Here is a 55000-nt window from a genome sequence, read left to right as displayed (position 1 = left end):
ATACCCATACTAACCGCCTGGTCCACACCGGGCGCGGCACTGCTGATCACCACGCTGGGCAACTTCACTCTGGCGGAAGCCATCAGCGCCTTTGTGATCTCGTCCCTGCTGATCACTCTGTGTGGCATTAGCGGCTGGTTCAACCGTTTGATGAAACATATCCCGGCTCCACTGGCCGCCGCCATGCTCGCTGGCGTGCTGCTCAGATTCGGATTGGATCTGTTCAAGGTCGCCCCGCAAGATCCCTTGCTGCTTGGCACCCTGCTGCTGGCCTTCCTGCTGGGTCGTCATCTCTGGCCCCGCTATACCATGGTGTTGGTACTGGGAGTGGGGATGCTGATCTGCAGCGTGCGGGGGGATTTGCAAATGGGCACCCTTCACTGGCAACTCGCCAGCCCGGTCTGGACATGGCCAGCCTTCTCCCTTGATGCTCTGTTTGGTATCGCGCTGCCGTTGTTCATTGTCACCATGACATCGCAAAACATGCCGGGGATTGCCATCTTGCGAGCCCATGGCTATCAGCCTGCCACCTCCTCGCTGATCAGCTGGACTGGCCTGACTGGCCTGCTGCTCGCCCCTTTTGGCGGTTATGCCTTCAATCTGGCCGCCATCACTGCCGCCATTTGCATGGGCAAAGAGGTCGACCCGGATACCAAGCGCCGCTGGCCTGCTGCGGTTTGGGCGGGTTGCTTTTATCTTGTGACCGGCTGCTTCGGCGCAACCGTCGCGGCCCTGTTTAGCGCCTTTCCGGCAGCCCTTGTCACCTGCGTCGCCGGATTGGCCCTGCTAGGTACCATCGGCAGCAGCCTGCACTCTGCCTTGCAACAGGATGAAGCGCGAGAAGCTGCGCTGCTCACTTTTATCATTACCGCGTCCGGGATCAGCCTGCTCGGCATCGCGGCAGCCTGCTGGGGTCTGCTGATTGGTCTGGCTATCTATCAGTTCCAATCATATCGACAAAGGAATCAATTGAACCTCAAACCGTGAACCTCTGCACACTATCCAGATAAAATGATTCACAAGTGAAACTAATTTCCTTCTAGTGGTGCCAGGGCACCAATCTTCCCGGACATGGTGCCCTGTCAGGTTCCATGCAACGGAGAATAAAAATGAAAAATCAGGCTGTCTTGTTACTACTGGCCATACTGGGTGCCACGAGCGTCCAGGCTGCCGATACGGATCGAGAGCTGGCTCGCCAGCTCGCACTTCAGCAGAAAAACCTGCTGCCCCTACTGAGCAATCAGCAATACCAGAGCCCGCTTCCCAACCTGCTGCAGAAGGCCAGCCCGCGCCTTAAGCGGCAGGCGACCGATGCCAACCAGGCGGCCATCAGCCGGCAAGGACTGGATGGCGAGGTCAAGCAACTGATGCAGTTGCGACTGGCCAACACCGATCAGGCCGCAGCACTGCAACAGGGGGTCGAACCGCTGGTCGCCTATGTTCCTAGTGGGGATGAGAAGAGCTGGAGCGCCATTGAAGCGTTCGATAGCGCTGGCAATCCCGTCTATCTGGATGTGGACAAGGCACCGGCCCGGCCGGTTCTGGTAGTCGAAGCCGATCCCGTCAAAGCCAAAAACGCAGGCTTGAAGGTGATGCGCAAGGCGCTGGCCGATGCGGATCTGCAAAGCGCTCCACAAGTGGCGGCCAGCACGGCGCCACTCAAGACCAGTATCCTGAAAAAGATCAGATTGAAGGATGATCAGGAGCCCTGGCTGCTCGGCGCAGCCGAAGTGTATGCGGTGGTCGCAGGGGTCAATCCCAGCCGGGATGAGCCTGTGGTCGATATTGTCGACATGCCCTACCTCGACTATGACAACACAGACTACACCCCCAACCAGATCCTGGTTTACTGGGATCGCTATCGCTGGGGTGCCGTCGATGTGGTGATGATGGAGCAGGATGACAACGTCAACTACAAGGAGCTGAGCGCCCTGCTGATTGAAGCTCTCAAACTCGGCTTTACCGCGGGTGGCGTGCCGGAAGCCCTGCCCTTCCTCGATCTCGGCGGTCGCATCGTCAAGGCACTGCCCGACTCATGGATGACCAACAACGACGACTATCTGGATACCTTCTACACACTGGAACAGGATCAGGTCTATCGCCAGTATCCGGGGGCTGCAGGTAATGCGGTTATCGATCTTGAGCCAAAAGAGATCGCCCCGACCAGACCTTGATAATCGGCCATAACGAAAAAGCCAATGAGCAACTCATTGGCTTTTTGCTTTTATCGCGGTGACCACCGGTCAACCCTTGGGACGAACCCCCAGAGTATGGCAGATGGCATAAGTCAGCTCGGAGCGGTTCAGGGTATAGAAGTGGAAATCCTTCACCCCTTCCTGACTCAGCACGCGCACCTGATCAATGGCGATACTCGCCCCCACCAGATTACGGGTCATCTGATCGTTATCCAGTCCCTCGAAACGCTGATGCATCCAGCGCGGGATCTTCACGTTGGTAAAACCGGCAAACTTGGCCAGGGTCTGGTAGTTGGAGACCGGCAGGATCCCCGGCACGATTTCGGCATCGATGCCGATGGCGGCGCAGCGATCCCGGAAGCGCAAATACGTTTCCACATCGAAGAAGAATTGGGTGATGGCACGGTTGGCACCGGCATCGATCTTGCGCTTGAGGTTGAGCAGGTCGGATTGCGCACTCTTGGCCTCCGGGTGACCTTCCGGATAGGCGGCAACCGAGATATCGAAGTCCGCCTCTGACTTGAGCAGGGCAACCAGATCGGTGGCATACATATCCGGCTTCTCCAACCCCTGCGGCAAATCACCGCGCAGAGCCACGATGTGACGAATACCGCTGTTCCAGTAATCGCGGGCGATGGTGCGCAATTCGTCGCGGCTGGCATCGATACAGGTCAGGTGAGGCGCCGCAATCAGGCCGGTCCGCTCCTTGATGTCCTTGATCACCTTGTGGGTGCGATCACGGGTGCCGGAGTTGGCGCCATAGGTGACGGAGACGAACTTGGGTTCCAGCACTTTCAGCCGTTCGATGGACTGCCAGAGGGTATTTTCCATCCCTTCACTATTGGGCGGAAAAAACTCGAAACTGACCGATATATCGCCATTCAAATCTGCCAAGCTCTGGTTGAGCGCCTCAACCTGACGTGCACTGTGAAATCCCATCTGCTCTTCTCCCTGTCCTGCAATCCATCTGCCTACGTCAAAACGGATGTTTGGACGTCTAAACGTCTTTATATTTATGAGCAAAACGACACAAAGTCAACAGGGATTTACCTCACATCCGATCTGACGAACTTCATATTTACAAAATTAACGGTACGTAACCGAAAAGTGCCCATCCCAAAATCGCCCCAGTCGAGTTATGATGGGGGCAGATCGTCCTGGACGTTCTGAATCTGCGTGTGATTGTTTGGCCGGAGGTTTCTCCGGCCCCTTTTCATCTATTTCCCACTCCTGCCGATAACAGAATGAGTCTTTGCAGGAGCACCATCATGGATACCCACCCCGGCTTTGCCACCGACTTGCTGTTTGATCGCTACCAGGGCGAGGTCATCCAGCATGAGCAGTTTTGGGCGGTTCGCACGCCGGATGCTCCCGACTACTACTTCGGCAACTACCTGCTACTCCCCACCCCGCCCAGCGACCATGACAAAGGCTGGCTGGAAGCCACATTTGATCAGCTGATCGGCCAGGATCCTCGAGTGCGCCACCGCACCTTCCAATGGCCACTAGCAGCCGGGCAAAACAGCCGGATCGCCGGTTTTGTCGCAACGGGATACCAATATATGGAGTGCGTGGTGCTGGCGCTGGATGAGCAGAGCTGCCCACCCCCTCACGACGACATGAACAAGGTTAAGGCGCGTACTTTCACCACTGCTGATTGGCCTGAGTGGCTCGACTTCGAACTCCATGAGCGGGATGAGGGACACTCGGAACAGAGCTATCTCCCCTATCTGCGATCCCGCCAGGCGCTCTATCAGGCCATGATTGCCGATGGTCTCGGGGACTGGTGGGGGATCTGGAAAGAGGGACAACTGGTCGCCAGCTGTGGCCTCTTCTTCTGCGGCACACTTGGGCGCTTCCAGTTGGTACGCACGCACCATGCGTGGCGCAACCAGGGGTTATGCCGCCAGCTGCTGAGTCAAGTGGCTCGCGCAGGATTATCCCGCGCCAAGCAGCTAATCATAGTGGCTGACGAGCATTACCATGCCCAGCGCATTTACCGCTCTCTGGGGTTTGCCCCGGTTGCCCGCATCGGCAGCCTCTGCCGCTGGCCCCACGAAGCACAATAAAGCGATACATACTGGCCACGAGCCATAAAAAAAACGGGAGGCTGATACCTCCCGTTTTTATTGATGCCGATGACCTATTGCTGTGGCTGCTGTGGCGCCTCCAGCTCGTTGGAGAGCGCCTGCTCCACCTCATCCGACGGCGCCGGTAATGGGGCAGCGGCCGCTGATGCGGGTTCTGCGGGAGTCACAGCCGGTGACACCACGGCCGATGTTTCACTGGTCGCGGGAGCTGCGGACACCTCAGTCGTCGGCGCCGAAACAGGAGCAGGGGCAACCGCATCACACTGACAATCCGCGCTCTTGGCCTTATTGCCCTGATGAGGGGCATACCAACCCTTCAAGCCACCTTCCAGTCGATCCGCGGCAGCCTTGGGCTCCATCTTGCCAAGCAGCACAGCCTGACTCACCTCTGCCAGTTCATCCCCCAACTTGGGCGTACCACGGGAGAGGATCTGGGTCGCCACCCGAATGGTCGAGTCACACTGATCGCGCCACTCCATCATCTCTTTGGCCGCCGGATTGGTGACATCGAAAAAGTGGTTGGAGAGGGAGAAGAATCCCGGCAGCGAGTTGGTATAGAGCTCGGCAAATTGCGGCGTCGTCAGCCATTGCAGGAAGGCCATTGCACCCTCTTTGTTCTTGCTGGCCGGATTCATCCCCATACCGATATCGGTGTGGTCGGTAAAGAAACAGCCATCACCCTGTTTGGCCACCGGCGGACGCATGACGCCAAAATCGACCTTGCCGGTGAAGGGGGCAATCTCCCAGGAGCCCGCCACGTAGAAGGCGGCCTTGCCCGAAGTGAACAGCTCGTTACTGGTCGCATAATCGCGGCTCTCGCCACCTTCACCGAGGTAGGAACGCCAGCGGGCCAGCTCGTCGAACACCTTCACATATTGCGGGTTGTCCAGCCGCTCCTGCCCGCCGATCAGTGCCAGACGGCCGTCCTCCCCCTTCCAGTAGTTGGGGCCAATGTTCTGGAACCCCAGTTCGGAGGCAACCCAGCTCTCGGAACCACTCATGGCCAGCGGCACATAGCGACCGTCGGCCTTGATCTTGTCCAGCACGGCGAAGAACTGATCGCGGGTTTGCGGCAAGGTGAGTCCCAACTCACTGAAGATCTTCTTGTTATAGAAGAAGCCATGGATCACCGAGGCCATGGGGACGCAGAAGGTCTGGGCTCCGGAGTCAGTCTGCCACGGTGACTGGGCAAAACTCGGGAAGTTCTCCATCCCTGCCATTTCGGTCAGCTCGGCCAGATGGCCCGCCTTGAACAGGGCGAGCGAGTCATCAAACGGACGACAGGTAATAAGATCCCCCGCCTTACCGCCTTTCAGGCTCTCCCACAGAGTGGGCATGTAGTTGACGTTTTGCACTGGATGAAAACTCACCTTGATGCCGGGATGAGCCGCTTCAAACGCCGGGATAATCTTCTGCTCCCACAACGCCTTGTCATCGGTTCGCCAGCTTTCAATCACCAGCTCGCTGGCCATCAGCTGGCCACACAACAGGAGACTCAGGGCTCCAATCCACTTTTTAGACATAAGCCCTCCTAGACCTTGAAATGTGCGATCAATTGCTGCTGTTTGGCGACCAGGTCGGCCAGCACTTCGCTGCTGCTGGCGGATTCGCGCGCCTCCCGCTCGGTCTCGTATGCCACATCGGCAATACCGGCGATATGACGAGCAACCCCCTGACTGACGGAGATCTGCTCCTGAGCAGCATGGGCCACCTGATCCGCCATCGACTTGATGGCCCCCATCCGATCGGCAATGGATTGCAGCGCCACATCCATCTCGCGGGTCTGCTCGACACAGCTCTGGGTCTGCTCCTGGCTACGCCCCATCACTTCAACCACATGCTTGCTGGAGCTTTGCAGGTTCTCAATCATCCCCTGGATCTCTTCGGTCGAAGTCTGGGTGCGATTTGCTAGCGCCCGTACCTCATCGGCCACCACCGCAAAACCGCGACCGGCATCGCCAGCACGAGCCGCTTCGATGGCGGCGTTCAAGGCCAGCAGGTTGGTCTGCTCGGCAATACTGCGGATCACATCGAGAATGCTGCCGATGTTGTTGCTGAATTCCCCAAGTTTGTAGGTGATCCCGACCGCCTCTTCCATGGCGCCAGCCAGCTGCTCGGTGATCCGGCGAGTGGTGGCCACTTTTTGGCGACCATTGCGCGCCTCTTCATCGGCCAGATCTACTTCCCGCTTGGTGCCATCGGTAGAGCGGGCCACCTCGGTGGCGCTCACTTCCAGCTCGGTAATGGCGGCGGCCACCTGATCGGTCTGGCTCTTCTGCTCCTGTACCCGGGACATGGCCCGTTCGCTGATCTCGGCGGCGCGGCTCGCTTCATCCACCAGATGGCGGGAGCCTGCATTGATTTGAGAGAGCAGCTCGCCGGTCTTGCCCGCCAGCGTATCGATGGAGCGAGAGAGGCTGCCAAATTCGCAACTGCTGCGGTAGTTGATGCGGCGTGTCATGTCGCCGGCCGCCATGTAATCGAGCTCCTTGTTGATCATCTGCAACGGGCGCTGAATGCTGCGCGCCGTGGTATAACCGATCACCAGCGCCGCAGCGGCCGACATAGCGGCAACCACCAGGATCCAGAAGCTGGCACTGCTGACCGCCGCATCGGCGTTAATCCGGCTATCACTGGCGATGGCACCGGCGGACTTGCCCATCTCATCAAGCAAATTGAGGCTGTTGACCAGACTGGCATCCAGCTGCTGATTTTGCGTGGCCAGCGACAGCGCCAGTTGCTGAGCCTGACGCATGGTTGCCAGCAAGCCCTGAGCGCCAAGTGCCAGCTCCTGCATCCGATCGAGATTGGAGACAAACCGCGCTTTCACATCATCGGGCACCAGCACCCGCTCCAACCGCTTGCGGGCCATCTCGATGTCCTTGCTCAACACCTTTTCCAGCTCGTTCAGGTCGGTTTTGGCATCGGCACGGCGGATATTCTTCAGGTCGCGGGCGATACCCGAGGTAATAAGCTCCGCCTTGTTGCGCATGGAGCGCTTGCTGGCGGTCTGTTGCAGCAGCAAATCCGCCGCCCACTGGTAGGTATCCTCAAGGCGGATAAATTCCATCTCCAACTTGTGGCGCTGCTCCAGTGCACTGACCCACTGCCGATGCTGGGCCAACACCTGATCCGCCAAGCCATAAAATTGGGTGGTAGCACTCTCGACCTGCTGGAAGCGGGCACGAGCATCCGCTACGTCGGTAAATTTACCCATCTCCTGACTCAGCTGGGCGAAGCGGTTCTGCTGCTCCTTGAACTGATTGGCCAGCTGCGGCAACTGGGCGGCATCTTCACTGGTGCGGTAGACCAGCACCCAGCGGTTACTATCCTGCAGTGCCCCCTTGAGACCTGCGACAGCAACTACCAGCGGGGTTGCCCGATCAGATACGGCAGAGAGGCCGTCATTTATACCCTTGATTTTAAAGGTACTGATCACACCAAGCAGGATCAGCAACAGCAGCATCAACACGAATCCGGCGATGATCCGCTGCACGATAGATAAGCCCATGGAGACATCCTCACTCATTGGGGGGAAGGTAAAGTGAACATAGTCACTATCGGCAGGGGTGGCGAATAACTGAAATCAAGCGGCAGGTATTTAATTGATTTGTATCGGGTTGGATCACAGTACAGACAAAATCAGCCATACGAAAAAAGCCCGGCACAAGCCGGGCTGAAAGAGACGTACTTTGCTATCTTCCGCGGTCCGTTCAGAACCGCAATCAGAATCATTAGAAGCGGTAGCCAACACCCACCATAAAGGCCATCGGGTCGATATGCGTTTTGAAGGTGCCAACACCATCAACTTTAACATCTGTATCGATATCCATGATCCAGGCTGAACCGTTTACAAACCAGCGATCTGTAACCGCCATATCGATACCGACCTGACCTGCCAGACCCCAAGAGTCGTCAAGGCTGATATTTGCACCATCAAGTGCTCCCACCCCCTTCTCATCAAAGAAGGTGGTGTAGTTCACACCCACACCAACATACGGGCGAACCTTGCTCTGGGCATCACCAAAATAGAACTGGGCCATCAATGTTGGAGGCAGATGTTTAACCTTGGCAATCTCACCAAGATCGCGAGTACTCACTCGATGGGAGAATGGGGTTGCAGCCAGCAACTCAACACCCCAGTTGTCGGTGATCATATAACCGAGGGTCAGGCCAAGCTGTTGGTTGCTGTTAATCTCGAACTCACCGTGACCCGCCACGTCATCACTGCTCTCCTGAGGAGAAACGATGGCCAAACCACCACGAACCAGAATATCACCAGCCTGATGGGCCATGGCGAAAGGAGAGGTCACTGCAGCGGCAATCATCAGAGGAAGTAATTTTTTCATCACGTAATCCCTTTTTTTGTTTTCATTTGATGCTGTAAGCCCGCTGACTATATGCCCTTGTAAATGCAAAGTTATTGATTTGGAGCAAAGGTTGCACAGAAATAAATCGATTGGTGTGACATCTTTTTGCACCCTCCCAATCTCGTTGAGTCCCCAGACAACAAGCTGAAATACCTGTTTAGACAGGTTGTAACTACCCGCATCCAGCGCCAAAAGGAGCAAACAAACCACACCTTATTGCACGGCAGTGCGGCTATTAATTGTTGTTTATATGGGCAAATCAGCGTATTTTTTGCGCCATACAAGTTACTGGGAAGTAATGGTTTATTTATGAAAAATGAGTCGAAATGGCAAAAGGTGGGGGCCTTTCTCGCGGCCGTGTGGGGAATCGGATCCTTTCTCTTTATCCTGCTCGGTTTTATTGTCGCCCTGGCCTATCTGGTATTGGTACGGCAGGGTTAATCCGGGTTGACAGAGTGCAGCAGGGTGATATTCCCCCCTTCAGCAAGCTGCTCCGGAGTCTGGCCCATGCCCTCCGCAGAGAGGGTACCAGCGTAGCCACACCACCGATTTCGCCCGCCGACTTTGGCCTGATACAGCGCCATGTCCGCCAGTTTGAAGCTGTGACTCCAGAATGAATCCGGGTACTCCGGGTGCAACGGATAGCGGCAGAACCCCAGCGACACCGTCAACCAGAGTGGCGCATCCTCTCTGCCAAAGCGGTGCTGAGCGACACGCTGGCGCAGATATTCGACCCGCAACGCCAACTCTTGCTCGTCATCCACTTGTAGCAGCAACAAGAACTCCTCCCCACCCAGCCGGATGATAGGCTCGCGCTCTCCAGTCACCACCTTGCGCAGCAGATCCGCCAACTGTTTCAGCACCAGATCCCCGATGTCATGGCCAAGGCGGTCATTGATCCGCTTGAAATGATCCAGATCCAGCAGCAATAACAGACAAGGTTTGGCCCGGTTGGCCTGCAACCAACCATCGAGATAGCGACGATTGAAACAACGGGTCAAGGGGTCGGTGAATGCAGCCATCTCCATCTGGCTGGATTTTTCCAACAAATCATCGTGTTGCTGACTGACCTTGCTGGCCATCTCCTTGAACTTGCCGCTCAGGGTCGCCATCTCGGCGCTGCTGTCGATATAGGGGATCAAGGTGGCATCTGGCCGATCGCCAAAGCGTTGCAGCGCCGACACCAGCTGCTGCAACGGGGTGAGCACAATGCTGTTGAGCCGGTACATGGCGATCATGACGCAGATAAAACTGATAAACAGCATGCCGATAAAGGTCCAGAGCGCCCCCTCCATGACGCCACTCAAGATCTTTCTCTCCTCCTCAATCACCAGAGTCAGCACCGGCTGGTTATCGCTGTTGTGCAGTCGCACCTCTCCCCTGAGCCGGGTCAGCCCAAGGTCGATCAGACGATACGTTATTTGCGGTTTCAGTGGTTTGAAGGTAGCGGTGACATCCAGATTGGCGTGGGAAATCGCCAGAGGCAGCGCGGTACGCTCCGATACCTGCTCTAGATAGGCCTTGTCGAGCCAACGTACAACCAGCAAGAAACCGTTGAATGGTGCCGACTCGTCACTGTTTCTGATCGGCTGCCACGAGTACATCAGCGGCCCCCACTGGGAAGCACGGATCCCGTGCAGATTGATGCCCCCTTGCGCCACCGAGCGCGCCCTTAACTGCTTTTTCAGTTCATCAAGGAAGTAGGGAAACTGGTCCGGATTGATCCCCGGCGCATCGGGTAGCAGGGTGCGCGTCCAGATTTCGTAGCCGGTGAGATCCATGAAGCTCATCAGGTTGAGACTAAAATCCCTCATCGGCATATCACTGAACAGGTTGGATTCGATGTACGCCCTGCTTTTGTTGTCCATAAAACGGTGACTGTCATCCCAGATGCCCCAATCCCGACTGAATGCATCCAGAGCGGCCACATCCGCCTGCACCGCCTTGGTCACGCGCAGCAGATGCTCCTTCATTCGCTGCTCTTCAATCCGGCTGGCAGCCGGGATCTGGGCCCACGCCAGCAGGACCAGCAATAGCAGGATCGCCCCCAGCCAGATGGGGAACATGGAGTAAGCTAACTGATGATCAATCGTGCGCGGAGCCTGAGCCATAACCCGATATATCCATTACCATGATGCTGAGATGCCAAGCCTGCCCACACTTGACGAGCTTCCCCCTATGCTCCCGATTTTTATAACAAAAAGGGGCCAAAGGCCCCTCGATTATAACGGCTTATCGCGCCAATAGCGGTCGTAAAAAACGAGCTGTATGAGACTCTTTATTGGTGCAAATCTCTTCCGGCGTCCCCGTCACCAGAATGCGGCCACCACCGGCGCCGCCCTCCGGTCCCAAATCGACGATCCAGTCGGCAGTTTTTACCACATCCAGATTGTGCTCGATGATGACGATGGTGTTACCGCGATCCCGCAGCTGGTGCAGCACCTTGAGCAGTTGCTGGATATCGTGAAAATGCAGCCCGGTGGTCGGCTCATCCAGAATGTATAGAGTCTGACCGGTATCCCGCTTGGAGAGCTCGCGCGCCAGCTTGACCCGCTGCGCCTCGCCGCCCGACAAGGTAGTAGCAGACTGGCCGAGACGGATATAGGAGAGGCCCACGTCCATCAGGGTCTGCAGCTTGCGCGCCACTGCCGGCACCGGATCGAAGAACTCGCGAGCATCTTCCACCGTCATCTCGAGGATTTCGTGGATGTTCTTGCCCTTGTACTTCACCTCCAGGGTCTCGCGGTTGTAGCGCTTGCCCTTGCAGACGTCGCACGGCACGTAGACATCCGGCAGGAAGTGCATCTCCACCTTGATGACGCCATCCCCCTGGCACGCCTCGCAGCGGCCCCCCTTCACGTTGAAGGAGAAGCGGCCCGGCTGGTAGCCGCGCGAACGCGCCTCCTGGGTGCCGGAGAGCAACTCGCGGATCGGAGTGAACAAACCGGTATAGGTGGCCGGGTTGGAGCGCGGGGTACGACCGATGGGACTCTGGTCGATATCCACCACCTTGTCCAGATGCTCCAGCCCCTCGACGCTGCGATAGGGCGCCGGGGTGGACTCGGTGGCCTTGTTGAGCTCGCGATGAGCGATGCGGAACAGGGTGTCGTTGATCAGGGTCGACTTGCCGGAGCCGGAGACGCCAGTGACGCAGGTCATCACCCCGATGGGCAGATCAAGATTGACGTTGCGCAAGTTGTTGCCGCTTGCCCCCTTGAGTTTCAACCACTTGCCGGTGAGCGGCGTGCGCTCGGCCGGAATGGCGATCTGCTTGCGACCGGAGAGGTAGTCACCGGTCAGCGATTCCGGATTGTCGATAATCTGCTGGGGGGTGCCCTGCGCAACAATCTCGCCACCGTGTACACCCGCCCCCGGGCCGATATCCAGCACATGGTCGGCGAGGCGGATGGCATCCTCGTCGTGCTCCACCACGATCACCGTGTTGCCGAGATCGCGCAGATGGGTGAGGGTCTTGAGCAACCGCTCGTTGTCGCGCTGATGCAGACCGATGGAGGGCTCGTCCAGTACGTACATGACGCCCACCAGCCCGGCCCCGATCTGGCTCGCCAGTCGGATGCGCTGCGCTTCGCCGCCTGAGAGGGTCTCGGCACTGCGGGACAGGCTCAGGTAGTTGAGACCGACGTTCACCAGGAAGCCGAGCCGCTCGACGATCTCTTTCAAGATCTTCTCGGCAATCTGGGCGCGCTGGCCAGTGAGGTTAAGCCCCTCGAAGAAGGCGAGCGCATCGCCGATGGACTGCTCGGCGATGGCCGGCAGGTTGCGGTTGTCGACGAAGACGTGACGCGCCTCCTCCCGCAGTCGGCTGCCGCCGCAGCTGGTACAGGATTTGTTCGCGATATATTTGGAGAGCTCTTCACGCACCGAGTTGGATTCGGTCTCCCGGTAGCGCCGCTCCATGTTGTGCAGGATCCCCTCGAACGGGTGCTTGCGCACCACAACGTCGCCGCGGTCGTTCATGTAGCGGAACTCGATCTCGGTGCGACCGGAGCCGCGCAGGATCACCTCCTGGGTCTTGACCGGCAGATCTTCCCACGGCGTCTCCAGATCGAACTTGTAGTGCTCGGAGAGGGATTTCAGCATCTGGAAGTAGTAGAAGCTGCGCTTGTCCCAGCCACGGATGGCGCCGTTGGCCAGACTGATGGCCGGATCGCCGATCACCTTGGCAGGATCGAAATATTGCTGCACCCCGAGGCCGTCACAAGTCGGGCAGGCACCGGCCGGATTGTTGAAAGAGAAGATGCGCGGTTCCAGCTCCGACATGGAGTAGCCGCACTCTGGGCAGGCGAAGTTGGCGGAGAAGGTCATGGGGGTGACGCCCTCCTCCCCGTCCATCGGCACTACCAGCACTATGCCGCCGGAGAGGGTCAGCGCCGTCTCGAACGACTCGGCCAAACGCAAGGCAAGGTCCTCGCGCACCTTGAAGCGATCCACCACCACCTCGATGGTGTGCTTCTTGTGCAGCTCCAGAGTCGGAGGATCGGAGAGGTCGCACACCTCGCCGTCGATACGGGCACGGATGTAGCCCTGGGCCGCCAGATTCTCCAGCAGCTTGGTGTGCTCCCCCTTGCGATCACGCACCACCGGGGCCAGCAGCATCAGCTTGCTCCCCTCCGGTTGGGCCAGCACCTGATCCACCATCTGGCTGATGGTCTGGGCGGCGAGCGGAATGGCGTGAGTCGGGCAGCGGGGCTCACCGACCCGGGCAAACAGCAGACGCAGGTAGTCGTAGATCTCGGTGATGGTACCGACGGTCGAGCGCGGGTTGTGGGAGGTGGACTTCTGCTCGATGGAGATGGCGGGCGAGAGCCCCTCGATATGGTCGACGTCCGGCTTCTCCATCAGGGAGAGGAACTGGCGGGCATAGGCGGAGAGGGACTCAACATAGCGGCGCTGTCCCTCGGCATAGAGGGTATCGAACGCCAGAGAGGATTTGCCCGAACCGGAGAGGCCGGTGACCACGATCAGCTTGTCGCGGGGCAGGGTCAGATTGATGTTCTTGAGGTTGTGGGTGCGAGCACCCCGGACCACGATCTTTTCCATCTTGTTGCACGCTCGATACAGAAACCTGAGCGAGTCAGTATGGCATAGAGACTACTGGATGAATAGACAGGCATTATCTATCGCCGTTATCCTTTTTTACGATGGATAGCCCCTTCGTCACACCCTGACCAAGGCGGCGAGTTTGCCCCCAATCCACACCAGCAAGCGCTCGCCCGCAGAGTGATCAACTGTTACTATTGGGGGCTAAACCTGAATCAGAACACGCGAAACGAGCACTCTGATTGCTGCAACGGTTATAGAAAAACCATGCTGTTCAATATGATAACGACATGGTCATGAAAAAAGCGCGGTAACTTATTTAGTGGGTCCAGGCCTTGCCTGACCGGAATATAAAGGTGGAAGAGAGATTATGGCCAGTCGAGGCATCAATAAAGTCATTCTGATCGGTAACCTCGGGCAAGACCCGGAAGTACGCTACATGCCGAGTGGCGGTGCTGTGACCAACATTACTCTGGCTACCTCCGAAACCTGGCGCGACAAGCAGACCGGTGAGCAGAAAGAGCGTACCGAATGGCACCGCGTCGTCTTCATGGGCAAGTTGGCCGAAGTGGCTGGCGAGTACCTAAAGAAGGGCTCCCAGGTCTATGTGGAAGGCAAACTGCAGACCCGTAAATGGCAAGATCAGAGCGGCCAGGAGCGCTACACCACTGAAGTGCTGGTCGACAGCTTCACTGGCGTGATGCAGATGCTGGGTGGTCGTCCGCAAGGCGGTCAGGGCATGGGCCAGAACATGGGTGGCCAATCCCAGGGTAGCTGGGGTCAGCCGCAGCAGAGCATGCCTGCCCAGCAGCCGATGAATCAGCAGCGCCCGGCACCGGCTCCGCAGCAGAATATGCAGCCGCAAGGCGGTTATGGCCGTCCTGCCCAGCAGCCGCAATCTGCGCCGCCGGTATATAACGAGCCGCCGATGGATTTCGACGACGATATCCCGTTCTAAGAACAGAATATTGAAAAGGCCCTGATAACTCAGGGTCTTTTTTTATGCACTCAGGCTGAACCTCTCAGCCCGAAAGGGATATAACGCTTTATGGTTGCCTCCCCTACAGTGATGGATATCCTCCACAGGAGCGCTTTGTGAAAAGTGCAATGAAACTGCTCACCCCTTTATTGCTAATGCTGACCAGCATGCTCTCCGGCCAGTTGCTGGCAACGCCACTCAAGGTCGGGGTCAGCTTTGCCATCCCCCCTTATGTCATCGAAAGTAATCAGCGTGGCATTGAGCTGGATCTGCTGAAAGAGGCGTTCGCTGGCAGCGGCTATGAGCCCAGCTTTGAATTTCTGCCACTGGAGCGTACCTTCCGCCTGTTCGAGTCAGGAAAGCTGGATGCCATCATCAACGTCAGACCCGGTATGGTTGATCCTCACGTTCTGACCCAGCCAGTTATCACCTTCCATAACCGGATCTTCACCCTGCGCAGCACCCACATCAGCACTCTGGACGACCTGCATTCAAAACGGGTCACCGCCTTTCAACGGGCAAGGATCATTCTGGGGGGCGCGTTCGCCACCATGGCCAACCAGAATCCCCACTATGAGGAGGTAGCCAAGCAGCAGGTGCAGGTACATCAGCTAATGCGCGGCAGGGTAGATGCCGTCGTACTGGAGGAGCGGGTGTTCTACTACTACCTCGACCAGCTGATTGCCACCGCCCAGGCAGGCGAGCACTACGAGCGCAATCAGGTCAGGCAAGCAGACCTCTTCCCGCCCACCGTCTATCACTTTGCCTTCCGAACGGCCGATGCTCGCAATCTGTTTGATAAGCGCCTTGAGGCGATGCGTCAGGATGGTCGTTATCACCAGATTTTCGCGGCTTACGGCGCCACGCCGTGAGCCACAAACATAAAAGCCAGCCGGTAAGGGCTGGCTTTGTACTGGCTCCGAAGGAACAGCAGTAGGGGAGCGTTACTTCATTGCGCTGCCGTTTTTCAGTTCTGCTTTCTGACGTTTGGCTTCGCGTTTCTCTTTCAGTGACATCTGCGGTTTTTTCTTGGCATCTTTGCCGTTGTGATGTTCTTTGTTACTCATCATCAAACTCCAAAAATGTTACCCAGACAGTTGGTTCCTCATGGGAGCCAGCATGCCATCCGAATCATCAACTTCAGTACGCTTGGTGGGATGGTGCAAGACCATCACCAGACCCAGCATACCCTCCAGCGGCATCCGGATCCAGCCTCATTCTCGTCCAAAAGATGTCGCGCGCAGCCCCTTGAGAGGGGAGGCCAAACGACCTCGACAGGAAAGACCCAAAAAGAGTAATTCGCATTATTAAATGTTGTCACGCTTATATTAAGTCATCGTTGGCTAGATATTTTCACGGAGAAATATAAATCCCTCTCATTATTTATTGCCGCGCAAGAGGTCACCATTTTAATAAGCATTCGCAATATCATCGGAAACATCAGGTTACAACACCGAATAGGTTATTTCCGGTCAGCCGGATATAATACGCGCCGCACCGAAATATCCGTTTTTATTCAGGAAGCTGTGACATGAACAGAAAAACCAGAGCCGCCATGGTGTCGGTCTGCTCCAATATCAGTCTGATCATCATGAAAATGGTGGCCGGGTTCGCCAGCGGCTCGGTCAGTATCATCTCGGAGGCGATCCACTCCGCCATGGATCTGGTGGCGGCCCTGATCGCCCTGTTCGCGGTGAAAAAGTCCGATCTCCCGCCTGATGAGCGCCACCCCTATGGTCACGACAAGATTGAAAATGTCTCCGGCGTCATCGAAGCACTGCTTATCTTGCTGGCCGCGAGCTGGATCATCTTCGAAGCCGTCGACAAGCTGATCACCCCCAGCCCCATCGAGAGCATTGGCTGGGGCGTACTGGTGATGGTGATCTCGGCGCTGGTCAACAGCGGCGTCTCTGCCTACCTCTACAAGGTGGCCCGAGAGGAGGAGTCGGTCGCGCTGGCTGCCGATGCGCTTCATCTCAAGGCGGACGTGCTCACCTCCACCGGGGTCGCCGTCGGTCTTGGCGGGATCTGGCTGGCCGGTCTGTTCGGCCATTCACTCGCCATCCTCGACCCGATGGTCGCCATTGCGGTCGCCATCTTTATTGTCAGAGAGGCGATCAGCATGCTCAACGAGGCCTTCCAGCCGCTGATCGACCAGAGCATGAGCCCGGAAGAGCTGGCAATGACCAGCCGCATCATCACCGAATGCTGCCCTGCTGCCAGCGGTTTTCACGATCTGCGCAGCCGTCGTGCCGGTCGTCGTCGCCATATCGACTTCCACCTCACCCTGCCCCCGGAGATGAGCATCGGCGAAGCCCACGATATCTGTGATCGCATCGAACACGCCATCATGGAGCAACTGCCCCACGCCATCGTGCTGATCCACGTCGAGCCGGAGGAGCAAGAGCTGCCCTCACCGCTCGCCATAAATTGAAATGTGGCAAACAGGCGGGAAAGTGGCCGCGAAATAACAGAAAGTTGGCACAAACCCGCATTTTTACTGCCGGAAAGCCGATTGCATAAGAAGTGATCGGCACAACTGTGTTAGGGTGTCTAACTGTGATCTCTCTGTAGGTTGTTCACTCGGGGCATTCCCGGAGAATTGGAGGCACCAACCAAACCAATCATCCGAGGTGCCCGAGTGAACAATCATAAAAATGCCCGATTAACCGTCTTTGGTCGACAGCTTCTTGTCCAGCGTATCCTTGAGCAGGGCCTGCGCGTTGAAGAGGCCGCTCACGCTGCCGGGGTCAGTATCCGCACCGCTTACAAGTGGCTCACTCGATATCGCCAGGAGGGACCTGATGGTTTGTACAATCGCTCTTCTCGACCCGCATCTTGCCCTCATGCCATTGATGACCAGCGCCAGCAGAGGATTATCGAACTGCGCAAGCAGCGACGGACCTATCGGCACATCAGCCAATATCTGGGCATAGGGCACAGTACTGTCGCCCGCATCTTGCAGCGCATGGGACTTCATCGATTGGCCAATCTGGCCCCAGCTGTTCCAGTACAACGCTATGAACATGAGAAACCGGGTGACTTGCTGCATCTGGACATCAAAAAGTTGGGGCGTTTCCACCGTCCCGGCCATCGTATCACCGGCGACCGCAGCAAGGACTCACGCGGCGCAGGGTGGGAGTGTGTTCATGTGGCGATTGATGACCACTCCCGTGTGGCGTTCAGCGCTCTGCATCCTGATGAAACGGGACGCAGTGCCTGCCTGGCGCTGTTACAGGCACTTCGCTACTACGCCGGGCTCGGCATTTGTTTCAGTCGGCTACTCACGGACAATGGAGCCTGTTACCGGTCGAAACGCTTCCAGAAGCTGTGTCGTCGGCTGGGGCTCAAGCATCTGCGCACCAAGCCTTACACACCACAAACCAATGGCAAAGCAGAGCGCTTCATTCAGACCGCCCTGCGTGAGTGGGCTTATGCACGGAGCTATGACTCGTCAGAGCAACGGGCAGAGCACTTGCAACCGTGGTTGCATGAGTACAACTGGCATCGTCCTCATGCCAGTCTGGGCTACCAGCCCCCCATCAGTCGTCTTCAATCTGTGAACAACCTGGTGGGTTTACACATCTAACCACCCTGCCGCAGGAGCGCGCCGTGAAAAAGCTGGAAATGAAAGATCTGACCGAGGCCGAAAAAGCCGAGATAGCCTTGTTATTGCAAAAGGCACAAGCCAATGCAGACCACCAGCTGACCAACGGAGAGCGGAACAAGATCCGCGAAGAGGGTCGCCTGAAAATTGTGGCCGACCGCGCCGAAGCGGCCAAGGCAGCCTCCAAGCTGGCTCGCGAGAAAGCCAAAGAGCGTGCCAAGAATCAGGTACTGCCGGAAACCTTCAGCTGGATTGATTCGGTCAGCAACAAGTTTCGCAGCAAGCGCTGATCCCTTCTTGCAAAACGCCCGCTGGCACTTGGTGCATGCGGGCGTTTGCATGTCTGGGCGATGCTCGATGCGCCAGATTTGGCGCTGCCATTGATTTGCCGCTCAGAAGCTAATCGCAGCAGCAAAGAAGTGATTTACATTGTGAGTTAGAGAGAACGACAACTGACAATCCCCATCTATCGCCAGCTTTTCATTTTTTCTCATATTTTTTGCCAGAACTGGCTACATAGTCAGGACAAAAAAGCCGAATCTGGCTTGCCACAGGGTGATATGAGTCTGCACTGATTTTTCTATGCCGTTGAAATGCATCATGTTTACTATAAAAAATGATATTTTTGGCTGTTACAAAACATTAATATCGAGATAAAGTTTGCTTTAAAAATGAGAGCGTGTTTTAATCTTTCTCGATGGTTCGGCAGTTCAGACCTGATTATGTTAGGCAGTCATTTTAGTAAAGCAGTGATTAGCATAAGCGTTATCCTCGGATAATTCTTATCAAATAATTCTCCTTCTTTAGTGCTCCCCATACGTATTGCTGACGAAAAATCAAAAATTGCCATTTAGGTGGCATTCAACACTATTTAAGGAAATTATTATGTCTAACAAAATGACTGGTACCGTTAAGTTCTTCAACGCTGAGAAAGGTTTTGGTTTCATCTCCCCGGCTGACGGCAGCAAAGACGTGTTCGTACACTTCTCCGCTATCCAGTCCACCAGCTTCAAAACCCTGGACGAAGGTCAGCGCGTTGAGTTCACCATCGAGCAAGGCCAGAAAGGCCCGGCTGCTGCCAACGTAGTTGGTCTGTAATTCAAGCCGGAGCATGCTGCTGATGGCTTATGCCAACTGCTGACAGCTCTGCAAGAATTTAAAAAAACCCGCTTCGGCGGGTTTTTTGTTTTTCCCCGCTTTTTCCTCACTGATCTCCCCTCCCCCGACCGCTTGATCCCTGCCTTACACGCTCTCACCGCTTGAGTCTCACAATGAGCTCCGAATGGACTCAAAATGTAAAATAGTGACGAAAAAGTCAGGTTATCCGCTGTATTTGCCGCGAATTCTTGCTATTTTGCGCGCCACCAACGCAAACGATTTCCTTCACACTTTCAGGATTAGTTATGGCAAAGCAAGATATGGCCGCCCAAACAGGGACAGGCGGCTTTCTGGACTCTTATTTTTCCATTTCTGCGCGCGGCAGCAGCGTGCGCCAGGAGCTGGTCGCGGGGCTGACCACCTTCCTGGCGATGGTCTACAGCATCATAGTGGTGCCGAACATGCTGGGTGCCGCCGGCTTTGAGCAGGGCCCGGTGTTTGTGGCCACCTGCTTGATCGCCGCCTTCGGCTCCCTGCTGATGGGGCTGTGGGCCAAGCTGCCAATGGCTATCGGTTGCGCCATCTCCCTCACCGCCTTTACCGCATTCAGTCTGGTACTGGGTCAGGGACTGAGCATTCCGGTCGCGCTGGGCGCCATCTTCCTGATGGGTGTGCTGTTTACCCTGATCAGCGTCACCGGCGTGCGCCAGTGGATCCTGGATAACCTCCCCTCCGGCATCGCTCACGGCACCGGCATCGGTATCGGTCTGTTCCTGCTGCTGATCGCCACCAACGGCGTCGGCATGGTGATCAAGAACGAAGGGGCCGGTTTGCCGGTTCAGCTGGGTGAAGTGACCGCCTTCCCGGTCATCATGACGGTGCTGGGTCTGGCCGCCATCTTCGGTCTGGAGCGTCGCAAGGTGCCAGGCGGAATCCTGATGGTGATTATCGCCATCTCCATCCTCGGCCTTATCTTCGACCCGAAAGTGACCTGGCAGGGCTTCTTCGCCATGCCGAGCCTGACTGGCGAGAAAGGCTCTCTGGTAGGCAGCATGGATCTGCTGGGCGCCCTCAATCCGGTAGTCATTCCGACCGTACTGGCGCTGGTGATGACCGCCGTGTTTGACGCCACCGGCACCATCCGTGCCGTGGCCGGTCAGGCAGGCCTCATCAACGAACGTGGCCACATCATCAGCGGCGGCAAGGCCCTGACTGCCGACTCCGTCAGCAGCATGGTGGCAGGCGCCGTAGGTGGTGCTCCGGCTGCCGTCTACATCGAATCCGCCGCAGGCACCGCGGCCGGTGGCAAGACCGGTCTGACCGCCGCGCTGGTCGGCGTGCTGTTCCTGCTGATGATCTTCCTCTCCCCGCTCAGCTATCTGGTACCGGCTTACGCCACCGCACCAGCCCTGATGTACGTCGGTCTGCTGATGCTGGGCAACGTCACCAAGCTGGACTTCAGCGACTCGGTCGATGCCCTCGCCGGCATGCTGTGCGCCGTCTTCATCGTGCTGACCTGCAACATCGTGACCGGTATCATGCTGGGCTTCGTGGCGCTGGTCGTTGGCCGCATCTTCGCTGCCGAGTGGAAGAAGCTGAACATCGGCACCGTCATCATCGCCCTGGCGCTGGTGATCTTCTATGCCGGTGGCTGGGCCATCTAACCCGTCCGTTTTATTCCGGTTATAGCGAAGGGCCCTGCGGGGCCCTTTTTCATGGCTGTGAGTCAGCTAACAGTTTCCCGCCCGCCAGCCCTGCGCCGTTTCAGATTGAAACACCCATACCCCTTCTGCTGTTTCAAATCCGAACCAAATCGCCCGTCATTTTTATCCCTTTTTCTGTCGTTAGACTGGCTCCATCAACCATTTGCCCACCCGAGCGGTGGCAAGCCAAGGAGTGAGCCATGAAGAAACTGATCAATGCCGTCGATGCCGTGGTCCGTGAACAACTGATGGGGATGGCAGCCGCCCACCCGGAGCTCAAGGTACGTATCGAACCCCACTACATCACCCGCGCCGACTCCCCCGTGATGGGCAAGGTGGCGCTGGTCTCCGGCGGTGGCAGCGGCCACGAGCCGATGCACGGCGGGCTGGTGGGCAAAGGGATGCTGGATGGCGCCTGCCCCGGCGAGATCTTTACCTCCCCCACCCCGGATCAGATGTACGAGTGCGGTCAGGCCGTTGATGGCGGCGCGGGCGTGCTGTTTCTGGTGAAGAACTACACCGGCGACGTACTCAACTTCGAGACCGCGGTCGAGCTGCTGCACGGCGACGGGGTCAAGGTGGGCTTCGCCCTGATCGATGACGACGTGGCGGTCAAAGACAGCCTCTACACCGCCGGTCGCCGTGGGGTTGCCACGACCGTGCTGTGCGAGAAGCTGGTCGGTGCCGCCGCAGAGGCGGGCTACGATCTGGCGCGCTGCGAGGCGCTGGCCCGTCGCATCAACAACCAGAGCCGCACCATAGGCGTGGCCATGCATGCCTGCACCGTGCCGGCCGCAGGCAAGCCCTCCTTCACCCTGGCGGACAACGAGCTGGAATTCGGCGTCGGTATCCACGGCGAACCGGGCATCGAACGTCGCCCCTTCACCGACCTCAATACCCTGGTGGACGACATGTTCAGCGAGCTTGCTGACAACACCCCCTATGGCCGCACCCTGCGCCACTGGGATCGCACCAGCGGCAGCTGGCAGGAAGAGCACACCTTTATCGAACCGCTCAACAAGGGCGATCGGGTGATCGCGCTGGTCAACAGCCTGGGCGGCACCCCCATCTCCGAGCTCTATGGCGTCTATGGTCGCCTTGCCACCCTGTGCGAAGAGGCGGGCATCCATCTGGTGCGCAACCTGATCGGTCCCTACTGCACCTCCCTCGACATGACCGGCATCTCCATCACATTGCTCAAGGTGGATGACGAACTGATGACCCTGTGGGATGCCCCCGTTCACACCCCAGCCCTGCGTCGCGGCTGCTAAGGAGTGCCGATAGCCATGCTAAGCAAACACCACATCGTCAACTGGCTGCTCGACTGCGAACACATCTTTACCGAGCAGCGTGACTACCTCACCGCGCTGGATACCGATATCGGCGACGGCGACCACGGCCTCAACATGCAACGCGGCTTCGCCAAGGTGGCCGAGAAGCTGCCGGCAGTAGCGGACAAGGATATCGGGCAGGTACTGAAAACCACCGGCATGACCTTGCTCTCCTCGGTCGGCGGTGCCAGCGGCCCGCTCTACGGCACCTTCTTTATCCGGGCGGCGGCCAGCAGCGATGCCTGCCAGAGCCTAAGCCTCAGCCAGCTGTGCAAGATGCTGAGCGACGGGGTGGAGGGGATCGTCTCCCGCGGCCGTGCCGAGCCGGGCGACAAGACCATGTGCGACGCCTGGTGGCCGGCTCTGGCAGCCCTGCAGCAGGCACAGCAGCAAGAGTTGCCCCTCAATGAAGCGCTGGACAAGGCAGTAGCGGCCGCAGCAGCCGGTACCGAGGCCACCATCCAGATGCAGGCCCGCAAGGGGCGCGCCAGCTATCTTGGCGAGCGCAGCATCGGCCATCAGGATGCCGGGGCCACCTCGACCCTGCTGCTGCTGACTGCCCTGCGTGACAGAGCGAGGTTGTGACATGATCGGAATCGTAGTTGTCTCTCACAGCGCCATGCTGGCGGCCGGTTTGAAAGCGCTGGCCGACCAGCTCGGCAGCCCGGCCCGATTGCTGCTGGCGGCCGGGGTCGATGACCCCGACCACCCCATCGGCACCGATGCCATCGCGGTGATGAGTGCGATTGAAGAAGCGGATGACGGCAGCGGTGTGCTGGTGCTGATGGACTTGGGCAGCGCTCTGCTCAGCGCCGAGACCGCCCTCGAACTGCTACCCCCGGAGCTGAGCGCGAGGGTGCGGCTCTGCCCCGCCCCGCTGGTCGAGGGCACTCTGGCCGCTGTGGTGGCGGCCGGTTCCGGCCTGACGCTGGATGAGGTGGCCGCCGAGGCGCTCGGCGCGCTGGGCCCAAAACAGGCGATGCTGCCTGCCAGCGCGGCGCAGGCCGCCACCGAGACCGCCCCCGTTGCCGACGACGGCTGGCTGCGCTGTGAGGTGGTGGTGGATAACCCCCACGGCCTACATGTGCGCCCCGCCGCCCGGCTGGTGGCCGCCCTCAAGCCCTTTGCCGCTGAACTCAAGTTGCAAAAGGGGGACAAAGAGGCCAATCCCCGTAGCCTGACCCGGCTCGCCATGCTCAACGTGCGTCAGGGCGACCAGCTCACCCTGCTGGCGCGCGGCGAGGATGCCACCGCCGCCCTGACCTGCTTCCAGCAGCTGGCCGCCGAGCGCTTCGGCGACTGACGCCACTGCTTCAAGGGGCTGCACTCGCTCGCTGAGCCTGTGCAGCACCATTCAAGACGAAGGAGTCCCCGGCACTGCCGCCCCTTCGCCCCGATTCTTAATTCATAAAGAGAGAGGGATAAAATATGGACCGCATCATCATCAGCCCCAGCAAATACGTGCAAGGCAACGGGGCCCTCGCCAATATCGGCAACTACGTCAAAGCGCTCGGCAGCAAGCCGCTTATTCTGGCCGACGCCTTCGTCACCAAGCTGGTCGGCGATACCGTGGCCACCAGCTTCCACGGCGCCGGTATCAAGCCCGAGTTCGACTGCTTCAACGGCGAGTGCTCCCGCCCCGAGATCGACCGCCTGCTGGCCCGCTGCCAGCAGACCCCGTTTGACGTCATCATCGGCATCGGCGGCGGCAAAACGCTGGATACCGCCAAGTCGGTCGCCTTCTACCAGAAGGTGCCGGTGGTCATAGTGCCGACCATAGCCTCCACTGATGCCCCCACCAGCGCGCTGGCGGTCATCTACACCCCGGAAGGGCAATTCAGCGAATACCTGATGATCCCGACCAACCCCAATATGGTCATCATGGATACCGGCGTGGTCTCCCGCGCTCCAGTGCGGCTGCTGGTCTCCGGCATGGGGGATGCGCTCTCCACCTACTTCGAGGCGCGCGCCAACAAGGTTTCCGGTTGCCAGACCATGGCCGGTGGCGCCTCCACGCTGGCGGCGCAAGCCATCGCCGAGCTCTGCTACAAGACTCTGCTGGCCGACGGCTACAAGGCCAAGCTGGCGGTGGAGCAGGGGCTCTGCACCAAGGCGGTGGAGAACATCATCGAGGCCAACACCTATCTGAGCGGTATCGGCTTCGAGAGCAGCGGTCTGGCCGCCGCCCATGCCATCCACAACGGCCTGACCCAGCTGGCCGAGTGCCACCACCTCTACCACGGTGAGAAAGTGGCGTTCGGTACCCTGGTGCAGCTGGTGCTGGAGAATGCCCCGATGGCGGAGATCGAAACCGTGCTGGCCTTCTGCCGCTCGGTGGGCCTGCCGACCAACCTGCATATGATGGGGGTCAAGGAGCTGGATATGGCGCGCCTGATGGAGGTGGCCAAAGCCTCCACTGCCGAGGGCGAAACCATCCATAACATGCCGTTCAAGGTCACCGCCGAGGATGTGCTGGCGGCCATCGTCACCGCCCACCAGCTGGGGCTGTAACCACGCCACCACTGACCTGCCATATAACACGGCCCCGCAACTGCGGGGCCTTTTCATTTTCTGCGGGCCGGTTCGCAACGGCTCGCCGTCAGCCGTGATAGTCGGCGGGATCGATCTCGAGCAGTTTGAGCCGCCGCCACAGGGTGGTGCGGCTGATGCCAAGATGCTGGGCCATCTGGCTCACCTGTCCCTTGCAGGCGTGAGCGCAGCGCAAGATGGCTTGCCGCTCCAGCTCCGCCAGCGTGAGCAGCGGTTGTCCCACCACCTCGTCCGCCACCCGCTGATAGCCGTGGCGAATGGCGGCGGGCAGCGCCTCGGGCGGGATCGGCCCCTGACCGGCGTGAAGCAGCGCATGCTCGACGGCGCTGCGCAGCTCCCCCAGATTGCCGGGCCAGGGATAGGCCAGCAGACAATCGAGGGCCGCCGGACTGAACTGGCGTACCGGCTCGCGCCCCTGCGCTGCCAACTGCTGGCTGATCAGGCCCGGCAGATCCGCCGCGCGCTCCCGCAGCCCCGGCAGCCACAGCTCGCACGCCTGCAAGGCATAGAGCAGCTGGCGGCCAAACAGCCCCTCCTGCACCAGCTGCTCCAGCGGGGCGCTGCTGGTGGCGATGATCCGCACCTTGAGCGGCAGGATGCGGGCCGAATCGAAGCGCTGGATGCGGCCGGTCTTGAGCAGTTGCAGCAGCGCCGCCTGCATGGGGGCAGAGAGACACTCCACCTGCTCCAGCACCAGGGTGCCGCCGTGGGCCAGCTCGAACTTGCCCGCCCGCTCCTGCCCCGCCTCGTCGGAACCCATCAGCTCCAGCGCCATCCGCTCGCTCGGCAGCGCCTTGCAGTTGAGGGTAATGAGCGGCCCGGTGGCCCGTTCGCTGCCAAAGTGAATAGCCTCCGCCAGCTGGGCCTTGCCCACCTCCTCCTCGCCGCGCAGCAGGATCGGCCCCTGACTCTGGGCCGCCTGCCGGGCATAGCGCAGCAGCTTGCGCATGGCGCTCGACTCCCCCACCAGCGCCGACAGCTCGGGCACCGTCTGGCGCAGCTGGTGAATGGCCCGCAGCCGATCGACCGGGTGCAGCAGGGCGATAAAGCTGACCCCCTCCGGCCCCGGCAGCGGCTTGAGGCTCACCAGCGCATTGATAAACTCCCCCTCCTGCGCGCCGAGCCGCTCCAGCGTCACCTCCACATGACTCAGTGGCGTCTGCCCCCTGATGGCCAGCTGCAACCGCTGGGGCAGCAGCAGGTGCTGCTCCAGCGGCTGGCCGAGACAGAGCGCGGGATCGAGCCGCAGCCGGTGGGCCGCCAGCGCGTTGAGGTAGCGCAGCCGCCCTTGCGGGTCCCAGGCCAGCACGCCGTCATCCATACCATCGAGCAGGGCGTAAAGCTCGCTCAGGTGATGCTGGGACTCCTGCATCAGGGTCTCCATCTGCAGCAGATGAGCCAGCTCGCGCCCGGCACTGACGGTGAGCGCCAGATCGCCGGCGCTCGCCTCCTCCACCTTGCAGATCAAAGCGATGATGGCGACCTGACGGCCATTGCTGTTGTAGACCGGGCTGGCGCAGCTGTGCCATGGGTGCAGGGTCTGGTTGAAGTGCTGGGGGCCGCTGACGCAGAGCGGCACTCCCTCCAGCGCCGCCAGATTGATGGCATTGGTGCCGATGCGCCCCTCGCTGAAAAAGGCGCCGGGGCCAAACCCCAGCGCCGCCAGCTCGCGCAGGGTATCGGGGTGGCCGGTCCGGGCCAGCAGGCAGCCGCTCTCGTCGGTGAGCAGCAGGGCACAGGGGCGCCCCTCCATAAATTCGTAGAGATCCTCGAGGGCCATCTCGCCGGTGGTGAGCAGGTCCCGTTTGCGCTGGCGCAGGCTCTGCAAGGTCTGCCCCTTGGCGCTGTGGGGCGGATGCCAGAGGGTGGCACTGGTCTGGTGAGCGCAGCGCAGCCAGGATGCCTGCAGATAGTCAGGCCAAGCGAGCAGCGGCTGAAGGTCAGATGGCATGGTCACAGCAATATCCGGCAAGATGTGAGCTGACCATTTAACCACGCCAGCGCACCCGATTCAGTGACCTGCCTCAGAGGGTGGCAACCCTATCCTCTGCAAGGTCGGGTTCGCCCCCGGCAAATTGCTGATCGAGCCTGTGGCAAAAGGCGAGGCACATCGGCATTACCCCGCACTTCTGATATGTCACCTCGATCACACTACTGACTTGTTTATGAAGAGGAGGCCGGGTGGCTCTTTCCATTGCCGCCCCTTAAGTGTATTTTTGCTCAGTGGGTAAGCGGAGCCAAAGGCAAGTTTCGAATAAACATATTTAGCGCCAAAGGTAGGCCAACAATATAATTGCTATAAATTAAATTTCGTAGCGATTATTTAGATGGTTTCTTGGCTTTATATAGAGCTCTATGGCACACCTAATTACATTCACTATCTAATTACAGTTATACATTCAGTAGATATAATGGATTATGATGATAAAATTAGCAGATATAGAATATCGAGGAAGATGTGGAGTTTCACGACACTGCATAAATGCAGTTGTAGAAATTATTCACTTCGGAAGACAAATAAATGAAGTTAAAATATTAACTTCAGGAAGTGGGTACGACTGTCATCATGTTCTTCTACTGAACGTTGATTCCGATGTAACCATTGCAATAAAGTCTGGATTTACATCAGGCTATTCTGGAGAAGGCCCAAGATCTTTCTCTTACGTATTATCAACACTCCAAAAATTCACTCAAGAAATTTATGAATATTTAGTCCCTTGTGAACTCATTGAAAGAGTAGATAAATCAGCGCTTTCCGAAAAAGACCTAAAATGGTTATCAGAACAACACCCTGTCATACCTCATCGATGGTATGATTATATTTATGAACGGCACTATCCTGAATTAAATATAATGCAATACTTTCCTGCAGAGGTCCCACTGTCATTGCTAGACCCTCGCTTACATGAAATTGCTTTTTCATTTAAAACAAATCCAGACAATGCTCTATTAGCAGGTTATAGATTATTAGAGCGCTTGATCAAAGACAAATCTGGTCTAACTCAGGAAACTGGGGCGAAGCTATTCTCTAAAGCATTTCAGGGTGACGATGCTCCTTTATACTGGGATGGCCTAGATGGAAGTGAGGTTAAAGGACGCGCGACACTATTTTCAAGTGTTTTTATGGCTTACAGAAATCGACGTGCTCATCAAGAACCAGATGGCGATATCCATGAAGATTTAAGAGAATTCATGCTATTGAATCAACTTTTTATTTTGGAAGAGTCTGCTAAATTCCGAGAGCATCACTAACCAACTCATCAATGTGGACAGCCAAAGCATGGCGCTCATAGTTAATATGATCATTTGTGTTTACGGCAGCAAACTTAAATTCAGTGTTTTGTGTTGTCAGTCCTTTAAGTATGCGTTAGTGTACAACATCTTTAATAAAAGGGGTGAGAATTGAATAAACAAACAAAATTTATTTTGGGGTCTTTGTTTGTTGTTTTACTGGTGCCAATATTAGCTTATATGTATAAATTTGGTTTGGGGTTTTGGGAACAACCAAATGAATGGGCTGATTTAGGTAGTTATGTAGGTGGTGTATATACCCCAATTCTTTCGCTGATTACACTGACTGTTATATCTCTGCAAATATTTATACAACATCAGCAGTATCAACACTCGTTGATTCAGCACCAAGAAGAACAAATCAAAGAGTACTTGATTGCCCTAGAAGAAGCGCTAACCATTAATATAGATAACGTGAGCTCTCGTGATTTTCTTGTGAGTCTATGTCGAGATATATCTAAAGATAAAATTAAAGATATTTCTGCCGAGTCAATAATGAAATTCAATCAATGTAATCATAGACTTTACTCAATGTGGAGTGAGGTCATGACATGTCTCACAGTCTTAGAAAACATTTCTAACCAAAGCGTTTATAATAAAGTCGTTTTCGCATCAAACAAAAACAAAGTTATAGCCTATCTAAATCCCCAAACATGTAGAATGCTCGATAGGTTTCATTTTATATTCATCTGTAAATGTAAAGAGCTAGGCATATTTATCGATACTGACACTCCCGAGTATTACTATTCAGACCTGAGAACTGGTGGGTAAGAGTGAAATTAGGACACCCGCCTTTCTGAGCTAGTCACAGCATAACAAAGATGAATCTTCTTTTTGAGGGTGTGGCATCAACCTGCCTGACGCTATCGCCATAAACCAAAGAGCCGCCCTTATGGGCGGCTCCTGGCATCAGCGATGGATGGCTGAATCGTCTTTTTACTGAATCGTTATTGGGCCTTGGGCGCTTCCACCGCCGCGGCCACCGGTTGGTCATCTTCCTTGATCCAGGCATCCAGCAGGGTGTAGCCCACCGCCAACACCACGGGGCCGATAAAGAGACCGATGATCCCCATGGTCAGCAAGCCACCGATTACCCCCACCAGAATGAGGATGAGCGGCAGGTCGGCGCCCCGCTTGATGAGGAAGGGGCGCAGGAAGTTGTCCATGGTGCCCGCAATCAGTGACCACACCAGCAGGAAGGTGCCCCAGGTGGTGTCGCCGCTCCAGTAGAGGTAGCCGATACAGGCCAACAGCACCGGGAAGGGGCCGATCTGGGCGACGATCAGCAGGAACATCACCACCACCAGCACCATGGCATAAGGGATACCGGCAATCAGCAGGCCGACACCGGCCACCGAGGATTGCACCAGCGCAGTCACCACCACACCCATCGCCACGGCACGGATCGCCTGTGAAGCCAGCACAGTGGCATTGTCGCCACGCTGACCCGCCAGCCGGTGAGCGAAGCGGCGAATGCCGGTCGCCACCACTTCACCCGAGTGATAGAGCACCCCGCAGATACCGACCGTCAGCAGGAAGTGGACGAACAGCAAGCCAAGATTACCGGCCTGAGAGGCGAGCCAGCGGGCTGTCTGACCGAAATAGGGGGCCAGCTTGGCAAACAGCACCTGACCACCGCTCGCCAGAATTTGCTGCCAGAAGTCATAGAGCTTGTCGCCCACCAGCGGGATCTGTTGCAGCCAGAGCAGCTCTGGCGGTGGTGACTGGCTGATATGGGTACCCAGCTCGATCAGCATGGGCGCCTTCTCCGCCACATTGGCCAGCGTCATAAAGAGCGGGATGACAAACATCAACAGCAGCACCAGCGTCATAAAGAGGGCCGCCAGGGTGCGCTTGCCCCACAACAGGCGCTGCACCATCAGCATCAGCGGCCAGGTGGCGATGGTGATCATGGTGGCCCACACCAGCGCAGGCAGGAAGGGCTGCAACACCAGGAAACAGGAGATAATCAGGATGCTGAGAAACAGCACCCCCAGGGTTATCTTGGCCAAATCCACTTTTTTCACATTCATAGAGTTCCCTTGTCAGAGCCGTTGCCCTTGGGTCGTGTGTCGCATTTCAAGAAAGAGAGTATCCACCAGAGGCCAGCGCTCAACCAGAGCCCCAGCCCGAAAAAGAGCACAAACTGACCAAGCAGTATGGCCAGCGAACTGCTGGTCAGCAGCGGCAGCGCCCAAAGTCCTGCCCCTATGACCGCGCCCCCCGCCAGGGTGACCGCGCCGGTCAGGATGGGGGGATAACCGCCGCGGGTCAGGGTAAGCAAACCGCCAACCCAGAGCCCGAGGGCCGCCAGCCCGATCCCGGCCAGATGGGCCGATTGGGTCAGCCCCCCGAGCGCCAGCGCAGATGCAATCAGCAGCAGCCAAGCCGCCGACTGCCTGTCGGCACGCCAGCAGGGGCGAGCGGCCAGCAGCAAGGCTCCAATCAGCAGGCCAACCGCCACATCGGAGATAAAGTGCACCCCGAGCCAGACCCGCGCCAGACCTGTGGTGAGGGCCAGCAACAGCGCCAACGAATAGGCCAACCCGCGCCGGGCAGGCCAGAGCCAGCCAAGCAGCGCCCCCCAGAACAGCAGGGCCGAAGCGGTATGGCCGCTCGGCATGCCAAAGCCCTGGGCACTGTGAGTCGCCAGTTCAGGTTGCAGATGGAAGGGGCGCGGCCAGCCGATCCCCTCCTTGCTCGCCTGCACCAGCAGCCCAAGCCAGAGCATGGCAAAGAGCAACTGGCGCAGCCGCGGCCACCCCAGCAGCGGGAGCAGCAAAGGTATCAGGGCAAGCTGAAAGCCGCCTGAACCAAACAGATTGCTGACCGACAGCCACCAGACATCGGGCCCCAGCCACTGCTGCAGCCGCAGCATCAGCGGGATCTCGACCTGATGCAGCGCATTGCCCTGCGCCACGAAATCGGCCTGCCAGTGCACCTCGCTCTCGGGCACCTTATCCAGTCGGGATTGCAGCCAGTCGAGCTGATCCGGGAAGCGGCGCTGCTCGCGGGGCAGCTTGTCCACCGCGATCAAACGGGCATTTAGGATCTCCCCGCCCAGATTGGGGGCCTTCAGCAGCGAGACAAAATCGGAATCTTGCTGGGCGACGATGGGTTCCAGAGTGCGGCAGGCAAAAACCTGCGCTTTCTGCCAGCGGCCAAGATCCGCGACGATTTCCCCGCGCAGGCCGGTCTCTTCATACAACTCGCGCAGCGCCGCCTGCTCGGGGCGCTCGTCGCCATCGATATAGCCACCGCTCAGGCTGTAGCGGGAGGAGATGCGATCCTGTACCAGCAGCAGTTGATCCTGATGACGGATGGCACAGGCCGCCGCCGTTGGGCCAGCCGGTTCGGCACTCAGGGCTGGCAGAGCGGCAAACAGCGCCAGCAAGAGTAAAAAGAGGGTTCTCGACATCAATTTGCTTTCCCTATGCACAATGGCGACAAGCCTCCCAGAAATCAGATAGTTGGGCAACGGTAGCGGCCGGATCGCCGCCGTTCCCGCCGCGCTGGCGGTGCACGGAAGATTGCGATGAAGCAGGGCACTCCCTACTATTGGCGGCTATCTTCAATTTCATGCAGCAAACGCTGGAGCCCTCCATGAGACAGTTCGGCTTTTTCCTCGGCATCGCCATCGGTGTCATTTTGATCCTGTTCGGCAGCATCGTCATCTTCCAGGCCCTCCCTGCCGCACTGGATGTGCTGGAGATGCCAAGCCGCATCCCGTTCGTGCGCGAGGTCTACACCTGGCTGATGACCAGCGCCAACGGCCTGACCGCCCAGCTGGAGCAGAACTTCCTGGAAGCGTTCCAGACCGTGCTCAAGCTGATCCTGCTCATCACCTTCATGTGGGTCTGCGTCAAGCTGGTCAACATGGGGGTTCTGATTATCCGCGCCGGGGTTGATCTCATCCGCACCGCCATCGCCCACAGCGAAGGCCCCCACGACCAGAAGAAGCCGGATCAGCACGATCACTTCTGACTCTGATATGGTCGATTGATGTGAACGCTGCCGCCCCCAACCGGGGCGGCAGTGTTATATGCGCGGTATGAAGGCCCTTCCCAGCCCCCATGAATACCCGATAAAGCACCGGCTTTCCCTTGTGAATCAGCAAACTGCCCATATGTTGCATCACCTTGACATGGTTTGCGCCCCGCGCGGCGGCTGCCCGGTTTCTATCCCGACCCCGTGCTCTGGTATAATCGACCACCTCTTTATCCCCGTTATGGAGCCTGTTCATGCCCAATCATGCAGAAAGTGCCCTCGAGGTTCGTCTCGACAAGTGGTTGTGGGCGGCCCGTTTCTACAAGACCCGCTCCATTGCGCGGGATCAGATAGACGGGGGCAAGGTGCACTACAATGGTCAGCGCAGCAAACCGGGCAAACAGGTGGAAGTGGGTGCATTGATCCGCTTCTGGCAGGGGCAGGACGAACGCGAAGTGCGGGTGCTGGCCTTGAGCGAGCAGCGCAAATCGGCCCCGCTGGCCCAGCAGCTCTATGAAGAGACCGCCGAGAGCCTGAAAAAACGGGCCGAGAACAGCGAGGCGCGCCGCTTCAACAGCCAGTTTGCCCCCAGCCCCGAGCGCCGCCCCGACAAGCAGGAGCGACGCCAGTTGCTCAAGGTCAAACAGTACTGACCGACCCCGATTTGATACCGGGCTGGCATCAACCCCAGCCCGCCCGATTTACCTCACCGAAAAGCCAGGAATACATGATGAGCAACCAAGATCTGCTGTATCGCTATCTGTTTGAAGAGTACGAAGTGCGTGGCGAGCTGGTCCAGCTGGATCACACCTACCGCCACGTAGTGGAAGCCCAGAACTACCCGGTGCAGGTGCAAAAACTGCTGGGCGAGCTGCTGGTCGCCACCAGCCTGCTGACCGCCACCCTCAAGTTTGAAGGCTCCATCACAGTGCAACTGCAGGGCGATGGCCCGGTGCGTCTGGCCGTGATCAACGGTGACAACAACCAGCAGCTGCGCGGCGTGGCCCGCTATGAAGGCGAACTGCCGAGCGATGGCAAGCTGCAGAGCCTGATTGGCAACGGCCAGCTGATCATCACCATCACCCCGGAGCAGGGCGAGCGCTATCAGGGCATCATCGCGCTGGACGCCGATACCCTGGCAGGCTGCCTGGAGCACTACTTCGCCCGCTCCGAACAGCTGGCCACCAAACTGTGGATCCGCACCGGCTATCACGAAGGTACGCCGCGCGCTGCCGGCATCATGCTGCAGGAGCTGCCCGCCCAGAGCGAGGATCACAGCAACGATTTCGATCACCTGACCCAGCTCACCTGCACCATCAAGGATGAAGAGCTGTTCGGCCTGCAGGCAGAAGAGATCCTCTACCGTCTCTACCATCAGGACAAGGTGCGAGTGTTCGATCCGCAGGCGGTCGAGTTCCGCTGCACTTGCTCCCGCGAGCGCTGTGAAGGGGCTCTGCTGCAGATAGAAAAGGAAGAGGTCATGGAGATGGTGCAGGAGCTCGGCAAGATCGACATGCACTGTGATTATTGCGGCGCCCAGTACCAATTTAATGGGATCGATGTCGAAACCCTGTTCAGCAGGGCTCCCGGCAATGATGCAAACCAGTTACACTAATTAAAGGCGGGCAAAACCCGCCTTTAACTTTAATAACAAAAAAATACCCTATTTTATAAAGTTTGATGGCGATCGCTAAACTCTACCACCTAAGTGATAGTATGACCGTCAGATAGAACCCTACCAACCTCTGAACCCAGGAGAATACAATGACAATCGTGGCAGAACCCACCCTGGCCCAACAATTAGGACTGGACCAGTACGGCATCAAAAACAGCCAAGAAATCGTTCGCAACCCCTCTTACGAGCAGCTTTTCGCGGAAGAGACACGCCCTGACCTGGAAGGGTTCGAGCGCGGTGTGGTGACCGAGCTGGGCGCCGTCAACGTAAACACCGGTATCTTCACCGGTCGCTCCCCGAAAGATAAATATATCGTCAAAGATGCCACTACCCAGGATACTGTGTGGTGGTCTGACCAGGGTAAAAACGATAACAAAGCCATTACCCCGGAAGTGTGGTCACATCTGAAAGGGCTGGTCACCAAACAGCTCTCCGGCAAGCGCCTGTTTGTGGTCGACGGTTTCTGCGGTGCCAACCCGGATACCCGCCTGGCCGTGCGCATCATCACCGAGGTGGCCTGGCAGGCACACTTCGTGAAAAACATGTTCATCCGCCCGAGTGATGAAGAGCTGAAAACCTTCAAGCCTGACTTCGTGGTGATGAACGGTGCCAAGTGCACCAACCCGAACTGGAAGGAGCAGGGTCTCAACTCCGAGAACTTTGTTGCCTTCAACATGACCGAGAAGATGCAGCTCATCGGTGGCACCTGGTACGGTGGCGAGATGAAGAAGGGCATGTTCTCCATGATGAACTACTTCCTGCCCCTGCGCGGCATTGCCTCCATGCACTGTTCCGCCAACGTGGGTCAGGACGGCGACGTTGCCATCTTCTTCGGCCTCTCCGGCACCGGCAAGACCACCCTATCCACCGATCCGAAGCGCCAGCTGATCGGCGATGACGAGCACGGCTGGGATGATCACGGCGTGTTTAACTTCGAAGGGGGCTGCTACGCCAAGACCATCAAGCTCTCCGAAGAGGCGGAGCCGGACATCTACCACGCCATCCGTCGCGATGCGCTGCTGGAGAACGTGACCGTTGCTGCCGATGGCACCATCGACTTCGATGATGGCTCCAAGACCGAGAACACCCGCGTCTCCTACCCCATCTATCACATCGACAACATCGTCAAGCCGGTCTCCAAGGCAGGTCACGCCACCAAGGTGATCTTCCTGACTGCCGACGCCTTCGGCGTGCTGCCTCCGGTCTCCAAACTGACCAAGGAGCAGACCAAGTACCACTTCCTGTCTGGCTTCACCGCCAAACTGGCCGGTACCGAGCGCGGCATCACAGAGCCGACTCCGACCTTCTCCTCCTGCTTCGGCGCAGCCTTCCTCTCCCTGCACCCGACCAAGTACGGTCAGGAGCTGGTGAAACGGATGGAAGCGGCAGGTGCAGAAGCCTATCTGGTCAACACCGGCTGGAACGGCACCGGCAAGCGCATCTCCATCAAGGATACCCGCGCTATCATCGACGCCATCCTGGATGGCTCCATCGAGAAGGCCGAGACCAAGGTGCTGCCGATCTTCAATCTGGAGATCCCGACCGCGCTGCACGATGTGAACCCGGCGATCCTCGACCCGCGCGACACTTACGCCGACAAGGCCGAGTGGGATGCCAAGGCCGTCGATCTGGCAGGCCGCTTCATCAAGAACTTCGAGCGCTTCACCGATAACGACGAAGGCAAACGTCTGGTTGCGGCAGGCCCGCAGCTGTAACAGGCTCGCTTCGTATCAGTGACATCATGCCGGTCAGCCACGCTGACCGGCATTTTTGTTTTTGTGGAGCCCCGAACGCCGCCATCACCCCCGTTAAAGGGGCCAAAACCTTGCCTTTGCCCATTGTGACAGGTTAGATTCAGCCAAACTTTATACAATATACAATTCTGTAACGCGCAATCGTGACCCGACCATGACCCCACCCTACAAGACCCGAACCCAGATGGTGATGGAAAACCTCCGTGGCCGGATCCTCCGTGGGGAGTTCCCCGCTGGCGCCCCCTTGCGTCAGGATGCCATCGCCAAAGAGCTGGCCGTGAGCCGCATCCCGGTGCGCGAAGCCCTGATGCAACTGGAAGCGCAGGGGCTGGTGAAGTTCGAAGCCCATCGCGGCGCCGTGGTCACCATGCTGGACGCCTCGGCCATTGAAGAGCTCTTTTATTTGCGAGCGCTGCTGGAAGCCGATACCCTGTTTCACGCCGTCGACAAGATGACGGAAGCCACCTTCGCGCAAGCGGAGGCGATCCTCGCCCAGTTTGATCACGCCCTGGAGTCAGGCACCCAGATCGAACATTGGGCCGAGTTGAACCACAGCTTTCACGCCACCCTCTATCAGGCAGCCGGTCGCCCCCAGGCACTTGAACTGATCGCCCAGATCAATCTGAGCTGTGACCGCTATGTCCGCTTCGAGCTGCTCTTTGCCAGCGACGGGGTGGACAAGGCGGAGCGTGAACACGCCCAATTGCTGGAACTGTGCCGCGCCCGGCGCAAGCACGAGGCGGTGGTGCTGCTCAGGCAGCATATCGAAGCAGCGGGTCAGTCGATCAAGCGGATCCTGGCCAGCGGCCATAAAAACTGAACACTCATATAGCAACCATCTGGCACTAACGACATGAATAATTTCGAGATAATTGAAACCCGCGTCGCCCAAGTCAGGGCCGAGCTGGCCATGCAGGAGTTGGACGCATTTATCGTCCCCCACGATGATGAGCACCTCGGCGAGTACATCCCCGCCTACGCCGAGCGGCTGGACTGGATCACAGGGTTCAATGGCTCCGCCGGCGTTGCCATCATCATGGCCCAGCGTGCCGCCCTCTTCGTCGATGGTCGCTACACGGTGCAGGCCCGCATGCAGGCGCCGTCCGAGCTGTTCGAATGTCTCCACCTCATTGAAGATCCCCATGTACAGTGGCTGGCCGAGCAGCTGCCCTCCGGCTCCCGGGTTGGCTTCGATGCCCGCCTGCACAGCCTGACTTGGTACAAGAACGCCAAGGCCGTGCTGGCCGATCGCGGTATCGAGCTGATCCGCGTCGAGCAGAACCCTATCGACCTAAACTGGAGCGAGCGCCCGGAGCCGACCAAGAGCCCGGTCATCCTCTACAGCGAGGAGCTGGCGGGCCAGTCCAGCCAGTCCAAACGTGAACAGCTGGCAGCAGACCTGCGCAAGCGCGGGCTGGATGCCGTGCTGCTGACCCAGGCCGAGCCCATCAACTGGTTGCTCAACCTGCGTGGCCGCGACATCGACCGGCTGCCGGTGGTGCTGGGCTTTGCGGTGCTCTACGCCAATACCAGCATGGATTTCTTCGTCGATACCGACAAAATTGACTGCTTTGCTTTCACCCAACACGTTGGCCAGGATGTCTCCGTCTACCCCATCGACAAGCTGGGCGACGTGTTGCAGCGCATCGGTGAAGATCAGCAGAAGGTGCTGGCCGATCCGGACAGCGCCAACGCCTGGACCCAGCTCGTCATGGAAGAGGCGGGCGCCATTCTGGTGGCAGGGCAAGACCCCACCATGCTGCCGAAAGCATGCAAGAACGAAATCGAACTGACCGGCATGCGTGCCGCTCACCTGCGTGATGGCGTGGCCATGACCCGCTTCCTCGCCTGGCTGGATCGGCTGGTCGCCTCCGGCGAGTTCGAGGGGGTGGATGAAGGCACTCTGGCCGATCAGGTGGAAGCGTTCCGCCGCGAGCAGGAGCACTACGTCGAGCCGAGCTTCGATACCATCTCCGCGCTCGGCCCCAACGCCGCCATGTGCCACTACCACCATACCAACGGCACCCCACGCGCGTTTGGCCAGGACAGCCTCTATCTGCTGGATTCCGGCGCCCAGTATATGGATGGCACCACCGACATCACCCGCACCATCAAGGTTGGTGAGGTGAGCGACGAGCAGAAGGCGATGTTTACCCGGGTACTGCAGGGCCATATCGCGCTGGATCAGGCCCGCTTCCCCCGCGGCACCGCCGGTATCCAGCTCGACGTGCTGGCCCGCATGCCGCTGTGGCAAGCCGGTTACAACTACGACCACGGCACCGGTCACGGCGTCGGCCACTTCCTGAGTGTCCACGAAGGGCCCCAGCGCATCGCGCCGAAAGGGAGCATTGTTGCCCTGCAACCGGGCATGGTGCTCTCCAACGAGCCGGGCTACTACCGCGAAGATGGCTTCGGCATCCGCTGCGAGAACCTGGTAGTCGTGACCGAGCTGGAACAGGTTGGCGAGCTGCCGATGCTGGGCTTCGAGCGTCTGACCTATGTACCGTTCGATACCCGCCTGATCGACCGCAGTCTGCTGAGCCCGGCCGAATTCCGCTGGATCAACGAATACCATGTCGAGGTGTTCCGCCGCCTGAGCCCGTTGCTCGAGGGCGAAGATCTCGCCTGGCTGGAGCAGGCAACCAGCCTCATCTGATAACACAGGGCCTGCGGGCCCTGTTTTTTATCCCCCCTTTTGACCTGTATCAACACCCAAAGCGAGCAGGTCAGGAGAATGGCGGCCATGAAAAGTCATCATGCCAGCCCAGCCCGGAGCTCACACGCCGCAGCCAGCAAAAAGGCGAGTGACCATCCCAGACTCATGCGCGAGCAGCAGACGGTCAGCGCCATGATCCGCCTCTACTGCCAGCACCATCATCAGGATCCCCATTGCCGCCACTGTCGCCAGTTGCGGGATTTCGCCCATCAGCGCCTACGTCGCTGCCGTTATGGCCACGGCCACAAACCCACCTGCGCCAACTGCAATATCCACTGTTACGCACCGGCGATGCGCAAACAAATCCAGCAGGTGATGAAGTGGAGCGGCCCGCGCATGTTGCTGCGCCACCCCTGGCTCACCCTCCGCCACCTGCTCGACGGCTTGCGCAAAGCGCCCAAACTGCCCCAGAGCCGCCCCCTGCCGCCATAACCGCCAATCCCTTGCATCCGGCAGGGGATGACCACTACCCTATGACTCCTTTTCTGCCGTTGACCCCAAGGTCAGCGGCGTTGCCGATCCGTTTGCTGCCGATGGAGTCCTGATGCACCACAACCCGCCCCTGCTACGCCCCGCCACCCACAATGACATGCACGCCATCTGGCAGATCGATGCCAAGGTGTTTGGCGAAGATGTCTATCCCGCCTTCTTCTTCCGTCAGGCGATGGATTTGTGGCCCGAGTTGTTGCTGGTGGCCGAATACGAGGGGCAGCTGGTGGGTTATGTGCTGGGGGGATTCGGTCAGGAGCGGTCGCAAGGCTGGGTGCTCTCGCTGGCGGTGCTGCCCGAGGCGCGCGGTTTTGGTCTGGCCGAGCGAATGATGCGCCAGATGGAGGCCAACCAGCAGGCGCTGCAGATCAGCGAACTGCGGCTCACGGTCGATCCGGCCAATCCGGCCCAGCGCCTCTACTACCGGCTCGGTTACACATTGCAGGCGGAGGTCGCCGACTATTTCGGCCCCGGAGAAGACCGTCTGCTGCTGGTTAAAACCCTCTCCGGTACAGCTGCGATTCAAGGACAAAACCGGTTACAGAACGCATAATTGGTTACATTTTGCCGATTTCATGTGTGACGGGGTTGGAGTAAAGTTCACTCATCAACCGGATTGTTCAAATTACGTGCAGCCCAGGAGGCCCACCATGTTGAAGCGTATGACCCTTATTGCCCTGCTGGCAGCGACCACCATCACTGGATGCGCCAACAGTGACGTTTACTCTGGCGATGTTTACACCAAAGACCGCGCCAAACAGGTGCAGACAGTCAGCTACGGCACCATCATCTCCACCCGCCCGGTGAAGATCCAGGCCGATGAGAACTCCCTGATTGGCACCATTGGCGGCGCCGTAGTCGGTGGCCTGCTGGGCAGCACAGTCGGTGGCGGCACCGGACGTGACATCGCAGCCGCAGGCGGCGCCATCGCCGGTGCAGCGGCAGGTAACGCCATCGGCAACAAGATGAATCAGGTCGACGGCGTCGAGCTGGAGATCAAGAAAGAGAACGGCGAAGCCATCGTGGTCGTGCAGAAAGCCAGCCCCACCTTCACCCCGGGTGCTCGCGTGCGCATGACCCAGGGCAATGGCAGCATCAACGTGGCCGTCGTGAACTAAGAGTGTGAACTCAGGCTGTGCAGCTTTAGAGTCATAAAAAAACCGCCGGTTCCGGCGGTTTTTTTGTTGTCTGGCATTCGGGATTACATGCTGTAAGCCTTCTCGCCGTGGGAGGTGACATCCAGCCCTTCCCGCTCGGCATCGCCGTTCACCCGCAGACCCACCACCAGGTCAACCAGCTTGAAGGCAATCGCTGCCACGGCACCGGACCAGAGCAGGGTGACACCGACCCCGATAGCCTGGATCTTCACCTGAGTCAGGATGGAGTAGCCCTCGGCAACCTGATTGGTGACATAGTCCCACACCCCGGTGCCGCCCAGATCCGGGCTGGCAAAGACGCCGGTCAGCAGGGCGCCGAGAATGCCGCACACCCCGTGTACGCCAAACACGTCCAGACTGTCATCGGCACCCAGCAGGCGCTTGAGACCGTGGACACCCCACAGACCCGCCACGCCACTGATAAGGCCCATCGCCAGACCACCGCCCACACCGACGAAACCGGCTGCCGGAGTGATCACCACCAGACCGGACACAGCTCCGGATGCCGCACCCAGCAGGGAGGGACGTCCCTTCATCACCCACTCGGCCAGCGTCCATGACAGAGCTGCCGCAGCCGGCGCCACCCAGGTGTTGATAAAGGCGAGTGCGGCGATACCGTTGGCTTCCAGCGCGGAGCCGGCGTTGAAACCGAACCAGCCGAACCAGAGCAGGGAGGCGCCGATCATGGTCATGGTCAGGCTGTGGGGGGTCATGGGATCACGACCGTAGCCCAGACGCTTGCCCACCAGATAGGCACCCACCAGACCCGCCACGGCGGCGTTGATGTGCACCACTGTGCCGCCTGCAAAATCCAGCGCACCATGCTGGAACAGATAACCGGCAGTGGCGGTCGCTGTGGCCGCAGCCTCGGCGCTGGTATAGGCATCCGGACCCGCCCAGTACCACACCATATGAGCCAGCGGGATGTAGGCGAAGGTGAACCAGATCACCGAGAAGAGCAGCACGGCAGCGAACTTGATGCGCTCAGCGAACGCCCCCACGATAAGGCCGCAGGTGATGGCGGCAAAGGCCCCCTGGAACACCACATAGATCAGCTCGCTGATCCCGACACCCTTGCTGAAGGTGGCGGCGATGGAGTCAGGGGTCACCCCCTTGAGCAGCACCTTGCTGAAGGAGCCGTAGAAATTGCCCCCTTCGGTAAAGGCCAGCGAATAGCCGTAGATCACCCAGAGCACGCAGATGAGGCAGAACAGGGTAAAGACCTGCATCAGCACGCTCAGCATGTTTTTGGCCCGCACCAGACCACCGTAGAAGAGGGCGAGACCGGGGATCGACATCAGGATCACCAGCGCCGCCGAGAGCAGCATCCAGGTGTTGTCACCCTTGTTGATTGTCATGGCGGCAACCGGTGCCACCGCCGCCTGTACCTGAGCGACCTCTTCGGCCCAACTTGGGGTAACCAGCAAGGCAGGCAACATCGTCAGACCCGCCATCATCCATTTTTTGACCATAGAGCACTCTCCTTCCCTGTCGTACCGGTACAAGACCGGCTCCGTTTCCCTGATTGAATCTGTGGCGAACCGCAAGGTGTTGCTGCAACCCGCCAGAATCACACCCGCGCCCGGCACGGGGATGCCTCTTGCCACTTCCTCATCACTGCGTCTGCCGCCGATGACCGCAAGAGACCGTCTGACATGTAAAAAGCATAAAGCGGGCCACAAATATAAATCCTTTTAAATCATTGCATTAGTAAGAACGCGCATCATCAATGCACCAATTTGGCGCATGAGCTGCGCTAACCTGCCCAGGGGCGCCCTGTCACAGGGCAGGCGATACGTCGCGCACCAGAAGTGCGCAAACCCTGAGCCAGCCCACAAGCTGACGTCATCGATATCGCGCGCTGCGGGCCCGCTCGTTTACACTGACAGACCAGCCGTTTCCTGTTATCCGACCACGGCATGCCATTACGCAGCCTCTTGTTTGCAAGGTGATGGCAGTCCCAATCCGAGGAACACCATGCAGTTCGATCGTCTCGACATCAGCCTCTCCCACTACCGTCATCTCGACCGGGAGCATCGCGCCCACATCGCGCTGCTGGGGATAGTGATGCTGGCCATCATGTCCCTTCATCTGTTGCTGCTGCCACACTTCCCTTACGAGCGCTTTTACGCCGTCAGCTTTGGCTTCGAGGTGATCAACTGGCTCACCATGCTGTTCCTGTTCTGGGTGGTGCAGTGTGCCCACCTGCCCACCCACACCTACCGCATGCTCTCCTGCGGTCTGATGTTGTGGATCATGGGGGCCACCGCCGACATCATGGATGAGCTGGTGGCTCAGCCACTCTGGCTCGCCATCTATGCCGAGGATCTGCTGCGATCCAGCGGCATCCTGCTCAGCAGCATCGGCATCCTGAGCACCATACACCACCTCTTCCACATCAATACCCAGCTCAGACAGCAGGCGCTGTTCGACGATCTGACCCGGCTGCCAAACCGGCGCTACTTTCATCAGCAGCTGTTTCTGGAGCAGGGGATTTGCCACGCTCTCATCCTGCTGGATCTCGATCACTTCAAGGTGATCAATGACAACTACGGCCACGATATCGGGTATCGGGTGTTGCAGCAGTTTGGCGAGCTGTTGCAACAGCACTGCCCGCCCGGTGCGCTGGCGGCCCGTGTCGGGGGTGAAGAGTTTGCCCTGCTGCTGCCCGTCGCCCACGAAGCCGACTTGCAGCAACTGGCCAACACCCTGCTCACTGCGACCCGCACCATAGCCCCCGACCCGGCCCATACCATGACGGTCAGTCTGGGAGTGGGAGTACGCGAGCCCGGGGAGCCGGCAGTCTCGCTGTTCAAGCGGGTGGATCAGGCGCTTTATGGCGCCAAGGAGGCGGGTAGAAACTGTGCGGTATGGGCGACGCCGACTAATAAAGAGGCGTGAAGAGCTACCGATTGATTACCGATCAAGACGGAACATTGCTGCTGAAACAGGGGCCCAAGGGCCCCTGTTTCATGGGGAAAGTCCCCCGTCTAAAAGCGGAAGGTAAGACCGATATTGGCCTGCCACTGGGTTACCAGCTCCCCGCGCACCTTGAACACGCACTGCTCCGGGTTGCAGAGAAACTGGTTGTTGTCGTTGACCAGCGAGCCATAACCGCGCACCTCGGCCCGCAGGGCCAGATGCTCGGCGAGGCGCGGTTGCACCCCGAGCGCCAGCGACATGGAAGGGGTCACCTCGCTGTCGTAGGCGGCAAATCGGGTCACCCCGATCCCGGCGCCGATGTAGGGCGCCATCAGGTTGTCAGAGAGGGTCAGCGCACCGGCAAAGTGCAAAGTATCCACCGTCAGGCGATCCGGCAGGTCGGGAGAGAGGGTGGTGGACTGATGGCTGTAGAGCAGCTCGATCATGCCAGGATCATCTACCTCCTTGCTGATAAAGAGGCCCCAGCTGCCGGAGCCCTGTCCCTGCAGTGAATCAAACGATGCAGAAAGCGGCACCGGCTGCACCACATCGTCACTCTTCTCGAAGTCGATGGCTGAGCTGTAGCCGAAAAATGGCGTCACCTGCCAACCGGATGTGGTCGAGGCCTCGCTACTCCAGGCCTGCCCCAGTGGCAGCAACAGCCCCATCATCGCTATCCCGGCTCTCTTCATCATCATCCCCTGCTCCCTGTGTGATTGTGCAGAAAGCATACCAGAGGCGTCCTAGGCCCATCCTAAACGGCGGCTGTACCGGATCACTTTCATCGCGGGATTTCCCTCTCGCCGGAACCTCCGCCGAGCCGCCCCACTGGCACCGCTATGCGCCCCGCCACCATTCATCGACGGTTAACCTCTGCCACGTATGCTGGCGCCAAATCGGGTCATCGGGGCCCGTTATCACTACTCAAAAGGACATCAGGGAATGGTTGCCGCGCAACTCAACGACCCCAAAACTACCCTTGCGGATACCCTGCGGGCCACCGCGCACGCCATCGACGAGAGCCACATCAGCCTGCGCCAGATGCTCGCGCTGGTGGGCGAGCAGGGGATGCTGCTGTTTTGCGTGCTGCTCACCGTCCCCTTTCTGTTGCCGATCTCCATTCCCGGGGTCAGCACCCCGTTTGGCCTGTTGATCCTCTTTATCGGGATCGGCATCACCCTCAATCGGGTGCCCTGGCTGCCCGCCATGCTGATGGAGCGCCGCTTCGCCGCCGACCAGCTCAAGCCGACCCTGCACAAGGGGGCGGATCTGCTGGCCCGGGTCGATCGCGTTATCCGCCCACGCCTGCTGGTGCTGACCGGCAGCAACACGGTCAACCGCTGCAACGGCCTGCTGATCATGCTGGCAGCCCTGCTGCTGATGCTGCCCCTGGGCGCCATCCCGTTCACCAACGCCATGCCTGCCTGGGCCATCCTGCTGCTGGCCACCGGCATGTTGCAGCGGGACGGTCTGTTCGTTGCCAGCGGCTATCTGCTGGTAAGCGCAACCCTGGTCTGGTTCAGCGTGCTGGCCATCGGCTTGCTGATGGCGGGCCAGAGCGCCAGCGGCCTGCTCGGCTAACCCCGATGCACAGGAAAAGGGCGACCAGATGGTCGCCCTTTTTGATTTGTGCGGGATACCGCCCGGTCAAAGCAGATCGTAGATAAGGGCCGAGATGGCAAGCAGCCCCATCACCAACACAAAAAGGGTACTCGGCCCGCGATAACGCTTGAGTGCGGGCAAGCGATAGATGGAGCAGGCCGGCAGCAGAAACAGGATCACCGCGATCAGCGGGCCACTGACGCGCTCGATGATGTCGAGCACGTTGGGGTTCAGATAGGTGATGACGGCGGTCACCATAAACAGGATCACCGATGACACCCGGGCGATGGTTGACTCCTTGAGGGAGAGCCCCAGCCCCTGACAGGCACCGCTCACCATGCTCACCGTCCCCTCGCTCACCCCCATGGAGGTGCCGAGGAAGGATTTGGACATGGCCAGAATGGCGATGAGCGGCCCCACATAGGCGATCAGCGGATTGGAGAACTTGTTCGCCAGCGCCGACAGCACGGAGATATTGTCGGTGCGGGCCAGCGCCATCTCGGCCTGACTCAGGCTCATCACGCAGCTCACCACGAAAAAGAGCACGCTGCCACAAATCAGCATGCTGCTGTACTTGATGATCCGCTTGGCACGCAGGTCGGCACTCTCCTGACAGCGCTTTTTCTGCGCCGCGCTGAAGGAGGAGATAATGGGCGCATGGCTGAACGAAAACACCATCACCGGCACGATCAGCCAGAGTGATTTCCAGAACGCCGGATCACGCCAGTCCACCGCCTGACTCTCGCTGAAATAGGAGAGGCTCCACTGTGGCAGCAGATAGATGGAGAGGCCAATCAGAAAGGCGACCATCGGTAGCGCCAGCACGCTGATGGCCGACACCACGATCTGTTTGCCGGCCAGCAGCACCAGATGCAGACCCAGCATCACCCCCAACACCAGCAAGCCGCGCGGCAGCTCGGCATCCCCCAGCTGGTGAACCACGAAGCTCTGGATCGCGTTGGTGATGGAGATGCTGTAGACCAGAATGATGGGGTAGAAGGCCATCAGATAGACCAGCATCAGCAGTTTGCCCGCCTTGGCACCGAAGTGCTCCTCCACCACATGGGTGATATCCCCTTCCCGATGGGAGCTGGAGAGCACAAAGCGGCTCAATGCCCGGTGGGAATAATAAGAGAGCGGAAAAGCCAGCAATAAAATAAATAGCAAAATAACTGGGGAATTACTGCCAACAGTAATAGGGAGAAATAACGTACCGGCACCGACAGCAGTGGCATATAGGCCCATGGTCCATACCGAATCGCTTTTCTCCCATTTCAATTTTGAAACAGGGTTACTCTTTTCAGCAATAGAAACACTCATTGCAATATATACCTTATTAATCTGTCATCATTATTTTTATTGGCCCGAATAACAGGCTGGAGATATGTCGTTGCATATCGCCCTGCACATGAAAAAACAACGCCGCCAGCGGCCAACAGGGCCACCGGAGAGAAACGGAGCTGCCACGCTACCATCGTTGAAATCGCAATCCGGGTCAAGGTTAATAATTCATGACTGTTTGAATCGGAATGTTTCAAAAGACAACAGGATGTATCACATTCGTCACCCAAAACCCGATTCAAACCTGTTTGATAACATACCGATAAAACCTCATGCTGTTGCCCAACAACATAAATAAGACCAGCGATCAGGCCGATAATATTAACACCTTAAGCTGTGGAATATGAGTTAAATAATACGGCCAACTTTTCTACTAATTGATAGTGATGTCAGCCAATTTATTCAGGGTAAAAGCGCAGGCTATTTCCAACAGCGACCGGAGCGGCACTTTCAACCTGCCGGGCAGTGCGCCACCCGGTTGCGGCCTGCCCGCTTGGCCCGATAGAGCCACTCGTCGGCCCGAGCCAGCGCCTGATTGATATCCTCCTCCGGCTGCACCAGGGTTGTGCCCAGACTGACCGTGATGGCGACCGGATCGGCAGGCAGCGCTTCGACGGCGGCGCGGATCTGCTCCGCCATCTGCTGCAAACCGGCTTCATCGATCCCCGGCAGCAGGATCAGAAACTCCTCACCACCGCTGCGTACAAAGAGGTCGTCCGCCCGCAACAGGGCATCGATACAACTACTGAAGCGCTGCAAGGCCCGATCTCCCTGCTGATGGCCGTAACGATCGTTGAGCTGCTTGAAGTGATCGATGTCGAGCATGATAAGACCACAGGGCACCTCCCCTGCCCGCAGCGGCTGACAGTGTTCGAAGAAGTAGCGACGGTTGTAGAGGCCGGTCAGCTGGTCGGTTTCACTCTGGCGCAGCAGTCGCTGCTGCAACTCGTACTGGCGGGTGATATTGCGGGTCACCCAGGCTACCGCCCGCTTGCCGTCATAGAGGGAGGGCAGCGGCGCAATCTTGCCCTCAAAACGCTGTATCCCTTGCGGCCCGGCGGCGGCATTGATCCCCCCACCTCGGCTGCTGAGAGCTCATACTCCACCACCCGCACCTGACCGCTCGCCAGCGACTCGGCTACCTGCGCCTTGACCCATATGGCCATCTCGGGTGGCAGCACATCGGCCAGCTGCTTGCCCGCCAGCGGATTGCCGTCGTGATAGGATTGCTGCTCCATACCGCCGATATATTCCACGTAATAGCCATCTTCACTGAGGATAAAGACGGGATCTGGCAGCTGGGCCATCACTTCATAAAGCTGGGTTACCGAAAGCGCCACGGAGACTCCTGTACTTCAACGTCAAACAGGGGGGAGATATTCTGCCTCAAGAGGACTCACTCGCCCTCATCGGCAGAACAGAAAAATCTGCGGCCACAGCCAACAATCCTTTACATCTAGCAGCCTGCCAGCCTCTCGGCCACCACCTGTGGCCAGCGCGTTGCTACTCCCGCCACTGCGCTCGCTCACGGCGGCGAAAGCCCCCTCACCCGGTCACGCATATCCCATTGTTTCAACTCACAAGTTCATTTACGCTGGCCGTCCTGAGTCCAGTTTTCACCTCATCAGCCATCAGGAATGCCAGCCACCCGCAACCGCAGGGGCTGTACCACGGAAAAGGAATCGCCAGATGAAAAACGCCATCGTTACCGCCCGCTTCGACGCTATCAGCACCGAAGGGGAACAGCTCACCCTCAAGATCGCCATCAAGGCCCCCGAGCCGGATCCCAAGTCCGCCAGCGGTGACTGGCGCTGCAAGGTGAAGCTGGCAGGGCTGAGCGACAAGACCTTTATCTACGGCATCGACAGCCTGCAGGCCCTGAGCCTCGCCATCAAGTTTGTCGAAACCGAACTGCGCGCTTTCTCCGATGCGGGCTGGCAGTTCTATCTGCCCAATTGCCCCGATCACCCCATCGACATGAGCGCCTGCTACTTCCCGGCGCTCTAGCCCAAGGTCAACTCAGGGAGCATGGGGTGCAGCCCAGCTCCCACAATATCCCTTTCATCGACAACGAGCTCATCATAGGCAAGTGCTGCCCCACAACCCGCAATGCCAAGGGTACTGTCAGAAAATTTGACAATTAAATCAATAGCATGCATCCAAAAAACAATTGACAATAATTCTCATTTAATCAATGGTTAATTTCCAAATGAACCACTCTGGAGATAGTGGATGAAGCTCTGTTTAACCACAGCATTATTGCTGTGCAGTATTTCAAGTGCCAATGCCAATACTTGCCCATTGAGTAACTGCAACACACTACACGCTGGTGAAAATTACTCTATTAATGCCGATAGAAAGTATTGCATCAATTTCAACAAAGAAAACATCACGGTGGTAAACCTTTCGAGTCGATACATTGAAATAGAAGACAAAAATTCAAATCCAACTGTTATATACCCTGGTGAATTTGTTGATGTCGATACCATATCAACAATCGCAAATTCAACCAAGGTAGTTATCAGCATAGAGCACGATAGCTTTATCGTTATAAGAGATATAAATGAAAGCAAGCGTAACAAGAGAGCGGCACCCGCATTGGTATGGGCAGGCGGCGGGGCCGTTATGGGGGCGATGGGCGTCATTGCCAACAATCCTGATGCCAGCATGAGAGAGATTGCTGCAGGTGCATTTGGTGGTGCCGTTACCGGTAGGTTAAGCCCCATCATGGGAAGTGGTGTCGCAGGCATGATGGCTTCAGGCAGTGCTGGCCTGGCAGCAAGCGGTGGCTGTGCCTCATGTCACTAGTGATGATGATCGTCACATTGATAGCGGCCGTTGTAGCACCCTTTCTTTTAAGCAACAACCTTGCCCATCGAATTGCACTGCTACTAATTTCAAGCGGTTCAATACTATTTAATTATCTCTCGGGTACTTTCTCAGCCTGGATATGTTTAACCTTTATTGTATTTACAGTTATTTTAAAGGTTAACTATCGTTCTACTCTGGTGCGTTGTGATGATGCAATACTAGGTTGCTATATAATTTTCTACATCCAGCCATTAGTTTTCAGGATGATTTAAAACTCTCTATTTAAATGAAGCTGACAAAATAAACTAGCCATAAAAAGAGCGCATATTATGCGCTCTTTTTATTTAAGACCTGTTTGGTAATATTTATCAACCCGTATTACGCATCCCTGCGGCAATACCGGCGATGGTGACCATCAGCGCCTTGTCCAGCTCGGGGTGCAGGGTCTCCGGGTGGTTGCGGGAGCGGTTGAGCAGCTCGGCCTGCAGCACGTTGAGCGGGTCTGTGTAGGGGTTGCGCAGCTTGATGGACTCCTTGATCCAGGGCTGATCCTCCAGCAGATCCCCGCGCGGGCTCAGCTTCAGCACCACCTCGATGGATTCGGCGAGCTCCTGACGCAGCTGTTTGCCAAGGCCCCACAGCTCCTGCGGTACCAGACGGGTGTCGTAGTACTCAGCGAGCCAGACGTCCGCCTTGAGGAACACCATCTCCAGCATCTCGAGGCGAGTGCGGAAGAAGGGCCACTGGGCGCTCATCTCTTCCAGCACCGCCAGCTTGCCACCGTCGATCGCCTGTTGCAGAGCCTTGTGGGCACCGAGCCAGGCCGGCAGCATCAGCCGGTTCTGAGTCCAGGCGAAGATCCACGGAATGGCGCGCAGGCTCTCGACACCGCCGTTGGGCTTGCGCTTGGAGGGACGGGAGCCGAGTGGCAGCTTGCCGAGCTCCATCTCCGGGGTGGCGGCACGGAAATAAGGGACGAAGTCCGGATGACCGCGCACGATACTGCGGTAGTGATCGCAGGAGTCGGCGGCCAGCTGTTCCATCACCTCGCGCCAGCACTCTTTCGGCTTGGGCGGTGGCAGCAGGTTCCCTTCCAGCACGGCGCTGGTGTAGAGCTCCAGACTCTTGATCGCCACTTTCGGCAGACCGAACTTGAAGCGGATCATCTCCCCCTGTTCGGTGGTACGCAAACCGCCGCGCAGGGATCCCGGCGGCTGGGAGAGGATGGCCTGATGTGCTGGCGCACCACCACGACCGACGGTACCGCCACGGCCATGGAACAGGGTGAGGCGGATGTTGTTGGCTTCGGCCAGCCCCACCAGGGATTCCATGGCGGCGTACTGGGCCCAGCCAGCGGCCATCATGCCCGCATCCTTGGCAGAGTCGGAGTAACCAATCATCACGTACTGACGGCCCTGAATGTAGCCGCGATACCAGTCTACCGAGAGCAGGCGCTCCATCACGGCGGTACCTGCCATCAGGTCATCCTGGGTTTCAAACAGCGGGGCGACCGGCATGCGGAACTTGCAGCCAGCCTCTTTGAGCAGCAGCTGCACCGACAGCACATCGGACGGCGCACCGGCCATGGAGATGATGTAGATACCGAACGCATCGGGGTCGTACTGGGCGATGACCTGACAGGTATCCAGTGTCTCGCGCACCTCGGCGCTCGGCTCCCAGTCGTGGGGAATGAGCGGGCGACGGGAGTTCAGTTCGTTAAGCAGGAAGGCCTGCTTGTCATCTTCGCTCCACTCGGCGTAGTCACCCAGACCCAGATAGCGGGTCAGCTCGGAGAAGACCAGCCCGTGACGCTCGCCATCCTGACGGATATCGAGCTTGACCAGATGGATGCCGAAACAGGCGACCTTGCGCAGCACGTCCAGCAGCATGCCGTCGGCGATGTTGCCCATGCCGCAGGCATGCAATGAGTGGTAGCAGAGCTCCAGCGGCTCGCGCAGCTGAGCGGTGGTCTTGACCAGATCCTGGCTCTCGCTCACCTGGCCCTGCACCTTGGCGGTGAGGTGCTCCTTGGTTTCGCGCAGCGCTTCACGCAGCTCGCGCACCAGCGCACGGTAGGGCTCGGGGTGATCGCCAACGCGAGCACGCACGTCGTCGGTGCAGTCGGACATGGAGAGCTCGGAGGTAAGCTCCTTGATGTCTTTGTAGAACAGACTCACCGCCATCCAGCGGCCCAGCTCCAGCACTTCGGCAGTCACCTTGGCGGTGACGAAGGGGTTGCCGTCGCGGTCACCGCCCATCCAGGAGGTGAACTTGACCGGCGCGGCATCCAGCGGCAGCCGCACACCCAGATGGTGTTGCAGACGCTCGTCCAGATTGCGCATGAATTCGGGAATGGCGGGCCACAGGCTGTTCTCCACCACGGCGAAGCCCCACTTGGCCTCGTCGACCGGAGTCGGGCGCTGTTCGCGGATCTCGTTGGTGTGCCACGCCTGATTGATGAGCTGCTCGATGCGATTGAGGATCTTGTCCCGCTCGCGGGGCAGCAGGTCGGAAAGCTCCAGCGCCTCGAGGCAGTCGTTGAGCTGTACGTGCTTGTGGATCAGGGTGCGACGGGTCACCTCGGTGGGGTGAGCGGTCAGCACCAGATCGATATCCAGCTCGCGCACGGCCTGAATGATGGCCTCTTGCGACAGGTTGGAGGCTTTCAGCTTGTCGAACATCTGCTCCAGCGGATCCGGGGTGCAGACCTGCTCTTCGCAGCGACGGGAGATGGTGTGGAACTGTTCCGCCACGTTGGCCAGATTGAGGAACTGGCTGAAGGCGCGGGCCACCGGCAGCAGTTCATCATCGCTCAGGGTGCGCAGGGTATCGAGCAGACGTTCCCGGTCTGATTCATTGCCCTTGCGGGAGGACTTGGCCAATTGGCGAATGGTTTCGATCTTGTCGAGAAAGGCCTGACCCTGATGATCCTTGATGGATTTACCCAGCAGCTGACCCAGCATACCTACGTTGGCGCGTAGTGCGGCGTACTTTTCGTTCATTCCACATCCTTATCTTGTTGGTGCCTGACACCCATCCGGGGTGCTAGACGACCTCACTTATTGTTGTGCGATTACAACATATGCTCCGTCATCTTAGGGTGACAATCTACCCAGATTGTCTGCGCAAGGTCAAATAACAGGCCGATTCAGAACATGTATTTCCATCACCACTCCACAACCGGCTTGTTATGTAACTTACTTACAGTTTTTACGCCCCTTTCACCGCCGCCGCTACAGGCAAAAACGTCTGATCAGGTGCTGCAACACCGAGGTGGTCGGCTTGACGAAGGAGAGGTCGAGATACTCATCCGGCTGGTGCGCCTGGGTGATATGACCGGGGCCCATCACTATGGTCTCGCAGCCAAGCTGCTGGATAAACGGCGCCTCGGTGCAGTAGTTGACCGACTCGGCGGCGCGACCGCTCGCCTTCTCCGCTTCGCGTACCAGCACAGAGTCATCGGCGCAGGCGTAGGCGGGGATCGGCTCGTGCAGGTGTTGCAGATGCAGGCAGCCGGGCTGGTGGATCTCGATGGGCGACAGCGCCTCTTTGAGCATCCCCATCAACTCGTCTGGCCCCACCTGCGGGGTGGGTCGCAGGTCGATATGCAGCTCGCAGCAGCCGCAGATGCGGTTCGGGCTGTCGCCCCCTGAATGTAACCCAGGTTCAGGGTCGGCTGCGGCACGGCAAAGCGGTGGTCGGCGTAACGATCTTTCAGATCCTGCTGCAAGCGCAGCACCTGCCCCATCGCCTTGTGCATGATCTCCATGGCGTTGACGCCGTTGGCGGGATCCGAGCTGTGACCGCTCTTGCCGGTAATGCGGATCGCCTCCGACATATGCCCCTTGTGGGCCACCACCGGCACCAGTCCGGTCGGCTCGCCAATCACGGCGTAGTCGGGTTTCAGCTCGGCCGCCGCGGCGATGGCGCGGGCCCCCGCCATGGTGGTCTCTTCATCGGCGGTAGCGAGAATACGCAGCGGCTTGTTGAGCTTGGTGAGTTCAATCTCTTTGAGCGCCTCGACGATAAAGGCGAAGAAGCCCTTCATGTCGATGGTGCCGAGGCCATAGAGACGGTTGCCCTCTTCGGTCACCTTGAAGGGATCCTTGCTCCAGCTCCCCTCATCGAACGGCACCGTATCGGTGTGGCCCGCCAGCAGCAGACCGCCCTCTCCCTGACCGATCGTCGCCACCAGATTGAATTTGCCCGGCAGATCAGGAAGCGCCGTCACCTCGCACTGAAAACCGAGTTGACCGAAGCAGTCAGCCAGCAGCCGGATCACCGCCTCGTTGCTCTGATCCCACTTGGGATCCGTGCTGCTGATAGAGGGAATCGCAATAATATTCTTGTAGAGTGAAAAAAAATCCAGATTGGCCATCAGCTCCTCCTTGCGTCCCCGGAATGTTTCTGTTAGAAAATACAAATGCAAAGTGAGTGCATGAATATTCTGTAATTTTACCTGAATATCTGGCTCATCAACAAAGGCTTCTAGTTGTAAGGGAAAGTTAATGTTCTGTCACCTGATCTATAACCGACGACACACACCCGCCTGAATTGCCCCTCCGCACTTGTGCAAAGGGGCGATCGAACACCCTTGTGCACTGCAGCGTCATGCTGTGAATCTCGAACTCTGACTTGGAATATTCAACATGCTTAACACCGTTATCGTCGGTGCCAGTGGCTACGCGGGAGCCGAACTGGCCGCACTGGTACAGAATCATCCACAACTCAAACTGTTCGGCCTCTATGTCTCGGCCGGCAGTCAGGATGCCCACAAGCGCTTCTCTTCCCTGCATCCCCAGTGGGTCGGTGCCCTCGATCAGCCGCTGCTGCCGCTGGACGACGACGGCATGACCCGGATCCTGACCCAGGCCGATCTGGTGCTGCTGGCCACCGCCCACGAGGTGAGCGCCGAGCTCGCACCCAAGTTTCTCGCCAAGGGGCTGCCGGTGTTCGATCTCTCCGGCGCCTTCCGGGTCAAGGATCAGGGCTTTTACGACAGCTTCTACGGATTCACCCACGACAGCGAACAGTGGCTGGATCAGGCCGCCTACGGTCTGGCCGAGTGGAATGCCGATGCCATCGCCAGCGCCCAGCTGGTAGCCGTACCCGGTTGCTACCCGACAGCATCGCTGTGCGCCCTCAAGCCGCTGCAGCAGGATGGCCTGATTGCCAAGGGGTGGCAGCCCATCATCAACGCCGTCTCCGGGGTTTCCGGCGCCGGTCGCAAAGCGGCCATCAACACCAGCTTCTGCGAAGTGAGCCTCAACCCTTACGGCACCTTCAACCACAGACACCAGCCGGAAGATCAGCCACCACCTCGGCAAGGAGGTGCTGTTCCAGCCCCACCTTGGCAACTATGTGCGCGGCATTCTGGCCACCATCTATGTGCAGCTGGCGGACGGCGTGACGCCGACCCAGGTGGATCAGGCCTTCCTCAAGGCTTACGAAGGCAAGCCGCTGGTGCGCCTCACCGGCCAGATGCCCTCTATTCGCGGTGTGGCAAACACCCCTTACTGCGATATCGCCTGGCAACAGCAGGGCAACATGCTGGTGGTGGTATCCGCCATCGACAACCTGCTCAAGGGCGCCGCCTCCCAGGCCATGCAGTGCATAAATATCAAATTCGGATTTGAACCGGCCACCGGCCTGATTTAAGGACTCAAGGAAGGATTGCAACGATGAACAAGCAGACTCTGGTAATCAAGCTGGGCGGTGCCCTTATCGAGAACGACGAGGCGCTGACCGCCCTGTTCGCCACCCTCAAAACCTTTCTCGACGATCAGCACCGTCCGCTGGTGCTGGTGCACGGCGGTGGCTGTCTGGTGGATGACCTGCTCAAGGGGCTGGGTCTCACCTCCACCAAGAAGAATGGCTTGCGGGTGACCCCGTTCGAGCAGATCCCCTTTATTGCCGGGGCGCTGGCGGGCACAGCCAACAAGCAGATGATGGCCAAGGCGATCGCCACCGGCATTCCGGCGGTGGGGCTCTGTCTGGCAGATGGCGGCCTGTGTCAGGTGACCCAGCTCGACCCGGATCTCGGCGCGGTCGGCGAGTGCAAACCGGGCAACCCGGCACTGGTAGCAGGCATCCTCGGTCAGGGCTTCTTGCCGGTGGTGAGCTCCATCGGCATCACAGCCGAGGGGCAGCTGATGAACGTCAACGCAGATCAGGCGGCCACCGCCATTGCCGAGGCGCTCGGTGCCGATCTGGTGATGCTCTCCGATGTAAGCGGCATCCTGGATGGCAAGGGCAAGCTGGTGCCCCAGCT

General features: G+C 58.4%; 45 protein-coding genes and 3 pseudogenes (1 of these 48 cut by a window edge). 31 read left to right on the top strand and 17 right to left on the bottom strand.

All coding sequences use genetic code 11. From position 1 onward, the window contains the following. A protein-coding gene (locus ACTG1K_RS23925) for a benzoate/H(+) symporter BenE family transporter (RefSeq protein WP_440006905.1) crosses the window boundary here: on the top strand, positions 1-987 show its 3' portion. 189 nt of this gene lie to the left of the window's left edge; only the last 987 of its 1176 coding nucleotides appear in the window; the start codon falls outside the window, past its left edge; the stop codon is at positions 985-987. Between the two features lie 122 nt (positions 988-1109). Further along, positions 1110-2174, top strand: coding sequence for a DUF3103 family protein (locus ACTG1K_RS23920; RefSeq protein ID WP_425854706.1), 1065 nt, complete (start codon positions 1110-1112; stop codon positions 2172-2174). Between the two features lie 69 nt (positions 2175-2243). Here ACTG1K_RS23920 and metF read toward each other — a convergent pair whose 3' ends face one another. Next, on the bottom strand, positions 2244-3134 hold the full coding sequence (gene metF / locus ACTG1K_RS23915) for a methylenetetrahydrofolate reductase (RefSeq protein ID WP_005340191.1): 891 nt from the start codon (positions 3132-3134) through the stop codon (positions 2244-2246). A gap of 329 nt (positions 3135-3463) precedes the next feature. Between metF and ACTG1K_RS23910 the strand changes: the two genes are divergently transcribed. Beyond that, a complete protein-coding gene (locus ACTG1K_RS23910) occupies positions 3464-4264 on the top strand; it encodes a GNAT family N-acetyltransferase (protein WP_330125708.1) in 801 nt (266 codons plus the stop codon). 74 nt (positions 4265-4338) lie between these two features. Here ACTG1K_RS23910 and ACTG1K_RS23905 read toward each other — a convergent pair whose 3' ends face one another. From ACTG1K_RS23905 to uvrA, 5 genes are all read right to left on the bottom strand, one after another. Further along, on the bottom strand, positions 4339-5808 hold the full coding sequence (locus ACTG1K_RS23905) for an ABC transporter substrate-binding protein (RefSeq protein ID WP_257688022.1): 1470 nt from the start codon (positions 5806-5808) through the stop codon (positions 4339-4341). Between the two features lie 8 nt (positions 5809-5816). Next, entirely contained in the window at positions 5817-7796 is a 1980-nt protein-coding gene (locus ACTG1K_RS23900; protein ID WP_005341553.1) for a HAMP domain-containing methyl-accepting chemotaxis protein, read from the bottom strand. A 223-nt stretch (positions 7797-8019) separates the two neighbouring features. Continuing rightward, the gene (locus tag ACTG1K_RS23895) at positions 8020-8634 is read right to left on the bottom strand and encodes an OmpW family outer membrane protein (protein ID WP_440006778.1); all 615 of its coding nucleotides are present in this window, start codon (positions 8632-8634) and stop codon (positions 8020-8022) included. 458 nt (positions 8635-9092) lie between these two features. Then, positions 9093-10766: a diguanylate cyclase gene (locus tag ACTG1K_RS23890; RefSeq protein ID WP_440004675.1), complete on the bottom strand. Its 1674-nt coding sequence runs from the start codon at positions 10764-10766 to the stop codon at positions 9093-9095. A gap of 121 nt (positions 10767-10887) precedes the next feature. Beyond that, positions 10888-13716 (bottom strand): excinuclease ABC subunit UvrA, encoded by a 2829-nt coding sequence (gene uvrA, locus ACTG1K_RS23885; protein ID WP_005356491.1) that lies wholly within the window; start codon positions 13714-13716, stop codon positions 10888-10890. Positions 13717-14086: 370 nt separating this feature from the next. Here uvrA and ACTG1K_RS23880 point away from each other — a divergent pair, with 370 nt between their 5' ends. Both ACTG1K_RS23880 and ACTG1K_RS23875 read left to right on the top strand, forming a co-directional pair. Further along, positions 14087-14674, top strand: coding sequence for a single-stranded DNA-binding protein (locus ACTG1K_RS23880; RefSeq protein ID WP_058059298.1), 588 nt, complete (start codon positions 14087-14089; stop codon positions 14672-14674). 149 nt (positions 14675-14823) lie between these two features. After that, a complete protein-coding gene (locus tag ACTG1K_RS23875) occupies positions 14824-15567 on the top strand; it encodes a substrate-binding periplasmic protein (RefSeq protein ID WP_270820893.1) in 744 nt (247 codons plus the stop codon). 72 nt (positions 15568-15639) lie between these two features. On the opposite strand, the gene ACTG1K_RS23870 is transcribed toward ACTG1K_RS23875, so the two are convergent. Then, a complete protein-coding gene (locus ACTG1K_RS23870) occupies positions 15640-15762 on the bottom strand; it encodes a hypothetical protein (protein ID WP_005306071.1) in 123 nt (40 codons plus the stop codon). 464 nt (positions 15763-16226) lie between these two features. Here ACTG1K_RS23870 and ACTG1K_RS23865 point away from each other — a divergent pair, with 464 nt between their 5' ends. The 9 genes from ACTG1K_RS23865 (at position 16227) to ACTG1K_RS23825 (ending at position 24945) form a co-directional block, all read left to right on the top strand. After that, on the top strand, positions 16227-17129 hold the full coding sequence (locus ACTG1K_RS23865; RefSeq protein WP_440004676.1) for a cation diffusion facilitator family transporter: 903 nt from the start codon (positions 16227-16229) through the stop codon (positions 17127-17129). Between the two features lie 207 nt (positions 17130-17336). Next, the gene (locus ACTG1K_RS23860) at positions 17337-18284 is read left to right on the top strand and encodes an IS481 family transposase (protein WP_440006056.1); all 948 of its coding nucleotides are present in this window, start codon (positions 17337-17339) and stop codon (positions 18282-18284) included. 23 nt (positions 18285-18307) lie between these two features. After that, entirely contained in the window at positions 18308-18592 is a 285-nt protein-coding gene (gene yjbD / locus ACTG1K_RS23855; protein WP_005340165.1) for a DUF3811 domain-containing protein, read from the top strand. A 595-nt stretch (positions 18593-19187) separates the two neighbouring features. Beyond that, the gene (cspE, locus tag ACTG1K_RS23850; protein WP_005316548.1) at positions 19188-19400 is read left to right on the top strand and encodes a transcription antiterminator/RNA stability regulator CspE; all 213 of its coding nucleotides are present in this window, start codon (positions 19188-19190) and stop codon (positions 19398-19400) included. A gap of 305 nt (positions 19401-19705) precedes the next feature. Then, positions 19706-21064, top strand: a complete 1359-nt coding sequence (locus tag ACTG1K_RS23845) for an NCS2 family permease (RefSeq protein ID WP_440004677.1) — start codon at positions 19706-19708, stop codon at positions 21062-21064. Positions 21065-21303: 239 nt separating this feature from the next. Beyond that, a complete protein-coding gene (gene dhaK, locus ACTG1K_RS23840; RefSeq protein ID WP_005340163.1) occupies positions 21304-22374 on the top strand; it encodes a dihydroxyacetone kinase subunit DhaK in 1071 nt (356 codons plus the stop codon). A gap of 15 nt (positions 22375-22389) precedes the next feature. Continuing rightward, a complete protein-coding gene (gene dhaL / locus ACTG1K_RS23835) occupies positions 22390-23019 on the top strand; it encodes a dihydroxyacetone kinase subunit DhaL (RefSeq protein WP_021231630.1) in 630 nt (209 codons plus the stop codon). Position 23020: 1 nt separating this feature from the next. Continuing rightward, positions 23021-23737, top strand: a complete 717-nt coding sequence (dhaM, locus tag ACTG1K_RS23830; RefSeq protein WP_042032198.1) for a dihydroxyacetone kinase phosphoryl donor subunit DhaM — start codon at positions 23021-23023, stop codon at positions 23735-23737. A 125-nt stretch (positions 23738-23862) separates the two neighbouring features. Next, a complete protein-coding gene (locus ACTG1K_RS23825; RefSeq protein ID WP_167557495.1) occupies positions 23863-24945 on the top strand; it encodes a glycerol dehydrogenase in 1083 nt (360 codons plus the stop codon). Between the two features lie 88 nt (positions 24946-25033). On the opposite strand, the gene dhaR is transcribed toward ACTG1K_RS23825, so the two are convergent. Then, the gene (gene dhaR, locus ACTG1K_RS23820) at positions 25034-26935 is read right to left on the bottom strand and encodes a dihydroxyacetone kinase operon transcriptional regulator DhaR (protein ID WP_421284426.1); all 1902 of its coding nucleotides are present in this window, start codon (positions 26933-26935) and stop codon (positions 25034-25036) included. 470 nt (positions 26936-27405) lie between these two features. Here dhaR and ACTG1K_RS23815 point away from each other — a divergent pair, with 470 nt between their 5' ends. Together ACTG1K_RS23815 and ACTG1K_RS23810 are read left to right on the top strand one after the other, a co-directional pair. Beyond that, positions 27406-28236, top strand: a complete 831-nt coding sequence (locus ACTG1K_RS23815; RefSeq protein ID WP_440004678.1) for a TIGR02391 family protein — start codon at positions 27406-27408, stop codon at positions 28234-28236. A 150-nt stretch (positions 28237-28386) separates the two neighbouring features. Continuing rightward, positions 28387-29046, top strand: coding sequence for a hypothetical protein (locus tag ACTG1K_RS23810; RefSeq protein WP_440004679.1), 660 nt, complete (start codon positions 28387-28389; stop codon positions 29044-29046). A 176-nt stretch (positions 29047-29222) separates the two neighbouring features. Here ACTG1K_RS23810 and ydiK read toward each other — a convergent pair whose 3' ends face one another. Together ydiK and ACTG1K_RS23800 are read right to left on the bottom strand one after the other, a co-directional pair. Continuing rightward, positions 29223-30308, bottom strand: a complete 1086-nt coding sequence (ydiK, locus tag ACTG1K_RS23805; protein WP_167566667.1) for an AI-2E family transporter YdiK — start codon at positions 30306-30308, stop codon at positions 29223-29225. Further along, complete coding sequence (locus ACTG1K_RS23800; protein WP_440004680.1) at positions 30305-31693, bottom strand: phosphatase PAP2 family protein; 1389 nt, start codon at positions 31691-31693, stop codon at positions 30305-30307. Before ACTG1K_RS23800 ends, ydiK begins: the two co-directional genes overlap by 4 nt. Before the next feature lie 185 nt (positions 31694-31878). Here ACTG1K_RS23800 and ACTG1K_RS23795 point away from each other — a divergent pair, with 185 nt between their 5' ends. The 9 genes from ACTG1K_RS23795 to ACTG1K_RS23755 all read left to right on the top strand — a co-directional run bounded on the left by ACTG1K_RS23795 (position 31879) and on the right by ACTG1K_RS23755 (position 40014). Continuing rightward, a complete protein-coding gene (locus ACTG1K_RS23795) occupies positions 31879-32259 on the top strand; it encodes a hypothetical protein (protein WP_005340143.1) in 381 nt (126 codons plus the stop codon). Between the two features lie 257 nt (positions 32260-32516). Then, positions 32517-32915 carry a ribosome-associated heat shock protein Hsp15 gene (hslR, locus tag ACTG1K_RS23790; RefSeq protein WP_005340141.1) on the top strand — a complete coding sequence of 133 codons (399 nt, stop codon included), beginning with the start codon at positions 32517-32519 and terminating at the stop codon, positions 32913-32915. A gap of 77 nt (positions 32916-32992) precedes the next feature. Next, positions 32993-33877 carry an Hsp33 family molecular chaperone HslO gene (hslO, locus tag ACTG1K_RS23785; RefSeq protein WP_335848673.1) on the top strand — a complete coding sequence of 295 codons (885 nt, stop codon included), beginning with the start codon at positions 32993-32995 and terminating at the stop codon, positions 33875-33877. A gap of 149 nt (positions 33878-34026) precedes the next feature. Beyond that, positions 34027-35652: a phosphoenolpyruvate carboxykinase (ATP) gene (gene pckA, locus ACTG1K_RS23780; protein ID WP_005340139.1), complete on the top strand. Its 1626-nt coding sequence runs from the start codon at positions 34027-34029 to the stop codon at positions 35650-35652. Positions 35653-35845: 193 nt separating this feature from the next. Continuing rightward, the gene (locus tag ACTG1K_RS23775; RefSeq protein WP_005340138.1) at positions 35846-36511 is read left to right on the top strand and encodes a GntR family transcriptional regulator; all 666 of its coding nucleotides are present in this window, start codon (positions 35846-35848) and stop codon (positions 36509-36511) included. Between the two features lie 33 nt (positions 36512-36544). Next, entirely contained in the window at positions 36545-38347 is a 1803-nt protein-coding gene (locus ACTG1K_RS23770; protein ID WP_440004681.1) for an aminopeptidase P family protein, read from the top strand. Between the two features lie 87 nt (positions 38348-38434). Further along, complete coding sequence (locus ACTG1K_RS23765) at positions 38435-38839, top strand: nitrous oxide-stimulated promoter family protein (RefSeq protein WP_440004682.1); 405 nt, start codon at positions 38435-38437, stop codon at positions 38837-38839. Positions 38840-38951: 112 nt separating this feature from the next. Continuing rightward, positions 38952-39449, top strand: coding sequence for a GNAT family N-acetyltransferase (locus ACTG1K_RS23760; protein WP_005356536.1), 498 nt, complete (start codon positions 38952-38954; stop codon positions 39447-39449). Between the two features lie 97 nt (positions 39450-39546). Beyond that, positions 39547-40014: a glycine zipper 2TM domain-containing protein gene (locus ACTG1K_RS23755; protein WP_005340126.1), complete on the top strand. Its 468-nt coding sequence runs from the start codon at positions 39547-39549 to the stop codon at positions 40012-40014. 83 nt (positions 40015-40097) lie between these two features. Here ACTG1K_RS23755 and amt read toward each other — a convergent pair whose 3' ends face one another. Continuing rightward, positions 40098-41525 (bottom strand): ammonium transporter, encoded by a 1428-nt coding sequence (gene amt / locus ACTG1K_RS23750; protein ID WP_440004683.1) that lies wholly within the window; start codon positions 41523-41525, stop codon positions 40098-40100. Between the two features lie 505 nt (positions 41526-42030). Here amt and ACTG1K_RS23745 point away from each other — a divergent pair. Beyond that, the gene (locus ACTG1K_RS23745) at positions 42031-42954 is read left to right on the top strand and encodes a GGDEF domain-containing protein (RefSeq protein ID WP_440004684.1); all 924 of its coding nucleotides are present in this window, start codon (positions 42031-42033) and stop codon (positions 42952-42954) included. 89 nt (positions 42955-43043) lie between these two features. Here ACTG1K_RS23745 and ACTG1K_RS23740 read toward each other — a convergent pair whose 3' ends face one another. After that, positions 43044-43667 carry an outer membrane beta-barrel protein gene (locus ACTG1K_RS23740; RefSeq protein ID WP_425854719.1) on the bottom strand — a complete coding sequence of 208 codons (624 nt, stop codon included), beginning with the start codon at positions 43665-43667 and terminating at the stop codon, positions 43044-43046. A gap of 250 nt (positions 43668-43917) precedes the next feature. Between ACTG1K_RS23740 and ACTG1K_RS23735 the strand changes: the two genes are divergently transcribed. Then, positions 43918-44556 (top strand): exopolysaccharide biosynthesis protein, encoded by a 639-nt coding sequence (locus ACTG1K_RS23735; protein WP_425854673.1) that lies wholly within the window; start codon positions 43918-43920, stop codon positions 44554-44556. 66 nt (positions 44557-44622) lie between these two features. Here ACTG1K_RS23735 and ACTG1K_RS23730 read toward each other — a convergent pair whose 3' ends face one another. Further along, positions 44623-45897: an amino acid permease gene (locus ACTG1K_RS23730; protein WP_101530032.1), complete on the bottom strand. Its 1275-nt coding sequence runs from the start codon at positions 45895-45897 to the stop codon at positions 44623-44625. Between the two features lie 471 nt (positions 45898-46368). After that, positions 46369-47258, bottom strand: a pseudogene (locus ACTG1K_RS23725) (diguanylate cyclase). Between the two features lie 349 nt (positions 47259-47607). Between ACTG1K_RS23725 and ACTG1K_RS23720 the strand changes: the two are divergent. Continuing rightward, the gene (locus ACTG1K_RS23720) at positions 47608-47925 is read left to right on the top strand and encodes a DUF6968 family protein (RefSeq protein ID WP_005355042.1); all 318 of its coding nucleotides are present in this window, start codon (positions 47608-47610) and stop codon (positions 47923-47925) included. 225 nt (positions 47926-48150) lie between these two features. Beyond that, positions 48151-48726, top strand: a complete 576-nt coding sequence (locus ACTG1K_RS23715; protein WP_236288798.1) for a hypothetical protein — start codon at positions 48151-48153, stop codon at positions 48724-48726. A 371-nt stretch (positions 48727-49097) separates the two neighbouring features. Here the strand turns inward: ACTG1K_RS23715 and ppc are convergent, their stop codons facing one another. The 3 genes and pseudogenes from ppc to ACTG1K_RS23700 all read right to left on the bottom strand — a co-directional run. Beyond that, complete coding sequence (gene ppc, locus ACTG1K_RS23710; protein ID WP_440004685.1) at positions 49098-51731, bottom strand: phosphoenolpyruvate carboxylase; 2634 nt, start codon at positions 51729-51731, stop codon at positions 49098-49100. 231 nt (positions 51732-51962) lie between these two features. Then, positions 51963-52292: a M20/M25/M40 family metallo-hydrolase gene (locus ACTG1K_RS23705; RefSeq protein WP_279474623.1), complete on the bottom strand. Its 330-nt coding sequence runs from the start codon at positions 52290-52292 to the stop codon at positions 51963-51965. Positions 52293-52322: 30 nt separating this feature from the next. Beyond that, a pseudogene (locus tag ACTG1K_RS23700) lies at positions 52323-53107 on the bottom strand (M20/M25/M40 family metallo-hydrolase); the annotation flags it as partial. A gap of 271 nt (positions 53108-53378) precedes the next feature. Between ACTG1K_RS23700 and argC the strand changes: the two are divergent. Both argC and argB read left to right on the top strand, forming a co-directional pair. Then, positions 53379-54387: pseudogene (argC, locus tag ACTG1K_RS23695) on the top strand (N-acetyl-gamma-glutamyl-phosphate reductase). Between the two features lie 23 nt (positions 54388-54410). Then, positions 54411-55000, top strand: a 590-nt coding sequence (gene argB / locus ACTG1K_RS23690) for an acetylglutamate kinase (RefSeq protein ID WP_440006903.1), incomplete at its 3' end; no start/stop codon positions are given.

Origin of the sequence: Aeromonas sp. 102P, assembly GCF_051920345.1 — a bacterium.
Classification (GTDB): domain Bacteria; phylum Pseudomonadota; class Gammaproteobacteria; order Enterobacterales; family Aeromonadaceae; genus Aeromonas; species Aeromonas veronii.
Note: the sequence above shows the minus strand (reverse complement) of the source record. Positions and strands in the feature narration are given on the sequence as shown.

What these genes read in the sequence shown, in the direction of transcription:
- ACTG1K_RS23740 (WP_425854719.1), bottom strand. Translation starts at nt 43,667, where the DNA reads ATGAAGAGAGCCGGGATAGCGATGATGGGGCTGTTGCTGCCACTGGGG.
- hslR (WP_005340141.1), top strand. Translation starts at nt 32,517, where the DNA reads ATGCCCAATCATGCAGAAAGTGCCCTCGAGGTTCGTCTCGACAAGTGG.
- dhaR (WP_421284426.1), bottom strand. Translation starts at nt 26,935, where the DNA reads ATGCCATCTGACCTTCAGCCGCTGCTCGCTTGGCCTGACTATCTGCAG.
- ACTG1K_RS23735 (WP_425854673.1), top strand. Translation starts at nt 43,918, where the DNA reads ATGGTTGCCGCGCAACTCAACGACCCCAAAACTACCCTTGCGGATACC.
- ACTG1K_RS23895 (WP_440006778.1), bottom strand. Translation starts at nt 8,634, where the DNA reads ATGAAAAAATTACTTCCTCTGATGATTGCCGCTGCAGTGACCTCTCCT.
- ACTG1K_RS23765 (WP_440004682.1), top strand. Translation starts at nt 38,435, where the DNA reads ATGAAAAGTCATCATGCCAGCCCAGCCCGGAGCTCACACGCCGCAGCC.
- amt (WP_440004683.1), bottom strand. Translation starts at nt 41,525, where the DNA reads ATGGTCAAAAAATGGATGATGGCGGGTCTGACGATGTTGCCTGCCTTG.
- ACTG1K_RS23890 (WP_440004675.1), bottom strand. Translation starts at nt 10,766, where the DNA reads ATGGCTCAGGCTCCGCGCACGATTGATCATCAGTTAGCTTACTCCATG.
- ACTG1K_RS23905 (WP_257688022.1), bottom strand. Translation starts at nt 5,808, where the DNA reads ATGTCTAAAAAGTGGATTGGAGCCCTGAGTCTCCTGTTGTGTGGCCAG.
- ACTG1K_RS23920 (WP_425854706.1), top strand. Translation starts at nt 1,110, where the DNA reads ATGAAAAATCAGGCTGTCTTGTTACTACTGGCCATACTGGGTGCCACG.
- ACTG1K_RS23760 (WP_005356536.1), top strand. Translation starts at nt 38,952, where the DNA reads ATGCACCACAACCCGCCCCTGCTACGCCCCGCCACCCACAATGACATG.
- ACTG1K_RS23775 (WP_005340138.1), top strand. Translation starts at nt 35,846, where the DNA reads ATGACCCCACCCTACAAGACCCGAACCCAGATGGTGATGGAAAACCTC.
- ACTG1K_RS23870 (WP_005306071.1), bottom strand. Translation starts at nt 15,762, where the DNA reads ATGAGTAACAAAGAACATCACAACGGCAAAGATGCCAAGAAAAAACCG.
- hslO (WP_335848673.1), top strand. Translation starts at nt 32,993, where the DNA reads ATGAGCAACCAAGATCTGCTGTATCGCTATCTGTTTGAAGAGTACGAA.
- ACTG1K_RS23845 (WP_440004677.1), top strand. Translation starts at nt 19,706, where the DNA reads ATGGCAAAGCAAGATATGGCCGCCCAAACAGGGACAGGCGGCTTTCTG.
- ACTG1K_RS23705 (WP_279474623.1), bottom strand. Translation starts at nt 52,292, where the DNA reads ATGGGGATGCTCAAAGAGGCGCTGTCGCCCATCGAGATCCACCAGCCC.
- ydiK (WP_167566667.1), bottom strand. Translation starts at nt 30,308, where the DNA reads ATGAATGTGAAAAAAGTGGATTTGGCCAAGATAACCCTGGGGGTGCTG.
- cspE (WP_005316548.1), top strand. Translation starts at nt 19,188, where the DNA reads ATGTCTAACAAAATGACTGGTACCGTTAAGTTCTTCAACGCTGAGAAA.
- uvrA (WP_005356491.1), bottom strand. Translation starts at nt 13,716, where the DNA reads ATGGAAAAGATCGTGGTCCGGGGTGCTCGCACCCACAACCTCAAGAAC.
- ACTG1K_RS23880 (WP_058059298.1), top strand. Translation starts at nt 14,087, where the DNA reads ATGGCCAGTCGAGGCATCAATAAAGTCATTCTGATCGGTAACCTCGGG.
- dhaL (WP_021231630.1), top strand. Translation starts at nt 22,390, where the DNA reads ATGCTAAGCAAACACCACATCGTCAACTGGCTGCTCGACTGCGAACAC.
- ACTG1K_RS23770 (WP_440004681.1), top strand. Translation starts at nt 36,545, where the DNA reads ATGAATAATTTCGAGATAATTGAAACCCGCGTCGCCCAAGTCAGGGCC.
- ACTG1K_RS23875 (WP_270820893.1), top strand. Translation starts at nt 14,824, where the DNA reads ATGAAACTGCTCACCCCTTTATTGCTAATGCTGACCAGCATGCTCTCC.
- ACTG1K_RS23745 (WP_440004684.1), top strand. Translation starts at nt 42,031, where the DNA reads ATGCAGTTCGATCGTCTCGACATCAGCCTCTCCCACTACCGTCATCTC.
- ACTG1K_RS23825 (WP_167557495.1), top strand. Translation starts at nt 23,863, where the DNA reads ATGGACCGCATCATCATCAGCCCCAGCAAATACGTGCAAGGCAACGGG.
- ACTG1K_RS23795 (WP_005340143.1), top strand. Translation starts at nt 31,879, where the DNA reads ATGAGACAGTTCGGCTTTTTCCTCGGCATCGCCATCGGTGTCATTTTG.
- dhaK (WP_005340163.1), top strand. Translation starts at nt 21,304, where the DNA reads ATGAAGAAACTGATCAATGCCGTCGATGCCGTGGTCCGTGAACAACTG.
- ACTG1K_RS23755 (WP_005340126.1), top strand. Translation starts at nt 39,547, where the DNA reads ATGTTGAAGCGTATGACCCTTATTGCCCTGCTGGCAGCGACCACCATC.
- pckA (WP_005340139.1), top strand. Translation starts at nt 34,027, where the DNA reads ATGACAATCGTGGCAGAACCCACCCTGGCCCAACAATTAGGACTGGAC.
- metF (WP_005340191.1), bottom strand. Translation starts at nt 3,134, where the DNA reads ATGGGATTTCACAGTGCACGTCAGGTTGAGGCGCTCAACCAGAGCTTG.
- ACTG1K_RS23730 (WP_101530032.1), bottom strand. Translation starts at nt 45,897, where the DNA reads ATGAGTGTTTCTATTGCTGAAAAGAGTAACCCTGTTTCAAAATTGAAA.
- ACTG1K_RS23715 (WP_236288798.1), top strand. Translation starts at nt 48,151, where the DNA reads ATGAAGCTCTGTTTAACCACAGCATTATTGCTGTGCAGTATTTCAAGT.
- ACTG1K_RS23865 (WP_440004676.1), top strand. Translation starts at nt 16,227, where the DNA reads ATGAACAGAAAAACCAGAGCCGCCATGGTGTCGGTCTGCTCCAATATC.
- ppc (WP_440004685.1), bottom strand. Translation starts at nt 51,731, where the DNA reads ATGAACGAAAAGTACGCCGCACTACGCGCCAACGTAGGTATGCTGGGT.
- ACTG1K_RS23720 (WP_005355042.1), top strand. Translation starts at nt 47,608, where the DNA reads ATGAAAAACGCCATCGTTACCGCCCGCTTCGACGCTATCAGCACCGAA.
- ACTG1K_RS23900 (WP_005341553.1), bottom strand. Translation starts at nt 7,796, where the DNA reads ATGGGCTTATCTATCGTGCAGCGGATCATCGCCGGATTCGTGTTGATG.
- ACTG1K_RS23800 (WP_440004680.1), bottom strand. Translation starts at nt 31,693, where the DNA reads ATGTCGAGAACCCTCTTTTTACTCTTGCTGGCGCTGTTTGCCGCTCTG.
- ACTG1K_RS23815 (WP_440004678.1), top strand. Translation starts at nt 27,406, where the DNA reads ATGATAAAATTAGCAGATATAGAATATCGAGGAAGATGTGGAGTTTCA.
- ACTG1K_RS23910 (WP_330125708.1), top strand. Translation starts at nt 3,464, where the DNA reads ATGGATACCCACCCCGGCTTTGCCACCGACTTGCTGTTTGATCGCTAC.
- dhaM (WP_042032198.1), top strand. Translation starts at nt 23,021, where the DNA reads ATGATCGGAATCGTAGTTGTCTCTCACAGCGCCATGCTGGCGGCCGGT.